This window comes from Arthrobacter sp. ISL-69, assembly GCF_018613775.1.
Lineage (GTDB): Bacteria > Actinomycetota > Actinomycetes > Actinomycetales > Micrococcaceae > Arthrobacter.
Window position 1 is genome coordinate 1 of sequence record NZ_JAGGPO010000015.1, and the last position, 57,671, is coordinate 57,671.

The following is a 57,671-nucleotide window of genomic DNA, read 5'->3' on the forward strand; positions in this document are numbered from 1 at the left end:
GATGACCAGATCTGGAACCTCAAGCGCGGCGGCCACGACTACCGCAAGGTCTACGCCGCGTACAAGGCAGCAACCGAATTCAAGGGCAAACCCACCGTGATCCTGGCCAAAACGGTCAAGGGCTACGGACTCGGACCGCACTTCGAAGGCCGCAACGCCACCCACCAGATGAAAAAACTCACCCTCGACGACCTCAAGTCGTTCAGGGACCACCTGCGCATCCCCATCACGGATGAGCAGCTTGAGGGCGATCCGTATCAGCCGCCGTATTTCCACCCGGGAATCGATGCGCCGGAAATCGCGTACATGATGGAGCGCCGCGCCGCCCTGGGCGGTTCCGTCCCGGAACGCCGCAGCAAGCATGCCGCGATTGCGCTTCCGGATGCGAAGTCCTACGAGGTTGCCAAGCGCGGTTCGGGCAAGCAGCAGGCCGCCACCACCATGGCGTTCGTCCGCCTGCTCAAGGACCTCATGCGGGACAAGGAGTTCGGCAAGCACATTGCGCCGATCATCCCCGATGAGGCACGCACGTTCGGCATGGACGCGTTCTTCCCGACGGCGAAGATCTACAACCCCAAGGGCCAGAACTACCTCTCCGTGGACCGGGACCTGGTGCTGGCCTACAAGGAATCCGCCCAGGGCCAGCTGATCCACCCCGGCATCAACGAAGCCGGCGCCGTCGCAGCCTTCACCGCCGCCGGAACCGCCTACGCCACCCACGGCGTACCGCTGATCCCGGTCTACGTGTTCTACTCCATGTTCGGCTTCCAGCGCACCGGCGACGCCTTCTGGGCCGCAGCGGACCAGATGACCCGCGGCTTCATCATCGGCGCCACCGCAGGCCGGACCACCCTCACCGGCGAAGGACTCCAGCACGCCGACGGCCACTCCCCCATCCTCGCCGCCACCAACCCGGCAGTGGTCACCTACGACCCCGCCTACGGCTACGAAATGGGCCACATCATGCGCGACGGCATCGAGCGCATGTACGGACCGGAGGCCGCCGCCGGAACCAACGCCGACCGGAACCTGATGTACTACATCACCGTCTACAACGAACCCATCACCCAGCCGGCTGAGCCGGAGGAGCTGGACGTTGAAGGCGTGCTCAAGGGCATCTACCTGCTGGCACCGGCCAAGATTGACGGCCCCCGCACGCAGATCCTGGCCTCGGGCGTTTCCGTGCCGTGGGCGCTCGAAGCCCAGCGGCTCCTGGCCGAGGACTGGGGCGTCTCCGCGGACGTCTGGTCCGTCACGTCCTGGAACGAACTGCGCCGCGACGCCATGGCAGCGGAAGAGGACGCGTTCCTCAACCCGGGCCAGCCGGCACGGGTGCCGTTCGTCACGGCACAGCTGGAAGGGGCAACTGGTCCCATCGTGGCGGTCTCGGACTACATGAAGGCCGTCCCGGACCAGATCCGCCAGTTCCTCCCGAACGAGTTCGCCTCACTCGGCGCGGACGGCTTCGGCTTCTCCGACACCCGGGCCGCAGCACGACGCTTCTTCAAGAACGACATCCACTCCATCGTGGTCCGTTCGCTGGAGATGCTGGCACGCCGCAGCGAAGTGGACGCCCAGGCTCCGGTCCAGGCAATTGAGAAGTACCGGCTCCACAACGTGAACGCGGGATCCACCGGGAACGCCGGCGGAGAGTCTTAACCCGTAAGCAGTAAATTGCGACGGCGGCTTCCATCTGACGGTGGGGGCCGCCGTCGTCGTTATATGCCCTGCGTTCCGCGAACCTGGCGGTCCTGTGACGCAGCACAAATCGAATTGTAGCCTTTGCACAAATGGAGGTTGGCCCGCGGGCACCGTATGCTCGATGCATGGCAGAGCCAAACCCCACTCCCGCAAAGCGCAAGCCGGCATCGCGCGCCCTGACGCCGGAAAAAGCCCAGACGTTGAAGAAACTCCGGGCCAGTGTGGGGCAATTGTCCACCACCACCATGCGCCAGCTGGAAAAATCGCTTCCGTGGTACAGCCGGCTGAGCTCCGATGAGCGGTCCGCCCTCGGAATGGTGGCCCAGAACGGGATCGCCGCTTTTGTGACGTGGTACGAGCGCCCCAGCTCGCCGTCGTGGATCCTCACCGACGTCTTCGGGACCGCCCCCACCGAGCTGACCCGCTCCATCAGCCTGCAGAAGGCCCTCCAGCTCATCAGGATCGTCGTTGAGGTGGTGGAGGACCAGGTTCCCGTGATCGCTCCGGAGGCGGACCAGCCCGCCCTCCGTGAAGCCGTCCTCCGCTATTCGCGCGAAGTGGCCTTTGCCGCCGCCGATGTCTATGCCCGGGCCGCCGAATCGAGGGGCTCCTGGGACACCCGACTGGAAGCACTGATCGTTGATGCGATCCTGCGCGGCGAAAACACGGACGCCCTGCGGTCCCGTATCGCCGCCCTCGGCTGGAAAGCGCAGGAGCGGTTTACCGTAATGGTGGGCAATTCGCCTTCGGAACCGAGCGCCAGCTACGTCAGCGAGCTGCGCCGGACGGCCGGACGGTTCGCAGAGGACGCCCTTGTGGGAATCCAGGGGGACCGCCTCATCCTGATCCTCGGCGGCGTCCAGGACCGGGAGAGTGCCTACCTGAAGCTCAGCGAACTGTTCGCCCCCGGCCCTGTTGTCTACGGCCCTGAAGCCGGCTCCCTGCTCGAAGCGAGCAGTTCGGCGCAGTCGGCCTTCGCCGGGCTGACGGCGGCGCGGGCCTGGCCCTCGGCGCCGCGCCCGGTGGCTGCTGACGACTTGCTGCCCGAGCGGGTTATTTCCGGGGACGATGCAGCCCGCCGGTCCCTTATCAAGAATATCTACCGCCCCCTGCTCGCCGCGTCCAACGGGCTGGTGGAGACCCTGGGAACCTACCTCGAACTGGGCCACTCGCTGGAGGCAACGGCGCGGGAACTCTTCGTGCACGCCAACACAGTCCGCTACCGGCTCAAGCGCGTTTGTGACGTCACCGGCTGGGATCCGCTGCTCCCCCGGGAGGCGTTTGTGCTCCAGGCGGCACTCGTGGTGGGACGACTTTCCGTGCCGCCCAAGGCGCCCACTGAACGCCAGCCGTCCCGGAACGGCAACTGAACCGTTGTAGACTTCCTACAAACTGACCCGGTGAGCTTGGTGCATGAATACACCGAGAATCACGCAGTAATTTGGAAAGCTGGATACGTGCTTGCAATCGTCTGCCCTGGACAGGGCTCCCAGACCCCTGGTTTTCTGGCCCCTTGGCTGGAACTTCCTTCCGTCGCAGGCCATTTGGCCTCCCTCAGTGAAATAGCAGGCATCGACCTCACCGCACACGGCACCACGTCGGATGAGGAAACCATCAAGGACACGGCGGTAGCGCAGCCGCTGATCGTTGCGGCCGGACTGATCGCCGCCAAGTCGCTGTTCGACGTCGAACTCAGCACCCTCCCCGTTGTCCTCGCCGGCCATTCGGTCGGCGAGATCACGGCGTCGGCGCTTGCCGGTGTCCTGACCGAAACCGAGGCCATGACCTTCGTGCGGGAGCGTGCCAACAGCATGGCCGCTGCTGCCGCCGTCACGCCCACGGGCATGAGCGCTATAGTCGGCGGGGACCCGGCCGAGGTCCTGGCGGCCATTGAGTCCTCCGGCGCCACGCCGGCCAACGTGAACGGTGCAGGCCAGACCGTTGCCGCCGGCACGTTCGAGCAGCTCAAGGTCCTCGCGGACAATCCCCCGGCCAAGGCCCGCGTGATCCCGCTTAAGGTGGCAGGGGCCTTCCACACCTCACACATGTCCCCCGCCGTTGCGGCGTTGGAAGCGCTGAAGCCGACGCTTCAGCCGCAGAACCCGCAGGTGCCCCTTTTGTCCAACTTTGACGGCAAGGAAGTGACCGACGGCGGCGCGGCAGTCAACAGCCTCATCGCCCAGGTCTCACGGCCGGTCCGCTGGGACCTGTGCATGGAGACGCTGGTACAGCGCGGCGTCACGGGCGTTATTGAACTTGCACCGGCCGGTACCCTGGCCGGACTCGCCAAGAGGGGCATGCCCGGGGTCAAGACGGTAGCCGTCAAGACTCCCGAGGACCTCACTGCCGCCCTTGCACTATTCGCAGAACTGGAGGGACAGGCATGAGCGCTCCCGCACTCAAGCAGGCACCGCTGCGGGAACACACCCGCATCCTGGGACTCGGCGCCTACCGGCCCGACGTCATCGTCACCAACGAGGATGTCTGCCAGTGGATCGATTCCTCGGACGAATGGATCCGGCAGCGCACCGGCATTGTGACCCGGCACCGCGCCCCCGCGGATGTCAGCGTCATTGACATGGCCGAGGGCGCGGCCCGTGAAGCCCTGGCCAAGGCGGGAATCGAAGCCAGCCAGCTGGGCGCGGTCATTGTCTCCACCGTTACGCATCCCTTCGCGACGCCGTCCGCGGCTGCCAGCCTGGCGGACCGCCTCGGCGCCACGCCTGCTCCCGCGTTCGACATCTCCGCCGCGTGTGCCGGCTACTGCTACGGCATTGCCCAGGGTGACGCCCTGGTCCGCTCCGGCGCGGCGGAATACGTGCTGGTGGTCGGTGCCGAGAAGCTTTCGGACGTCATCGACAACACCGAACGCACCATTTCGTTCCTGCTCGGCGACGGCGCCGGCGCGGTCGTGATCGGCCCCTCTGAGACCGCGGGCATTGGTCCATCCGTTTGGGGTTCGGACGGCAGCAAGTGGGATGCGATCGGCATGACACATTCTCTGCTGGATGTCCGCGAACTTGCCCTGGCCGCGAACAAGGCAGGCTCGCTGAGCGCCGGTGAGGCCGATGCAACCGACGCCGCCATCTGGCCCACCCTGCGCCAGGACGGCCAGACCGTCTTCCGCTGGGCGGTCTGGGAGATGGCCAAGGTGGCCCAGCAGGCCCTCGACGCAGCCGGCATCGCGGCCGAGGACCTCGTGGCCTTCATCCCGCACCAGGCGAACATGCGCATCATCGACGAGATGGTCAAGAAGCTCAAGCTTCCCGAGACCGTCAAGGTAGCCCGGGACATCGCCGAGGCCGGTAACACTTCGGCGGCTTCCATTCCGCTGGCCACGCACCGCCTGCTGCAGGAAAACCCCGAACTCAGCGGCGGACTCGCCCTGCAGATCGGGTTTGGCGCAGGCCTGGTCTTCGGCGCACAGGTAATCGTGCTCCCGTAGACCGCACCCTTTTACCCACAACTGAATACGTTCTGCACAGCACGGATTCGCGAACCAAGCCGTAACCTCGGCTTGAATCATTTCCGGCAGCACCTGCCGGCAACAACAAGAAAAGGAGCCATCAATGGCTAGCAACGAAGAGATCCTGGCCGGCCTGGCTGAAATCGTCAACGAAGAAACCGGCCTCGCCACCGAAGCCGTCGAGCTGGACAAGTCCTTCACTGAGGACCTGGACATCGACTCCATCTCCATGATGACCATCGTGGTCAACGCTGAGGAAAAGTTCGGCGTGCGCATCCCGGACGAAGAGGTCAAGAACCTCAAGACCGTCGGTGACGCAGTCAGTTTCATCGCAAACGCACAGGCCTAGTCCTGGCTTCTGCCGGCAACGGCCGAACCCGGTAGCCGGTCCGGGGCGCTGAAATCAGCGCCTCGGACCGAACACCGCTGAATGACCTCAAGTTTCCCCACGCAGAGCCCCCCGGCCAGGTATTTCCCGGACACGGCATGCGCACCGATAGAGAGTGATCCCATGGCACGCAAAGTAGTCATTACCGGTCTGGGTGCCACCACACCCATTGGCGGCGATGTCCCCACAATGTGGAAGAACGCGCTGAAGGGTGTCTCCGGCGCGCACACGCTCGAGGACGACTGGGTAGCCAAGTATGAACTGCCCGTTCACTTCGCAGCCCGCGCCTCAACCCCTGCACTGGAAGTCCTGAGCCGCGTAGAAGCAAAGCGCATGGACCCGTCCACGCAGTTCGGCGTCGTTGCCGCACGCGAAGCCTGGGCAGACTCCGGCATTACGGAAGTCGACCACGACCGCCTTGCGGTGGCCTTCGCCACGGGCATCGGCGGCGTCTGGACTCTGCTGGACGCGTGGGACACCCTACGCGAAAAGGGCCCGCGACGGGTCCTGCCCATGACGGTGCCCATGCTGATGCCCAACGGTGTGGCCGCAGCGGTGAGCCTGGACCTTGGCGCCCGTGCCGGTGCCCATACTCCCGTGTCCGCCTGCGCCTCCGGCACCGAGGCCCTGCACCTGGGACTGGACCTGATCCGCTCCGGTAAGGCTGACGTCGTTGTTTGCGGTGGCGCCGAAGCAGCGATCCACCCCATGCCCATTGCCGCGTTCGCCTCGATGCAGGCCCTGTCACGCCGCAATGATGATCCCGCCGGTGCATCGCGCCCCTACGACACGGGCCGCGATGGTTTTGTCATGGGTGAAGGTGCGGGCGCCCTGGTCATCGAGGCCGAAGAACATGCACTTGCCCGCGGAGCACGGATCTACGCCGAGCTCGCCGGAACATCTGTGACGGCTGACGCCTACCACATCACCGCCCCGGACCCCGAAGGCCTGGGCGCCACCCGCGCGCTGAAGGCAGCGATGTTCGACGGCCGCATCCAGGCCGAGGACGTGGTCCACGTCAACGCCCACGCGACGTCGACCCCCGTCGGCGACAAGCCCGAGTATACGGCTCTGCGGGCCGCACTGGGCTCCCATGTGGACAACGTGGCGGTCTCCGCTACGAAGTCCCAGATGGGCCACCTGCTGGGCGCCTCCGGCGCCGTCGAGGCCGTGCTGACCGTGCTGGCTGTTTACGAGCGCAAGGCTCCGGTAACCATCAACCTGGAGAACCAGGACCCTGAGATCCCGCTCGACGTCGTCACCAAGACCGCACGTGACCTGCCTTCGGGCAGCATCGTGGCGCTGAGCAACTCGTTCGGCTTCGGCGGCCATAACGCCGTCATCGCCGTCCGGAGCATCTAGCCTCCGTTGCAGCAGCAAGAGGCCCCTGCCGTCCGGCATGGGCCTCTTGCGTTATGGAGGTTATTGCAGGGCGGCCCGGTCAACCCACCTGGTGCAGCCAGCGCACGGGGGCACCCTCTGCGGCGTGCCTGAACGGCTCCAGCTCCTCGTCCCAGGCTTCGCCAAGGGCAAGGGAGAGCTCGTGATAGACGGCGGACGGGTCGCCCGCACCGGACTCATAGGCATAGCGGATGCGGTCTTCAGAGACCATGATGTTTCCGTGCACATCGGTGACGGCGTGGAAGATTCCCAACTCCGGCGTGTGCGACCATCTGCCACCGTCAACGCCCTGACTGGGCTCCTCTGTAACCTCATAGCGCAGGTGCGCCCAGCCACGCAGGGCAGACGCCAAGAGGGCGCCGGTACCCGGGCTGCCGGTCCAGGACAGTTCCGAACGGAACATTCCGGGCGCAGCAGGCTGAGCAGTCCACTCGAGGTCCGTGCGCTTGTCCACGACAGACCCAATGGCCCACTCAACGTGAGGGCACAGGGCGGTCGGGGCCGAGTGAACGAACAAGACACCGCGGGTCATTGCAACAGACATTCCATCCTCCATAGCTGTAGGTACGTCTTCCCCAACGACCTCTGCCTGGATGTCTGTCTGCCGCGCAGGGTTCCCGCATGCTGCCGGTGATCTCTGCAAGACTATGAAATTAGTGCCCGGAACTGCGTTACCCGCCGGAGGGCGAGGTTCAAGTCAGACTTGAGAGTTGCCGGGCATGACTCTTATTGTGCCGTACCCCGCATAATTACGCCAGTGCAATTCGGCGCGCCGGGGGTTATCAATATTTCCCGCACCGCAGACGGTCGGCGCCCAGCGCCATAACCCCACGGCCGCAGGCAACAGCTCACGCGCGGGGATGTGCCTGCTGGTAGCTTCGCCGCAGCCGGTCCACCGAGACGTGGGTGTAGATCTGTGTTGTTGCCAGGCTGCTGTGGCCAAGGATTTCCTGCACCGCCCTGAGGTCAGCTCCGCCATCCAGCAAATGAGTGGCGGCGGAGTGCCGGAGCGCGTGCGGACCGGTGGCAGCCGTGTCGCCCAGCGCGTCCAGCAGGTCCTTCACCACGGCACGGACCTGCCGCTGGTCCACCCTGCGGCCCCTCGCTCCGAGGAACAGTGCCGGACCGCTCGCGTCCGCCGCCAGCACCGGCCTTCCACGGCGGAGCCAGTCGTCGACCGCGGCGGCCGCCGGCACCCCGTAAGGCACTGTCCGCTCCTTGTTTCCCTTGCCGATGACCCGGAGCGTGCGGCGGTCCTGGTCGAGATCGTCGACGTCCATGCCAGCCAGCTCCCCCACCCGGACTCCGGTTGCATAGAGCAGCTCCACCATGGCGCGGTTCCGAATGGCGAGCGGCGCGCCTTCGTCCGCCGCCGTCTCGAGACCGTCCAGGACGCGCACGACCTGTTGTTGGTGCAGGACGCCGGGCAGTGACTTTTCGCGCTTCGGTGCCTTCAGGCGCAGGGCGGGATCGGCCTCCAGGAGTTCCTCCCGCACGGCCCAGGCGGTGAAGGACCGGGCAGTGGCAGCGCGCCGCGCCAGCGTTGAGCGGGACATGCCCGCTTCGCTCTGCGCTCCGAGCCACCGCCGCAGCGTGGAGAGTTCAATCCCGTCGAGATCGGTGACGCCGTCCGCTGCTGCAGCCACCAGCAGGCTGTGGACGTCCGACAGGTAAGCGCGAACAGTATGAGCCGACCTGGCCCGCTCACCGTCGAGGTAGCGGCCGAAGGCGTCGGCGGCGCCAGCGAGGGCTGCCGGGAGATCAGGGGTGTCCACGCTCCAACTTTCCCATCATTCGGCCGCCAATCAAGGAACCACGCACTCAAGACGGCACAATTCCGGAAGGCCGCCGGTAGGGCGACAGGGGCAGGCCGCAGGCACTCAGCAGGCCTTCCGGGACCGTTTCCACCCGCCGCGTTCGGATTCGGCAAGCCCCAGAAGTCCCAGCCTGCCCAGGCCCGCCCTGACGGAATCGGCGCTCAGTCCTGCAACGGAGCTCAGCTTCTCGACTGAGCTGGTGGACCGCAGCGGCAACGCATCGAGCAGAATGAGGTCCTCCAGGGTGAGGCCGTCATGGTCAGCGCGCTGCTCCGGAGCCAGGTCCGCCAACGATTCGCCGCTGGGAGCGGCCAGCTCGGCGATTTCACCGGCGTCCGTGACGCAGACGGCTCCCCCTTCGCGAATCAGCCGGTGGCAGCCTGCGGAATTGGCGCTGTGCACGGAACCGGGGACGGCACCGACGGCCCTGCCCAGCGATTCAGCGTGGTGGGCCGTGTTCAGTGCGCCCGAGCGCCAGCGGGCCTCCACGACGACCGTGACCGACGCCAGAGCGGCGATGAGGCGGTTCCGCTGCAGGAACCGGTATCGCGTGGGGGCGGAGCCAGGTGGCACCTCAGCCAGGACCGCACCCTGGTTGGCTACCGTCCTGAGCAGGTCTTCATTGCCGGATGGATAGAAGCGGTCCACTCCCCCGGCCATAACGGCGATGGTGGGCATGGCATCGCCGGCCCCGGCCAGGGCAGACCGGTGGGCGTGCGCATCGATCCCGTAGGCCCCGCCCGAGATGATCGTCAAACCCCGCTGTGCCAGCGAATAAGCGAGGTCGCCGGTGACGGCAGCACCGTAGCTTGTGCTGTCGCGGGATCCGACAAGGGCAATGGACTTCTCCGCCGCAGGCAGCGGTTGCTCCATGCCGCGCCACCAGAGGCAGATGGGTTCATGAAGGCCCAGGTCAGCCAGTTGCCGGGGCCATAGTGCGTCCGACGGAATGATCATCCGCCCGCCCAGGCGGTGCATGGTGGCGAGATCCCGTTCCGGGGCCAGGTCCGGAATCCGCGGCGCCCAGCGCTGGAGTGAGGCTTGCATTCCCGGCCAGCTGCCCGTGCCATTGTCCGCGAGCAACGAGGTGATATCCCGTTCAAGCTGCGGCCCGGACCCCAGCTGGCCCGTGGCGATACGCAGCGCGTCAGTTGCGCCGGCGACCATCACCAGGGCAAGGCCGGCAGCGTCTTGCGGCTCCATCAGCCGCGACAGGGCAGCCCTGGCCAGGTGTTCCTGTTCAGTCATCGTGTTCCTTTCAGGCCGCGGCCGAGGCAGCTTGCCGGAGTCCCAGCGCCTGCCCGATGTCGTTGTCATCCGGGGCGTCACGGCAAGCGAGGTCCGCCAGCGTCCAGGCCAGCCGGAGGACCCGGTCATAACCGCGGGCGGTGAGCACACCGCGTTCCAGCGAGCGGTCGAGGATCCGGGTGGTGGGTGATGCCAGGCGCAGGGCACCGCGAAGTACGCGGCCCGGCACCTGCGAGTTGGTTTCCAGGCCCAGGGGCCGCAGCCTCTCCAGCTGGCGGATCCTGGCTGCACGGACCCTGGCGGCAACGGTCTCGGTGTCTTCTTCCGCACCCGGCTGGCCGAAAGCAGCAAGCGAAACCCTCTCCACCTGCAATTGGATGTCCACCCGGTCCAGCAGCGGCCCGGACATCCGCGCAAGGTACCGGCGCCTCATCATGGGCGTACAGGTGCAGTCGAGCCCTTTCCCCGAAGCCTTTCCGCACGGGCAGGGGTTGGCGGCCAGAACGAGTTGGAACCGTGCCGGGTAGGCGGCGGTGCCGGCGGACCGGTGAATGACCAGCTCGCCGCTCTCCAACGGTTGCCTGAGCGCATCGAGAACCCGCCGTTCATACTCCGGAGCCTCGTCAAGGAAGAGCACACCACGGTGCGCCCGGGACGCTGCGCCCGGCCGTGGCAGCCCGGAGCCGCCGCCGATGATGGCAGCTGCGCTGGCCGTATGGTGGGGATTCTCGAACGGCGGCCGGCGGAGGAGCCGCACTGCAGCTGACGACAGGGCGCACAGGGAGTGGATCGCGGTGACCTCCATGGCCTCGCCGTCAGCCAGGTCCGGCAGCAGGCCAGGGAGCCGTTCGGCAAGCATGGTCTTACCGGCCCCCGGAGGGCCCGACAGGAGCAGGTGGTGGGCCCCGGCAGCGGCGACTTCCAGCGCTTTCCGGGCGTCGGCCTGGCCGGCGACATCACACATGTCCGGGGCCGGTCCCGCCACGGACGGACCATCGCCGGAAGTGTCCTCGTCATGCGGTTCAAAGTCCAAGGCAAGTTCCTGCGGATCCGCCCCGAAGTCACACGCGAGGCGGGCAAGGGTCCTGTAGCCGCGCACCCTGGCACCCGGCACGAGCCCTGCCTCCGCCTCATTCGCCTGCGCCACCACAACGTCCGGGTAGCCTGCCTGCACGGCGGCCATCACGGCCGGGAGGATGCCACGGACGGGCCTGAGCCTGCCGTCAAGGCCCAGCTCGGCGATGAAGACAGTCCGCTCAGTCGATTTGATGTCGTTTGCTGCGCGCAGGACGGCCATGGTGATGGCCAGATCGAAACCGGAACCACGTTTTGGCAACGATGCCGGGATGAGGTTGGCCGTGATCTTGCGCCGGCTCAGCGGGATGCCGGAGTTCTGGGCCGCCGAGCGGATCCGTTCCTTGGCTTCGTTCAGCGATGCATCCGGAAGTCCCAGGATGATGAAGGCCGGGAGTGTCTGGCCGATGTCCGCTTCGACTTCAACGATGTAGCCGTTGAGGCCTACCAGGGCCACAGAGTATGTCCTGCCGAGGCCCACCTAGCCCACCCCTTTGAGGTGCTCCACGAGCGGCTGGCCGGCGCCGTCGTCAAGGACGGCAACCACGTCGACACGGCGGAAGGGCATCCGGAGTTCGTGGTCCCGGCACCAGGCCGAAGCCAGCCGGTGAAGGCGCGCCAGTTTGGCAACGCCGACGGCTTCAAAGGGATGCCCGTAGGCCAGTGATTTTCGCGTTTTGACTTCGGCGATGACCAGCGAATCGCCGTCAAGCGCCACGATGTCGATCTCGCCCTCGGGACAGCGCCAGTTGCGGTCCACGATCAGCATGCCCTGTGATTCCAGATATCCGGCAGCCAGTTCTTCCCCGCGCCGGCCAAGCAAGTCTTTGGCTCTCATTCTTACCTCCGCCACCAGACTGCGGGAGCGGCGGAGCCAGGCATACCGGCCGAGGGCGCTATGTGGGAAAACTCCCAGCAAAGACGCGATGTGGAGGAGTAGTGGGCGGAGGTCGGACGGACGCAAACCGCCAGGCAGGAGCCGCTAGGCGCGGGTTCCGCATCTCATGCAGTGGGCAGACTGGTGCGGCCGCTCATCGTAGAAGCCGGCATGGCTGCTCCAGATGTGCCCTAGGAACCAGCAGAGTATTTTCATGGTGAGATCTTCTCTGATGTCAGCCGGGTAGGCGGTGCCAGTACGAGCCCTGGGGCGCTCGACTCAAGCACCGTCAGGATGTGTCTGCAGGACGCGAGACCCCTCCGCAACGCGGTAAGCCGTCGGAACAGAACTACGAATCAATCCCACACAGTAGTCTCGCGCCAAGGGGGGCAGGGATGCCAGACCCTGGGCAAAAAACAGGTAGTACAAACGCCGACACGGTTGATCACTTGCCCGGATCAGTTGCCCAGGTCCACGTCCTTGGGAAGGGCCAGTTCCTCGTTGCGGGGCAGCTCTTCCACATTGACGTCCTTGAACGTAATCACCCGGACGCTCTTGACGAAGCGAGCCGATCTATAGACGTCCCAAACCCAGGCATCCTGCAGGGTGAGGTCAAAATAGACTTCGCCGTCTGCACTGCGCGCCTGCAGGTCCACGTGGTTGGCAAGGTAGAAGCGCCGTTCGGTCTCGACTACGTAGCTGAACAGCCCGACGACGTCACGGTATTCGCGGTAGAGCTGCAGCTCCATGTCGGTTTCATAGTTCTCAAGATCCTCGGCACTCATGGTTCCATCTTGCACTATTCAGCGCACCGCGTGGGCCATGGCGCCGGCCCTGCCGCCCTTTGCCCGCTCGCCGGCCCCATTCCATGGCGGCCCAGTTCAGAGAATCTGCCAGCTCACCCGGTGATAGGGCGTGGGTCCCGCGGCCCTGAGCGCTTCCTTGTGTGACGCCGTTCCGTAGCCTTTGTTTTCATTCCAGGCGAAGGCCGGGAACTCCGTGTGCAGCGTCCGCATGAGCCGGTCCCGCTCCACTTTGGCGAGGATGCTGGCGGCGGCCACGCTCAAGCACTGCATGTCCGCCTTGACGAGGGTGTGGACCGGAGCGTCACACCCGGGCCCGGCCGGGGCCTCGTCAAAGAGGGACGCTTGTGTCTCAGGTGAGAGCCAGTTGTGGCTGCCGTCGAGCAGCACCACATCGGGAGTGACCCCGGCAGCCAGGATTTGCAGCCAGGCCCTTGTTCCCGCCGTCCGCAGCGCCGCGATGATGCCCATGGCGTCGATCTCGCTGGCCGAGGCGTGCCCCACCGCCGACGCGACGCTCCAGCTGCGCACCAGGGGTTCCAGCCGCTCACGGTCAGATTCCTTCAGCAGCTTGCTGTCGCGGACGTCGTCGAGAAGGACCGGGCGGCTGAGGTCGACGACGGCGATTCCGACGGTCACGGGTCCCGCGATGGCTCCCCGGCCGACTTCGTCGATGCCGGCCAGGAGCCTGGCACCGGTACTCAGGAAACGGTGCTCATAATCGAGGGTTGGTGCAATGGACATCTATTTTCCAGTCGGTGCGGGAACGTTCCGGAACACGTCGGGGTAGTTTCCCAGCCCGGTCAGCCTGTTGAGGGGCCAGGCAATGACGGCTGCCTTGCCCTCGATGTCGGGCATGTCGATGAAGCCGCCGTTGCTGTCCTGGTGGGCGCGGGAATCCGCCGAGTGGTTCCGGTTGTCTCCCATCACCCAGATCTTGCCGTCCGGGACAACGACGTCGAAGTTGCGGATATCGGGCACCTCGGCGGGGTTGACGTACGTCTCATCCACTTCCTTGCCGTTGATGGTGAGTTTCCCGCCGGCGTCGCAGCACACGACGTGGTCGCCGGGGAGGCCGATGACGCGCTTGACCAGGTGCTGCTCCGAATTGTCCGGCAGCAGGCCGACGAATGTCAGGCCGTCCTGGACCCAGGTGAACGGGCCGTCCGCCTTGTCCGGCGTCGGCACCAGCCATCCCTTGGTGTCCTTGAAGACCACCACATCACCATGCTCAAGGGCAAAAGGCTCCGGCACCAGCAGGTTGACGAAGATGCGGTCGTTGACGTCGAGCGTGCTGACCATGGATTCAGACGGGATATAGAACGCCCTGAACAGGAACGTCTTGATCAGGAAGGACAGCACCACCGCGATGGCCACCACCGTGGCCACTTCCTTGATCCAAAGGTACAGCGGGCTGTGGGCCTTGCTCTCCTTGGCCGGCTTTGATGGCCCGGCCTTGGAATGGGCGCCCTTCAAACCAGCAGCCCGGCCCTCTGACCGGAGAGCGGGCTGCTCCGATGCAGCTGACGGACCGGCCGAAGGAGCTGCCGGCGGTGCTACAGGCGGAGACACGGCATCGGCGTCCGTGGCAGTTGCCGAGTAGTCGCTTCCGGCGGAGTCGCGTCCTGTGTGGGCGCCTGAAGTGTGGGCGCCTGCTACGGCATCGCGCTTGAGCGGATCAGGAGTCCGGGGATCGGTCTCGGGCATCTACTGTCCGTCCTTCGTCGTCGTGCTGGTTTCTGCGGGCCGGGGCACGGCCGCAAATCTGTCGAGTGGCCAGATGATCTGGACCGGCCGGCCGATCACCCGGTCCAGGGGAACCATGCCGCCTCCCGGTGCGCCCAGCAGGCTTCGGGAATCAGCGGACATGGACCGGTGGTCTCCAAGCAACCATAGCCGTCCCGCCGGAACGATCACACTGAACTTCTGCTTGCTCGCCACGTCCCCGCCATAGAGGTATGGTTCCTCAAGCGCCTGACCGTTCACTGTGAGCCGCTGCTGGTCATCGCAGCAGATGACATGATCGCCGGGCAACCCGATAACCCGCTTTATGTAGGTTGTATCACTGCCTGTAATGCCAAGCCAGTGTCCGGCCGCCGCCGCGGCATCCTGCACCGGTCCGTTGCCGCTGTTGAGCGGAGCGAACGACCCGCGGCCGTCGAAGACCACGACGTCACCGCGACGGACCGGTCCGGACTGGAAATCGGTACGGGAAACCAGGATCCTGTCCCCCGCACCGAAGAGCGGTTCCATGGAGGCGGACGGTATGTAGTACACATCCAGCCAGAGGGCGCGGACAAGTCCGCTGATGAGCAGCGCCAGCGCAAGGGCCAGCAACGCAAAACGCCAGCCCAGTTTCCTGGGCTGGCGTTCTGACTGGTCCATGATCCGTATCCTGTGGCGCTGTTGCGGAAGGCTCCGGCGCGGGCCGGATCCGGGTTCTGGACCCGCCGTGGAAGTCCGGAAGACTTACTTGGCGGTGCTGAAGTCGCGCTTTTCCTTGATCTTCGCAGCCTTACCGCGCAGTGCACGCATGTAATAAAGCTTGGCGCGGCGGACGTCACCCTTGGTGACGACCTCGATCTTGTCGATGATCGGGGAGTGCACCGGGAAGGTACGCTCTACGCCGACACCGAAGGAAACCTTGCGGACCGTGAAGGTTTCGCGGATGCCGTCGCCCTGGCGGCCCAGGACGAAGCCCTGGAAGACCTGGACACGGGAGTTCTTGCCTTCGATGATGTTCACGTGAACCTTGAGGGTGTCACCCGCGCGGAACTGGGGAACATCGGTGCGCAGCGAGGCTGCATCTACGGTATCGAGGATATGCATTGATCCACTCCTGGTGAACGCCACAGGTCATCCACTTTGGGTCACGGCTGCCAAGCCCGGGAAAAGACCCGGAAATCACTGCCGAAAGTTTTCTGATCCGGCTCCATCACTGATTGACGGGACCGGGGTGCCGGGCTGTTGGTGACGCTCCCCCTGTGGCAGGTGCGCACCCAGCAGGCACAAGGACCAATTTTGCCACATTCGGAGGATTCCGGCGAATCAGGAACCGCCTTGTGGCGGCGGTTGCTCCGCCGGACGTCAGCCTTGGGCGGCCAGGCCCTCTCCGGTCGCCTCCGGGCGGAGCCGCAGGCGACCGTCGACGACGTCGTACCCCAGGTCCCCGAGCGCGGTGCGGTCCGCACGCGGCAGCTTTCCGGCGTCGAACACCTCGAGCAGGTCCGGCCGCCTTTCGGCGGTGCGCCGGTACTGCTCGTGGCGCCTCCACTGGGCAATTTTGCCGTGGTTGCCGCTCAGCAACACGGGCGGAACGTCGCGGTCCCGCCAGCTGGAGGGCTTGGTGTACACCGGGTATTCCAGCAGTCCGTCAGAGTGGGATTCCTCGACCAGGGACTCCGGATTGCCGACAACGCCGGGAAGGAGCCGCACGATGGCCTCGGTCATGGCCAGGACCGCCACTTCGCCGCCGTTAAGGACGTAGTCCCCCAGGCTCAGGGGCCGGACAGTGAAGTGCTCATCCGCCCACTCGATGACCCGCTCGTCGATGCCCTCGTACCGGCCGCAGGCGAAAACGAGCTGTTCTTCCTCCGCGAGCTCGTGTGCCAGCGCCTGGGTGAACCGTTCGCCCGCGGGTGACGGGACGATCAGCACCGGCTTGCGGGAGGGGTCGTCGTCCCCGGCCGCAGCCACCGAGGCCAGCGCCTGCGCCCACGGTTCAGCCTTCATCACCATGCCGGCGCCGCCGCCGTACGGGGTGTCGTCCACCGTCCGGTGCTTGTCCGTGGTGAACTCCCGGAGGTCGTGGACCTTAAGGTCCAGCAGGCCGTCCTGGCGCGCCTTCCCGATCAGGGAAAGTTCCAGGGGCGCAAGGTACTCGGGGAAGATGCTGACGACGTCGATCCTCATTTACGCGTTGTCTCCGGCCTCAGTCTTGCCCGATCCGGCGTCGCCGAGCTCCGTCGTTTCGCCGGACTCATCAGCGTTGATGTCGAAGAGCCCCGGCGGCGGGGTGACCAGGATGTACTTTTCGCCGATGTTGACCTCGGGCACGATCTCTTCCACGAAGGGAATCAGGATCTCTTTGCCGTCGGTTGCCTCCACGACAATGAGGTCCTGGACCGGAAGGGTGTGCAGCCCGGAAACCTTGCCCACAACGGCGTCGCCCACCCGCACCTCGAGGCCGACGAGCTCATGCTCATACCAGCCCTCGTCGTCGTCCTCGTCAAGCTCTTCGGTCTCGATGAACAGTTTGGCGCCGCGCAGGGCTTCGGCCTGGTTGCGGGTCTCGATGCCTTCAAAACCCAGCAGCAGGATGTCCTTGTTCCAGCGGGCGCTGTCCACGGTCAGCGTCCCCACCGACGCGGGCTCAACCATGAATTCCGTGCCTGGAATGAAGCGGTCCTCCGGCGCGTCGGTCAGGACCTGGACGGTCACTTCGCCGCGGATGCCGTGCGGTTTGCCGATTCGTGCCACCTGAAGCTGCATCTGTTCCTCTGTTCCGGAGTCGTTCTGTTCGGGTTCTGCTGCGTGCGCCTACTGCGGCGCCGGGTCTTGCTGAAAAACAGTCCGGCCCCTCCACCATGATCTGGTGAAGGGGCCGGACTTGAGACAAATATTGCGGGGCGTTTACCGGCGGCGGTCTGTGTCGACGACGTCGACCCTGACCTGTTCGCCGCCGGCCAGCGCCGCCACGACAGTGCGCAATGCGCGTGCCGTGCGGCCCTGACGACCGATCACCCGTCCGAGGTCGTCCTGGTGAACGCGCACCTCGAGGGTGTCCCCGCGGCGGTTGTTCTTCGCACTGACCTTGACATCCTCAGGACTGTCAACGATCCCGCGGACTAGGTGTTCGAGCGCTTCTGCCAGCAATTTACTCAGCCTCGGTGGTCTCTGCTGCTGCGTCGGCGGGGGCCTCGGCGGCGTCGTCCTTCTTGGCCTTCTTGGTGATGGCTTCCGGGATGATCACGGAACCCTTTTCCGGCGTAACGAAGGCAGCCTTGGGAGCCTTGGTCTTCAAGGTGCCCTCCTGGCCGGGGAGACCCTTGAACTTCTGCCAGTCACCGGTGATCTTGAGGATCGCGGCGACCTGCTCGGACGGCTGTGCGCCGACGCCGAGCCAGTACTGGGCACGGTCCGTGTCGACCTCGATGTACGAGGGCTCTTCGGTCGGGTGGTACTTGCCGATTTCTTCGATGGCACGGCCATCACGCTTGGAGCGTGCGTCCATGACGACGATGCGGTAGTACGGTGCGCGCATCTTGCCGAAGCGCTTAAGGCGAATCTTTACGGCCACTTTTGTGGTCACTCCTGTTTCTGAAACGGGGTCGAGCCCGGCGTTCTGCACCCGTGGGGCGGGCCGTACTAGGGGGTTCTAAAAGGACAAGATCCGGACGCGGAGAGAGGGGCCACGCAGATCGAGTACCTGTTCATTGTGCCAGATCAACGCCGGGATTTCGACTTGACACACAGCGGGCCGGTCAGGACGACCAGACGTACAACCCGGTTCGGGCGTTGGGGTCCACACTGCCGGCGAGCTGGGCCAGCCTCTGGACATAGCCGCGGGCCTCCTCGGACCCGAAGGGCATGTCCTCCTCCGCCGCCCACCTGGCCGCCACATCCTCCAGGATGTCGCCCTCCCCCTCGGTCTCATAGCTGAGGAGTTCCGCCAGCGCCCGGACCATGGCCGCCGGCACGCCCAGCAGTGAATCGCTGGCCACATCCACCATTGCCAGTTCGTAGTCCGCGCCCGCCGCGTGCACCGCCGTGCCGGCCAGGTCGCCGAGCTGTTCAATTTCAAAATCGCTGATGTCCGGAATCCGGAGCGCCTCCGGAGCCGCAGGCCCCCCGCCGTCGAGTACCCCCGCGCGCTTGAGGGCCTCATCGTGGGTGGAAACAAAGATTTCGGTGAAACCCATGGAAATCATCCTCATTCCGTCTGCGGTGTGATGGTCCTGACGGGCAGCTTTGCGGCTGCCCGGGGCCTTCCGGATTCAGCCTAACCCAGATGGACGTGCTGGTCAGCGCCCCCTTAGCGGACCGCGACGCGGATCCGGTTGCGCCACGGATCCTCGAACCGCAGCTCCGCCCCCGTGTGGTGGGGCTGGACGCCGGCCACCCGCAAACGGTCAGCGAGCGCGCCGACGTCGTCGCCCTCGGGAACTTCGATCAGGACTTCACCCAGGCCCAGCGTGTCCTGCCGCGGCCCTGCGCCCCTGCTGTTCCAGACGTTCATGGCCATGTGGTGGTGATAGCCGCCAGCCGAGACGAACAGGGCCTGTCCGTGCCATCCTGCGGTTTTCTCGAAACCAAGCGTGCCCACGTAGAAGTCGTGCGCTGATTGCACATCGCCAACTTGGAGGTGGACGTGCCCGACGCCGGCCCGCGTCTCCCGCTGACCGCTCACTGCCTCCTCGGTCAGGTGTTCCTGCAGGAACCTCTGCGGCGGCAGGGCAAGGCTGTCCATGACCACGTTGCTGCCCTCCCAGGACCAGGCCTCACGCGGGCGGTCCCAGTAGAGCTCGATGCCGTTGCCCTCCGGGTCGCTGAAGTAGAAGGCCTCGCTGACAAGGTGGTCCGCGCTGCCCGTGAACAGCCCCGGTTCATACCGGGCCGCGGAGGCCACCGTGGCAGCGAGCGACGGCCGGTCCTCGAACAACAGCGCTGTATGGAACAGTCCGGCCTCACCCCGGGCGGGAAGGTTCAGTCCGGGGGCCGGCGCCAGGTGGACCAAGGGCCTTCCGCGCCGGCCAAGGTACACGCCGCCATCCTGCTCGGCCACCGGCTCCAGCCCGAGCGCCCGCTGGTAATAGTCCGTCATCAGCTTCATGTTGCCCACTTTGAGCATCACCGTGCCCATGGCGAGATCGGCGGGCAGCAGGTCCTTGCTGCTGGATTCTGTGGTCATGGCAACTCCAAACTCCCGAAACTCCGCCACCGGCATCCGGCGACGATTACATAGAGTTAAATTACTTGAAGCTTCAATTTATTCCTAGCGGAGCTGAGTGCCCCGAAGCACGATGTGTTTGAGATCCCGCAGCGTCGCCGGACTGGTCCGGGGGTCCTGTGCGCACAGCACGACGTCGGCACTGGCACCTTCCGTAATGCCGTCGGCTCCCAGCCATTCCCGCGCTGCCCATGACGCCGCGTCCAGCGCCGCTTCCGCCGGCAGGCCGGCCGCATGGAGCGCGTGGATCTCGTCCACGATCCGTCCGTGGCCGATGACGCTGCCCGCATCGGTCCCGGCGTAGATCGGCACGCCCGCTTCGTAGGCTTCCAGGATCCGCTCGTTCCGCCGCTGCCACAGCGCCCGCATGTGCGCTGCGTAGCGCGGGAACTTCGCTTCGGCCCGGTCGGCGATCTCCGGAAAGGTCGCAATATTGATGAGCGTGGGCACAATCGGGACGCGCTGTTCCACGAACCGGGGCAGGTGCCGCGGGAGAAGGCCGGTTCCGTGTTCGATACAGTCGATGCCGGCGTCGAGCATGTCATCCAGCGTGTCCTCGGCGAAACAGTGCGCGGTCACCCTGGCGCCTTCATCGTGGGCGGCGCGGACAGCGTCCCGCACCACGGCGGCGGGGAACGACGGCGCGAGGTCGCCGGCGCCCCGGTCGATCCAGTCCCCCACCAGCTTGACCCAGCCGTCGCCCGCGAGTGCCTGCTTCCGCACTGCCTCGACCAGGCCGTCCGGTTCAACCTCGACGGCGAATCCCCGCAGGTAGCGGCTCGTCCTGGCAACATGCCGGCCGGCCCGGATGATCCTGGGCAGCTCGGGACGGTGCTGGAGCCAGCGCGTGTCGTGCACGGCGCCGGCGTCGCGGACCAGCAGGGTACCGGCGTTCCGGTCCGTCATGGCCTGCTCTTCGGCCAGGGACTCGGTAACGTCCCCGACGGGTCCGAGTCCGATGTGGCAGTGCGCATCCACCAGGCCCGGCAGGACCCAGCCCTCCAGCACAACATCGGCGGGAACGGCCGGCCGCTTGAACGTCAGCCTGCCGTCGACAGCCCAAAGGCCGTGCCGTTCCTGGTCCGGGGCGGTGAGCACGGTCCCGCTGAATTCGATGATGCCAGCCATGTTTCAAGCCTAGTCCGGCGGGCTGCCGCCGCCGGACGTGAACGCCATGTGACAAAGGGACTGCCCGGCCCTGTGGTAGCTTCGTTTACGACCACACGGGTGCCCTTGCAGGGGCTGAGATCGGGCTGACGCGGCCTGCGACCGTTGAACCTGTCCGGGTAATGCCGGCGAAGGAAGTGAGTATTCCATGAATACACAAGAAACACAGCTGATCCCTGCCCAAAACGACACCGACTCCGGCAAGTCAGGCACGATTGAAACGCAGTCCCTGAAGTCCCATTCGTTGGCGTTCATCGCCGACGAGGCCACCGGGATCAAGGTGCCGGTGACCGAAATTGCCCTGGAGGACTCTCCGGGCGGCGCCGCCAACCCCCCGTTCCGGGTGTACCGGACAGCGGGGCCCGGAAGCGATCCCGTGGTGGGCCTGGAACCGTTCAGGACCCGGTGGATCGAAGCCCGGGCCGACACCGAGCCCTACAGCGGCCGGGAACGGAACCTGCTTGACGACGGCAAGTCGGCAGTGCGCCGCGGCGCCGCATCCGCGGAGTGGAAGGGCGCGCAGCCCGTGCCCCGCCGCGCCGTCGAAGGCAAGACTGTCACACAGATGCATTACGCACGGCAGGGTGTGGTGACGCCCGAGATGCAGTTCGTTGCCCTCCGCGAGAACTGCGACGTGGAGCTCGTCCGCAGCGAAGTGGCTGCCGGCCGCGCCATCATCCCCAACAACATCAACCACCCGGAATCCGAACCGATGATCATCGGCAAGGCCTTCCTTGTGAAGATCAATGCCAACATCGGCAACTCGGCAGTTACCAGCTCCATTGCCGAGGAAGTGGACAAACTGCAGTGGGCCACCCAGTGGGGCGCCGACACGGTGATGGACCTGTCCACCGGCGACGACATCCACACCACCCGGGAATGGCTCATCCGCAACTCCCCGGTCCCGATCGGTACGGTACCGATCTACCAGGCCCTGGAGAAGGTCAACGGCGAGGCGAACGCCCTCACTTGGGAGATCTTCCGGGATACCGTGATCGAGCAGTGCGAGCAGGGCGTGGACTACATGACCATCCACGCGGGGGTTCTCCTCCGCTACGTACCGCTCACGGTCAAGCGGGTCACCGGAATCGTGTCCCGGGGCGGCGCCATCATGGCGGGGTGGTGCCTGGCGCATCACCAGGAAAACTTCCTGTACACGCACTTCGACGAGCTGTGCGAGATTTTCGCCAAGTACGACGTCGCGTTCTCGCTGGGCGACGGACTGCGGCCGGGTGCGACGGCTGACGCGAACGACGCCGCCCAGTTCGCCGAACTGGACACCCTGGCCGAACTGACGCAGCGGGCCTGGGAGTTCGACGTGCAAGTGATGGTGGAAGGCCCCGGCCACGTGCCGTTCCACCTGGTCCGCGAGAACGTGGAACGCCAGCAGGAACTGTGCAAAGGCGCCCCGTTCTATACCCTCGGTCCCCTGGTCACAGACATAGCCCCGGGCTACGACCACATCACCTCGGCCATCGGCGCCACGGAAATCGCCCGCTACGGCACGGCCATGCTCTGCTACGTAACACCCAAGGAGCACCTCGGGCTGCCGAACAAGGACGATGTCAAAACCGGTGTGATCACTTACAAGATCGCCGCCCACGCCGCCGACCTCGCCAAGGGCCACCCCGGCGCGCATGAACGTGACGACGCGCTGTCCAAGGCCCGGTTCGAATTCCGCTGGCGGGACCAGTTTGCCCTGTCGCTGGACCCGGTCACCGCGGAAGCGTTTCATGACGAGACGTTGCCTGCCGAGCCGGCGAAGACTGCCCATTTCTGTTCGATGTGCGGTCCCAAGTTCTGCTCGATGCGCATCAGCCAGGACATCAGGGACGAATACGGTTCAGCCGAGGCCCAGACGGCCCTTGCCGAGATGGCTGCCGGCATGCGTGAGAAAAGCAACGAATTCCTTGCCGCGGGCGGCAAGGTCTACCTGCCGGAGCTTAACCTTCCTGCCCCGAAGGGGCCGGGCCCGCGCAGCACTGCCGGTGAAGGAACCGCTAAGACGCCTGTGAGTGCTGACGCCGGCTGATCTCTGCGATGAACGACCGGATGAACCGGTCGCCCTCCACCGAGTCCTGAGGCCGGTGTCCGCCCGCGGCAACGCGGTGCAGGGCACCGGTTTCGCGCAAGTAGCCGGCGATTTCCTCATAAAGCGGTTCCCAGCCTCCGGTGAGCACCAGGGTGGGGACTCCGGGCACGATCTGAAGCGGAGCCTCCCACGGAGGTGCCTGCAGCCGGAGCCGGCGGGCAGCACTCCGCGCCTCCGGCGTCGCCGGGTTGTCGCTGTGCACGGAAAACGCCCGCCGGACGAACTCCCGCTGGAAGTCATCATCTCCGAGCCGGTGCCGCACATCAAACAGCGGCTGCATCAGGGCACGGTGTGCGGCGGTCGCCGGCAGTTCGGCGGTCAGGGACAGGCAGGCGGGCTCCACGAGCGTGAGGGAATGCACCAGGGCCGGTTGTTCGACGGCCGCCATCATGGCCGCGATGGCACCTTGGGAATGCGCCACAACATGCCCGCCGGCGGCGCCCCGGCCCTCGTCCGCCAAAGCACCCAGAACAATGTCGGCGTCGGCCTGGAAGTCCGATTCGAGGGGTTCCGCGGCAGCGTCAAAGCCATGGCGGCGAAGGAACAGAGCGTCGTAGGCCAAGGCCATGCCGTGCTGCTTGGGCCACGCGGCGGACCCGAAGGCCCCCGAACCGTGGACGAACACTACGCGCTGCTTAAACATGGACCAACCCTATGGCAATCGCCGGACATTCCGGCCAGCAGACACCGGAGTTGCCCGTGCGGATGACTTCGCCGCCAGGAACTACTTGCTCCCGCCGAGGAACTTGTCGAAGCCCTTGGGCAGGTTGAGCTGTGACGGATCAAAGTCCGCTCCCTGCTGGCCGAACGCGGCGCCGCTGGGAAGTGCCTTCCCCGCGTTCGCGCGCCGGGCCTCGGCTTCGCGGAGTTCCTGGGCGGCCTTGGCCGGGTTTCCGGACTTGGCCTTCTTCTTCGGCGCGTTCTTGACGCCCTTGCGGGCACCTCCGCCGCCGCCCATGCCCGGCATTCCGGGCATCCCGGGCATCCCGCCGCCGGCTGCCATCTTCTTCATCATCTTCTGCGCCTGGGCAAACCGCTCCAGCAGGCCGTTGACGTCCGAGACATGCATGCCCGAGCCCTTGGCGATGCGCGCCCGGCGTGAACCGTTGATGATCTTGGGGGCAACGCGCTCGTGCGGGGTCATCGAACGGACGATCGCTTCCACCCGGTCGATTTCGCGTTCGTCGAATTGCTCAAGCTGCTGGCGGATGTTCTGCGCGCCCGGCATCATCATGAGCATTTTCTTCATGGAGCCCATGTTGCGGATCTGCTGCATCTGGGCCAGGAAGTCGTCGAGAGTGAAGTCCTCCTGGTCGGCGAATTTCTTCGCCATCCGGGCGGCTTCGTCCTTGTCCCACGACTTTTCGGCCTGTTCGATCAGGGTGAGGACGTCACCCATGTCGAGGATGCGGGACGCCATGCGGTCCGGGTGGAACAGCTCGAAGTCGTCCACGCCTTCACCGGTCGAGGCGAACATGACGGGCTTGCCGGTGACCGACGCGACGGACAGGGCGGCACCGCCGCGGGCGTCGCCGTCGAGCTTGGAAAGCACGATGCCGGTGAAGTTGACACCCTCATCGAAGGCGAGCGCCGTGTTGACCGCGTCCTGGCCGATCATGGAGTCGATGACGAAGAGCACTTCGTTCGGGACAATGGCCCGGCGGATCTGGCGTGCCTGCTCCATCATTTCGGCGTCCACACCGAGCCGTCCCGCAGTGTCCACGATGACGACGTCGTGCAGCTTCTGGCGCGCTTCGTCAACGCCGGCGCGGGCGACCGCGACGGGGTCGCCGGCCGGGTGATCCAGCTCGGTGGACGTGGCGCCCGGGTGGGGTGCGAACACCGGAACCCCGGCGCGCTTGCCCACCACCTGGAGTTGGGTGACGGCGTTCGGCCGCTGAAGGTCGCAGGCAACCAGGATGGGGCTGTGGCCCTGGGACTTCAGCCATTTGGAGAGCTTGCCGGCGAGGGTGGTCTTACCGGCGCCCTGGAGGCCGGCCAGCATAATGACGGTTGGGCCGGTCTTCGCCAGGCGGATGCGCCGGGTTTCGCCGCCCAGGATCTCAACGAGTTCCTCGTTGACGATCTTGACGATCTGCTGGCTGGGGTTCAATGCACCGGAAACCTCGGCGCCGAGGGCACGTTCGCGCACCCGTCCCGTGAATTCCCGCACCACGGAGACGGCAACGTCAGCGTCCAGCATGGCCCGCCGGATCTCGCGGACGGTGGCATCAACGTCCGCCTCGGTGAGGCGGCCCTTGCCACGGAGATTCTTGAAGGTTGCTGTCAACCGGTCAGAGAGTGAATTGAACACGCGCCGTGCACTTCTTTCAGTGGATCTACAGCTGGCGGCCGGTGCGGCTCGCCAGAGTCGTGACTGTTGTTGGCCTGGACCAACTGCCTCGACAACGGGACTCGACTATCTAGGGTACCAAGACAGCCCTTCAAGATGGCATGCTGGCAGGATGGCCAGCCAAACAACCGTAAAAACCCTGCTCATCCTTGGTGCGTCCGGGGACCTCACCGGCAGGCTGCTGCTGCCGGGACTGGCCCGGTTGGCCGCCAAAGGGCGGGCAGCCGGGCTCGCACTCGTGGGAGCCGGCTCGGATCCATGGACGCCGGAACAGTGGCTGGAGCGCGTGGAGTCGTCCTTCGCCGATTCGAACTCGCAGGCAGACGCTGCGGGCAAGCGGGAGCTCAAGCGGATCGCCGGAACAACCGCTTACCACCAGCTTGACGTGACGGCGGGCGGGGAGCTCGCCGCCCTGTTGTCCGGCCTTGAGGCTCCGGTGGCCGTCTACTTCGCGCTTCCGCCCCACGTCAGCCAGAAGGCGTGCGAAGTGCTGGCCCCCGGGGACGTTCCGGCGGGCACGCGGCTCGTGATGGAAAAGCCATTCGGGTCCAGTGAGGATTCCGCCCGCCATCTCAATGAGACCCTGGCGGCGCTGGTCCCGGAGGACCACATCCACCGGGTAGACCACTTCCTGGGCAAAGCAACGGTGCTCAACATCCTGGGCCTCCGCTTCGCGAACACTTTCCTGGAACCTGTCTGGAACCGGGACTACATCGAAAAGGTGGAGGTCATCTTTGACGAGGACCTGGCCTTGGAAGACCGCGCCCGCTACTACGACGCCGCCGGCGCGCTCCGGGACATGATCCAGAGCCACCTGCTCCAGATCATGGCCCTGATGGCCATTGAGCCACCCGCCTCCGTTGACGAGCGCGATCTCCGGGATGCGGTGGCCACCCTCCTGCGCGCCAGCAGCATCAAGGCGCCCTACCGCTCCAGCACCCGCCGCGCCCGGTACACGGCAGGATCCATTGACGGGCGGAAAGTGCCGGACTACGCCAACGAGAAAGGCGTGGACGCGTCCAGGAACACCGAGACGCTGGCCGAGGTGCAGGTGGACATCGACAACTGGCGCTGGCAGGGCGTCCCGTTCATCCTCCGTTCAGGCAAGGCGCTCGGGGCAAAACGCAAGGAAGCCGTGGTCACCTTCAAGCCGGTGCCCCATCTGCCCAGGGGTTTTACCGGCGTTGACTCACCCAACCAGCTCAGGATCGGGTTCGGGCCGGACACCTTGCAGTTCGACGTCGACGTGAACGGCCCCGGCAACGTCCTCAGCCTTGACCGGACCACCCTCAACGCCGAACTCAGCGCTTCCGAGCTGCTCCCCTACGGTGAGGTGCTCGAGGGCGTCCTCACCGGCGATCCGCTGCTGTCGGTGCGGGCGGACACCGCCGAGGACTGCTGGCGGATCGTTGAGCCGGTGATCAAGGCATGGAGCCGCGGCAGTGTTCCGCTGGAGGAATATGCCGCCGGAACCTCGGGACCGGAAAACTGGCCTGTCTAGGCCTTCCGCAACAAAAGCGGGCCCGGCGCCTTTTCAGGTGCCGGGCCCGCTCTTTACCGAAAGGCTAGGGCTGGCCGGGTGCTAGATGGCGGCCGAGCCGCGTTCTCCCGTGCGTACTCTTACAGCTTCAAAAACATCCACCGTCCAGACCTTGCCGTCTCCGGCACGCCCTGTGTTGGAGCTGGCGATGATGACATCCAGGATGTCATCCGCCTGTTCGTCCGTGGCCAGTACCTCGACGCGGATCTTGGGAAGCAGGTCCACGTTGTACTCAGCCCCGCGGTACACCTCCGTGTATCCGCGCTGCCTGCCGTATCCGCTGGCGGCGCTAACCGTAAGGCCCTGCACACCATAGGATTCGAGCCCCTCCCGGATGGAGTCGAGCTTTTCCGGCCGGACGATTGCTGTGATCAGTTTCATGCCCCCACACTTTCCTTGCCTGATGCTGCGTCAGTCTTCTTGCCGTCTTCCGAGACCGGAGCCGGCTCGTCGCCCTGCTTGCCGGTGATCAGTTCATGCAGCGGCTGGAAGCTCCCGCCGTGGCCGCCGACGCCGAATTCGTAGGCGGTTTCTGCGTGCAGGCTCAGGTCCACACCCACAACTTCCTGCTCCTGGGAAACCCGGAAGCCCATGGTCTTGTGGATCGGGAAGGCGATGATGGCGGTCATGACCGCGGTGAAGATGATGGACAGGAGTGCGGCCAGAGCCTGGGCAACGAGCTGGCTGGTTCCTCCGCCGTAGAAGAGACCTGCCTGGCCCTGGGTCGGTGTTGCGAGGAAACCGATGGCTACGGTGCCGACGACGCCGGAGACCAGGTGGACGCCGACGACGTCGAGGGAGTCATCGTAGCCGAGCTTGAACTTGAGCCCGACTGCCAGTGCGGAAGCAACACCTGCGACTACACCGAGAGCGATGGCACCGATCGGGGAGACATTGGCACAGGCCGGGGTGATGGCCACCAGGCCTGCCACGACACCCGATGCGGCACCGAGTGAGGTCGGGTGACCATCGCGGAAGCGCTCTACGGCCAGCCAACCGAGCATTGCGGCCGCCGGGGCGGCGAGGGTGTTGATCCAGATCAGACCGGCCTGCTCAACGGTGGCAGCGGCACCGGCGTTGAAACCGAACCAGCCGAACCAGAGGATTGCGGCGCCCAGCATAACGAACGGGATGTTGTGCGGGCGGTGGTTCGGGTCCTTGCCGAAGCCCTTGCGGTTGCCAATGATCAGTACCAGGATCAGGCCGGCCACACCGGCGTTGATGTGGACCACGGTGCCGCCGGCGAAGTCAATCACCGGAGCGAACGTCTGGCCGAACCAGCCGTCCTTGGAGAAGAGCCCGCCACCCCAGACCATGAATGCCATCGGCGCATAAACGAGTGTGGCCCAGATGGGGGTGAAGATAACCCAAGCCGAGAACTTTGCGCGGTCGGCGACCGCCCCGGAGATCAGGGCCACGGTGATGATGGCGAAGGTGGCGGCATAGCCTACCTTGAGCAGGTCCGCGGGGTCGGTGAAGTTATGCAGCCCGAAGTGGCTGAACGGGTTTGCGAAGATCTGGAAGAAGTTGTCTTCGTTGCTCGTAGCCATGGAGGCACCCCACAGGACCCACATGATGCCCACGGTTCCAATGGCGACGAAGCTCATCATCATCATATTCAGAGCCGATTTGGCGCGAGTCATGCCGCCGTAGAAGAATGCCAGGCCCGGGGTCATGAACAACACGAGTGCTGAAGCGACCAGGAGCCAAACGAGACCTGCGGTGAGTTCCATGGTCTACGTCCTCTCTTGCTTTATTGTGCGGACTTGTCCGCCTGTCCCAACGCCGTTTGCGTTCTCATTAGAGTTTGGTCGGGCTGTGTTTCGCCGGCGAGGGAATTAGATGTCCGGCTTGTTACAACAATCTCCCGGAAGTAAATGGTGCATCTCTTCCTTGTTACGGTTATGTTTCAGCAGTCCCAAACCGCATTCCCCAGCACCCTGCAAGGACACCCGCACCATGACCGATCGTTTCCGCCCTGGCAAGGCCGTGCCCCACCAGGATGGCGGCCAAACCGGTCGTCCGGAGGTGCCGGCACCGCCCGGCGGCACCCGGCTCCCCCGCGACATCAAGGTGATGCTTGCCGCCGCGTTCCTGATTGCGCTCGGTTTCGGACTGGTGGCGCCGGTGTTGCCCCAGTTCGCCACCACATTCGACGTCGGGGCCACTGCCGCCGCCGTGATTGTGAGTATTTTTGCGTTCATGCGGCTGCTGTTCGCACCAGCCGGCGGCGCCCTGATCGTGAGGCTGGGCGAACGGCCCGTCTATGTGGCCGGACTGCTGATCGTGGCGGCCTCAACCGCGGCGTGCGCGTTCGCCCAGGACTATTGGCAGCTGCTCATCTTCCGGGGCCTCGGTGGCGCGGGTTCGGTGATGTTCACGGTGGCTTCAATGGCCCTGGTGGTGCGGCTTGCGCCGCCGGAGAGCCGCGGCCGGGTTTCCGGCGCGTACGCTTCCGCTTTCCTGATCGGCAATGTCTGCGGACCCATTGTGGGCGGCCTCCTTGCCGGCTTCGGTCTTCGCATTCCGTTCCTGGCGTATGCGGCCGCGCTGGTCCTGGCGGCGCTTGTGGTGCAGACCCAACTCAGCCACGTCCCCGGTAAATCACGCAAGGACGGCGGACTGGAGCAGGCGATGGGCTTGGGTGAGGCTCTGCATGACAGCGCCTACCGGGCAGGCCTTTTCTCCAGCTTCGCCAACGGCTGGGCAACCTTCGGTGTGCGCATGGCCACTGTTCCGCTTTTCGCTGTTGCAGCGCTGGGTGCCGGACCCGCGGCGGCGGGGTGGGCCCTGGCCGTCTTTGCCGGCGGCAACGCCGCAGCGCTCACGGTCTCGGGGAAACTCGCGGACAGCCTTGGCCGGAAGCCCATGATGATTGCCGGGCTGGTCCTCACCGGAGTGGCGACAGCGGGCATCGGGCTGACCCACGACATGCCCTGGTTCCTGGCGGCCTCCGCCGTCGCAGGAATTGGTTCGGGCCTGCTGGGACCTGCCCAGCAGGCCGCCATTGCCGATGTGATCGGCAATGGCCGCTCCGGCGGCCGCGTGCTGGCCGTCTTCCAGATGATGTCCGACGCCGGCGCCATCATCGGCCCGGTTCTCGCCGGGCTCCTCGCCGACCGGCTCGGCTACGGCTGGGCGTTCGGCGTCACCGGCGGAGTGCTGATCGTCGCTGCCGCCGGCTGGCTGTTCGCCCGTGAGACGTTCCGGCGAACCGCTTAGTTCAGCAGCGCGTCCACAAAACTCTCGACTTCGAACGGGGCAAGGTCGTCCGCGCCCTCGCCCAGACCGATCAGCTTGACCGGGACGCCGAGCGACTTCTGGATGGCCACCACGATGCCACCCTTGGCCGTGCCGTCCAGCTTGGTGAGGACGATGCCGGTGATGTTGACCACCTCGGAGAACACCCGGGCCTGGTTCAGGCCGTTTTGTCCGGTAGTGGCGTCCAGCACCAGCAGGACCTCGTCCACCTCGGCCAGCTTCTCGATGACACGCTTGACCTTGCTGAGTTCGTCCATGAGGCCCACTTTGTTCTGGAGCCGGCCGGCGGTATCGATCATGACAACGTCGACTTCCTGGTCGATGCCTGCCTTGACCGCTTCATAGGCAACGGAGGCGGGATCGGCGCCGTCGACGTCGGACTTGACTGTGGGCACGCCCACCCGCTGGCCCCATGTGGCGAGCTGTTCGGCGGCGGCCGCACGGAAGGTGTCCGCCGCGCCCAGCAGGACGTCCTTGTCCTCAGCCACGAGGACGCGGGCGAGCTTGCCTACGGTCGTGGTCTTGCCGACACCGTTCACGCCCACCACCATCATGACGGAGGGAGTGTCGGCGTGGCGCTCCGTGCGGAGGCTGCGGTCCATGGTCGGGTCCACAAGCTTGATCAGTTCTTCGCGAAGCAGGGCTTTGACCTGCTCGGGGGTCCGTGTTCCCAGCACCTTGACGCGCTCCCGGAGGGCATCGACCAACTGCATGGTCGGTTCGGTGCCAAGATCGGCGAGCAGGAGGGTCTCTTCGACTTCGTCCCAGACGTCTTCATCAATCTTGTCGCTGGACAGGAGGGCCAGCAGGCCCTTGCCGAGGATGTTGTTTGACTTGACCAGGCGTTCGCGGAGCCGGGTGAGGCGTCCCGCCACCGGAAGCGGCGTCTCCACCGCAATGACCTCAAGTCCCGCCGCGTCGTCGGGGACCTCGGCCGTTTCCAGTTCTTCGAGGTCGACGGCGTCAGGCGCCTTGCGTTCAGGCGTCACCGCCGGGCGGTCCTCCACCAGCGTTCCGCCCGCGCTGCGCACGGGCTCGACGGGGTCGTTGGCGTCGCGGGTGCCCGGGTACTTGGTGATGTTCCGGCGGGTCTTGATGAAGACCGGGATCAGCCCGCCAATGACCACCAGGGCAGCGAGGATGGCAAGAATAATGGGGAGGATGTCATTCACTCCCCTAGCTTCTCACAATCGCAGCGGACGCTGCCGGAGCCTCAGCCGGGCGTCAGCGCGCGTCCGAATGCGCGTTAGACTTCGGCCCCGAGGCGCTGACTGATGACCGTTGAGACACCGTCGCCCCGCATGGTGACCCCGTAGAGCGCATCAGCAACCTCCATGGTCCGCTTCTGGTGCGTGATGACGATCAGCTGGCTGGACTCGCGGAGCTCCTCGAAAATAGTGATGAGCCGGCCCAGGTTGGTATCGTCCAGGGCGGCCTCGACCTCGTCCATCACGTAGAACGGCGACGGCCGCGCCTTGAAGATGGCAACGAGCAGGGCCACTGCCGTCAATGAACGCTCGCCGCCGGACAGCAGGGAGAGGCGCTTGATCTTCTTGCCGGCCGGCCGTGCCTCGACCTCAATTCCGGTGGTCAGCATGTCGGAGGGGTCAGTCAGGACGAGCCTGCCCTCGCCGCCCGGAAAGAGCCGGGCGAAAACGCGGACAAACTGCGCCGAGGTGTCGGCGAACGCTTCGGCGAACACCTTCTGCACCCGATCATCCACTTCCTTGATGATGTCCAGCAGGTCCTTGCGGCTGGATTTGAGGTCTTCGAGCTGGGTGCTGAGGAATTGGTGCCGTTCCTCCAAGGCAGCGAATTCCTCGAGCGCCAGCGGATTGACCCGTCCCAAGGAGGACAGGTCCCGCTCTGCTTTCCGGAGCCGTTTTTCCTGCTCTTCGCGGACGAACGGTTTGCCTTCCCGGACCGGCTTTCCGTCGTCGTCCACGGGTGCGCGGAGTGCCGCCCACTTGTCACCGGTTTCCCCCGCGGGTACGGGCACCGGCTGGTCAGGTCCGTAGTCCGCCACCAACTGGTCCGGCGACAGGCCGAGTTCCTCGATCGAGCGCAGTTCGAGGGCCTCGATCCGCAGCCGCTGCTGGGTGCGGGCAAGCTCATCGCGGTGCACCGAGTCCGTCAGTTCCGCCAGCTCCCGGCTGAGGGCGTCGTTCTGCGACCGGACCTCCACGAGTTCGCGGTCCCGGTGCTCCCGTTCTTCCTCTGCGAGATCCCGCGCGCGCAGGGCAAGATCCACGGAGACGTCCATGAAAGCGACGACCTGATCCACAGCGGCCGAAACAGCCGCCGCCCTGCCGGCCTGGAGCCGGCGGCGGCGGGCGCGCTGAGCGGCCTCTTCACGTGCGCGGCGCTCGGCCACCGCTGCCCGTTCAAGGGACAGGACCCGGTTGCGGGTGGCCGTCAGCTGTTCCTCGGCGCTCCGCAGGGTAAGCCTGGCCTCCATCTCGGCCGACCTCGCCGCCGACGCCGCAGCCGCCAGTTCGTCGCGGAGTTCCGGCGAGGGCTCCTCATCCTCAGGGGCCTCCCGGGCTGCGTCCAGGCGCGCGGCCGCGGCCTGCAGAGCCTCCTGCTCGGCAACGATGTTTGCCTCGGCCTTGGCCAGCGATGTGCCGAGCCGTTCGCTCTCGCCCACTGCGCTTCGCAGCACTGAGTTCAAGTGGCCCAGCCGTTCGGCCACGGCAGCGAGCCTGGCATCCGATTCGTGGAGCCGGTCCAAGGCGGTGTCCGCGCGCTCCTGGGCTTCTGCCCGGCGGGCCTGGGCCGAGGCCAAAGCAAACCGGTTCCGTTCAAGGTCCGCGCAGACACTGGCGAGCCTTGCTTCAGCGTCGTCGACGGCGGCCTGCACTTCCAGCAGCGACGGCGCATTCGCCGAACCGCCCCGGACGGTGACAGCAGTGAAGGCGTCGCCCGCACGAGTCACCACAGTCAGCCCTGGTTGCGCCTGGATGAGCTCTGACGCCGATTCGAGGTCCTCAACAACAGCTGTTCCGGCCAGCAGCGTGCGCACAAGGCTTCCCAGCAGCGGTCCCGAGGCCGTGACCAGGTCCGCAGCCCAACGGGCACCGCCGGCAAGGGGCTGCGGACCAGGCGTGGATGTCCCTGCTGACATTTCCGCTGCCCTACCGTCAGTGGCTGCCAACAGCAGCGAGGCAAGGCCGGCGTCGTCGTCCTTAAGCAGCTGCAGGGCTTCGACGGCGGTGCCGGCGTCCCGGACGACGACGGCATCAGAGGAATTTCCCAGGGCAGCGGCGATTGCCGCTTCAAAGCCGGCCTCAACGGCTAGCATCGACGCAAGGGGCCCCACGATGCCGGGCAATCCCGAATCGGCGACGCGGCCCGAACCATCCTTACGGCTAAGCCCCAGCTGCAGCGCATCCCGCCGGGCCACCAGGGCGTCCCGTTCCCGTTCGCCCTCACGCTCGGCGGATTTCAGCTCATCGATGTCCGCCAGGATTGAGTCCAGGACAGCGCTGGCGTCCTCGTAATCGGCGTCAAGTGTTTCCTCGCCGTCCTCGACGCCTGCCACTTGCGATTCCAGTGCAGTAAACTCGCTCTGGGCGCGGCGGCGGCGCTCGTCGCCCGCAGCCTGGGATTCCCGGAGCCTGCCAAGTTCTGCCTGCGCGGACTCAACGCGCGACCGGGCGGCGCCCACCTGGCCTGCCAGTTTTGCCAGCCCTTCGCGGCGGTCCGCTGCAGCGCGGAGTACCGCGGCCAGTCTTTTGTCCTCGGCGCTGGCGGCACTTTCGGCATCCTGCTTGGCTGCCGTGGCGGCCTCCAGTGCAGTGCGTTTTTCCAGGATGCCGTCCTCCAGCGCGCGCTGTTCTTCGCGGACCCGCGCCGCGTTCCGTTCGAGCTGCTCCGGGTCCCGACCGGAGTCCGGGACGTCGTCCGCGGCACCAAGCAACCGGCGCCGCTCTTCGGCAAGAGACCCGAGGGAGCGCAGCCTCTCCCGCCCCGCCGAGAGCTGATACCACGTGTCCCGGGCAGCGTTGAGCTTTGGTGTGGCTTCGGCCGCGAGCTGTTCCAGGGCTGCCTGCCGCTGGCGCCCGGTTTCCAGGCCTTGCCCGACAACGGCCCTGCGCGCCTTCAGGGCAGATTCATCGGCCACGTCCTGGGCCAGGGTGGACTGTAACTGCACGAGGTCGTCCGCGAGGAGCCGCGCGCGGGCGTCGCGTACGTCGAACTGGACGCTTTGGGCCCGGCGCGCCACTTCGGCCTGTTTGCCGAGCGGGGTCAGCTGACGGCGGATTTCGCTGGTGAGGTCGCTCAGCCGCTGCAGGTTTGCCTGCATCGCTTCCAGCTTCCGGACCGTCTTTTCCTTGCGCCGGCGGTGCTTGAGGATGCCTGCTGCCTCTTCAATGAAGCCGCGCCGGTCCTCCGGCGTGGCGTGCAGGACCTTGTCCAGCTGACCCTGCCCCACGATGACGTGCATTTCCCGACCCAGGCCGGAATCGGACAGGAGCTCCTGGATGTCCAGGAGGCGGCAGCCGGCACCGTTGATGGCGTATTCGGATCCGCCGGTGCGGAAAAGCGTCCGGGAGATGGTCACTTCGCTGTATTCAATCGGCAGCGCGCCGTCAGTGTTGTCGATGGTCAGGGACACGTGCGCCCGGCCCAGCGGCGGACGGCCGGACGTGCCCGCGAAGATGACGTCCTCCATCTTGCCGCCGCGCAGCGTCTTGGCACCCTGTTCGCCCATGACCCAGGCCAGGGCATCCACGACATTTGATTTTCCCGAACCGTTCGGGCCGACCACTGCAGTGACGCCCGGCTCAAAGTCGAACGTCGTGGCTGACGCGAACGACTTGAATCCGCGGACGGTCAGGCTCTTGAGGTGCAAGGTGTTTCGGATCTCCTGAGTGGCTGAAGCGGCTTGTTCCTGCCCTAAATCTACTGCGTGGCAACGACAAAGCCCGGATTTGGGCATTTTGCAGATGCCAAAACCCTTGCCACCCCTAGCCGCCTGCCCTTAGACTCGCGGCTAAGGGTTGCTTGACGCTGCTCGAGCCGGTGGTCTCACATCGGTTCGACTTGGCAGGATTCAGCGGAGCTGGATTGGCCATGATGCAGTGAGGGGCGTTATACAGCGCAACCCGGCTTTGAAGGATAACTGAATATCTTGGTTTGGCTGCGCCGGGGGGCGGCATGCAGGGCAGTGCGTTGAGCACCGCCCGATTCCGCAACTGCGCACTCACTCCAGGAGTTCACATGTCCGTATCCTCAGCCGATCGCACGCTGAAAGCCTTCAAGCGGGTCATCTTCCTGCTGGCCATTGCCATGGTGGCAGCCCTCCTGCCGGTTGCGGCCCCCTCTGCACTCTTACCGTTCGCCTTCGCGGCGGACCCCTGTGCCCCGCTCGTGAACGCAATTGCGTGTGAAAACTCCAAGCCGGGGAGCCCGCCGTCGGAATGGGACATCGACGGCGCCGGCGATTCCAACATCCAGGGATTCGCGACAGAGATCAGCGTCAATGCCGGCCAGCCGATTAACTTCAAGGTCGACACCAACGCGTCCAACTACACCATCGCCATCTACCGGACCGGCTGGTACCAAGGCCTCGGTGCCCGCAAGATCGCCAACGTCACTCCGCTCGCCTTCAGGCAATCTCAGCCACAATGCCGCTCTGACGTGGCAACCGAACTCTACGACTGCGGAACATGGGCTGTCTCGGCCACGTGGCAGGTGCCGGCCACAGCAGTTTCCGGCGTCTATGTCGCCCTGCTGACCAGGCCGGACACCGGCGGCCAAAGCCACATCACCTTCATCGTCCGATCCGACGGCAGCCATTCCAATGTGGTCTTCCAGACCTCCGACACAACGTGGCAGGCCTACAACACCTACGGCGGGGCTGATTTCTACCAAGGAACCGTCAACGGCAGGGCGTACAAGATCAGCTACAACCGGCCCTTTGCCACCAGGGGCGAATCCTCGGGGCGGGATTTCTACTTCGGCAACGAGTACCCGATGGTGCGTTTCCTTGAGAAGAACGGCTACGACGTCAGTTACATCAGCGGCGTGGACACCCATCGGAACGGCGCGCAGCTCCTCAACCACAAGGTCTTCCTCTCCGTGGGCCACGACGAATACTGGTCCGGCGCCCAGCGCGCCAATGTCGAGGCCGCCCGCGACGCCGGCGTGAACCTGCAGTTCCTTTCCGGCAACGAGATGTACTGGCGCACGCGTTACGAACCATCCCAGGTGGACGGGGCCGGGTACCGCACCATCACCTCCTACAAAGAGACGTGGTCCAACGGCAAGGTTGATCCCAGCACCGAGTGGACCGGAACCTGGCGCGACCCCAGGTTCGCCTCGCAGGCCAATGGAGGTGGTCTGCCAGAGAACGGACTGACGGGGACCCTGTACATGTCCAACTTCACGGACCTGCCCGTTACGGTCAGCGCTGCAGAGGGCAAGGCACGCCTGTGGCGCAACACGCCGCTGGCCTCGCTCGCCGCCGGCAGTTCCGCGCAGCTTGCACCCCACACTGTCGGCTACGAGTCCAACGAGGACCTGGACAACGGGTTCAGGCCCGCGGGGCTGATCAGGCTTTCCACCACCACCGGTGCCACAGAGCAGTACCTCCAGGATTACGGCAACACGGTGAAGCCCGGAACAACGACTCACAACACCACGCTGTACCGCGCGGCGAGCGGAGCGCTGGTCTTTTCCGCTGGTAGCGTCCAATGGACCTGGGGGCTCGACCAGGTGCACGACGGCAACGGTGCTGCCGCAGATCCGAGGATGCAGCAGGCACAGGTCAACCTTCTGGCCGACATGGGCGCCCAGCCCGGCACGCGTGATCCTGCGTTGGCCGCGGCAACTGCCAGCACTGATGCTGCCGGGCCAACAACCACCGTCTCCTCTCCCGCTGCAGGAGCCACGGTTGCCCACGGCAGCAGCGTGACGGTTTCCGGCACGGCCAGCGACACCGGCGGCATCGTGGCCGGCGTCGAGGTCTCAACCGACGGCGGCGGCACGTGGCATCCGGCCCAGGGAAGGCAGACCTGGACCTACACGTACATCCAAAAGGGGCTCAACACGGCAAGCATCATGGTTCGCGCAGTGGACGACAGCGCCAATATCGGCGCAGCGGCCACGCGGAACCTGCAGCTCAGCGGCCCGTACACGGTCTTCGGCCAGCAGGTCCCGGCCGTTCCCGATTCGCAGGACGGCGGTGCCTACGAGCTCGGCATGAAGATCACGCCGAGCGTGGACGGCTTCATCACCGGAGCCCGGTTCTACAAGAGCACCGGAAATACCGGCACTCACGTCGGCTCCCTCTGGAATGCGGCCGGCCAACGGCTGGCGACCGCTACGTTCACGTCGGAATCAGCCACAGGGTGGCAGAAGGTCCTGTTCAGCCAACCGGTGACAGTTTCCGCGGGGCAAAAATATGTCGTTTCCTACACCGCTCCGAGGGGCCACTACGCCATCAAGGACTACCAGTGGGCCAGCTTCGGGTTCACTGAACCGCCGCTCACAGTGGCCGGCGGTTTCGGCAGCGAGCCGGCCGGCGTTTACGGCAGTCCTGATGCCTTCCCGCAGTCAAGCTTTGGCAACGGCAACTACTTCGTTGACGCCGTCTTCGACACCGTGGACAACACCCCGCTGACGGCCTCCGGCCACTGGCCCCTGGGCGGATCCTCCAGCGTCCCGCAGGCCACCACAGTCGGAGCGGTCTTCTCGAAGCCGGTCACTGTGTCGAGCGTGCAGCTGACGCTAAAGGCCGCCGACGGCACCGCCGTCGCGGGCGCCACCAGCTACGACTCAACAACCCGCAAAGTCACCTTCACACCGGCCGCCGATCTCCCCCTGGCGACCACGTACACTGCAACCCTCAGCGCCACTGCCGCCAGCGGCGGGACACTGACGGGCGGAGGATCATGGTCGTTCACCACGGTGGTCTCACCGCCTTCGCCCGGAACCTGCCCGTGCAGTTTCTACGATGACTCCGTCCTCCCCGGAATCCAGGAGATCAGGGACGGCGTACCGCTGACTCTCGGCATCCGTTTCTCGAGCACTGCCGACGGCACCGTCACGGGCATCCGCTTCTACAAATCAGCAGGGAATACCGGCACCCATACCGGCACCCTGTTCACGGCCGCGGGGCAGCAACTGGCAACGGTCACCTTCGCCAACGAAAGCACCGCAGGCTGGCAGACCGCCTACTTCAACCAGCCAGTGGGGATGTCCGCGAACACCGAGTACATCATGGCCTACAAGACCACCACCGGAGCCTATTCCGCGACGGCGAACGGCTTCGGCCCGGGCCTGAGCGTCGGCAACCTGCGGGCGAACTCGGATGCGGGCGCCTATTCGTACACCGCCGACTTCCCCAACGTCCGCTCCACCGCGAGCTATTTGGTGGACGTCGTGGTCCAGTACCCTGAACCGGCATTCGTCGCCGGCGCACAGACACCGGTTGCCGGCTCGTCCAGCGTCCCGCTGACCACCACCGTCAGCGCGACCTTCTCCAAGCCGGCAGTGGCGTCCAGCGTACAGTTCGCACTGACCGGACCAGGCGGCACGAACGTCCCGGGCACCATGAACTACGACTCCGGGGCAGGAAAGGTGTCCTTCACGCCGTCGGCTCAACTGACGGCCGGCACCGCTTACACGGCCACACTGACGGCTACATCGGCGACAGGCCAGCCTCTTAGTGCCGGCGGAACGTGGACGTTCACCACTGTCCCGCCGCCGAGGACCGAAGGCGTCTGCCCCTGCACCCTCTACCAGGACACCGTCACTCCGTCCGTTCTGGAAGTCAAGGACGGAGCCCCGCTGGCCCTGGGCGTACGGTTTGCCAGCTCCGCCAGCGGGCAGATCACCGGAATCCGCTTCTACAAGTCGGTCGGCAACACCGGAACCCACACGGGAAGCCTGTTCAGCATCACGGGCCAACAGCTGGCGACGGTGACGTTCACGGCCGAGTCCACTGCCGGCTGGCAGACTGCGACGTTCAGCCAGCCGGTCGCGATAGCGGCCGACACTGAATATGTGGCTGCCTACAAGTCGCCGACGGGCACCTATTCCGTCACTCCGGGCGGATTCACCACAGGCTTCACGAGCGGACCGCTGCGGACAGCACAGGACTCGGGCGGATTCTCGTACAGTGGGGACTTCCCCGGTTCTTCCTCCAGCTCGAGCTATCTTGTGGACCTGGTTTTCCAGACCTCGGATGTTGCCCCTCCGCCTCCGCCGGCGCCCCTGACCGTTACGGCACAATCGCCGGCACCGAATGCCACGGCAGTGGCACTCAATGTCCAGCCCAGCCTGACACTCTCCTCCGCCGTGCAGCCGGGCGCCTCGCTCGTGCTGACGGCCGGTGGAACGTCGATCGCCGGGGTGTCGGCGCTATCCGCCGACGGCCGCACGGTGACGTTCACACCGGGGCAACCGCTGCCGGCCACGACGGTCATCACGGCGAGCGCCGCCAACGTCGTCTCGACGACCGGCGCGGCGCTTGCACCGACCTCGTGGCAATTCACGACCCTCACGCCTGCGCCGCCTCCCACACAATCCCTCTTTGCGTCCCTTCTGCCGCAGGTGGGCGCAGCCACGGATATCCGGGCGATTGAGCTCGGTGTGGCATTCAAGTCATCCGTTGCCGGGTCCGTCACCGCCATCCGTTTCTACAAGGGCGCTACCAACCTCGGTACGCACACCGGTTCCCTCTGGACGACGTCCGGCGTCCGCCTGGCCAAAGTGACGTTCACGAACGAAACGGCCAGCGGCTGGCAAACGGCAACGCTGCCCACTCCAATAGCGCTGACGGTGGATACCAACTACATCGTGTCCTACAACGCGCCGCTGGGCCGCTACTCCTATACGCAAAATTTCTTCACCAAGGCCTGGAACAGCGGCGCCCTCACAGCCCGGGCAAACAACAATGGGCTCTACGGGTTTGGTTCAGGAACTGCCGTGCCCAACCAGACGACCAATGCGAGGAACTATTTCGTAGACGTTGTGTTCGCTCCTAAGTAGGCCTGAGTCCGGCCGAAAGGGCCGGAATGTTCAGGGCCCCTTGGCAAACATGCCAAGGGGCCTTGGCCTTGCGCAGCAAGCCGGCTGGAGAACGCCGGTCCGGGCCCAGCGCCCGGGCGTCCACCGGCGGACGGGACATGGTTGCCGGCCGACATGGCCGTGGCGCCCTTGCAGCGGAGTCTGGCGGTCCCGACGTGGGGGTGTACCGGTGCCGACGCGGAGTAGCGGTCCCGATGTGGGGGTGTTGCTGTTCCGACGCGGAGTGCCGGCCATTGGCTGCAGGCTAGCGGACCACGGCAGGCGACCAGGCGTGCTCAATGTAGAGGGAGGCAACGGCGGACGGATCCGTCTTGATCTGCCAGATGTCGCTGTCGCCCTCGGCGCCGTCCCGGGCTAGGCCGTAGAGCAGTGTGCCGTCATCGAGCCACTCGATCTGGTCATCAACGCTCCGCGGCTCCGCCAGGACTGTTTCCTTGTCGCTGGCCAGGTCCAGGATGGCGATCTTCCAATGAGCAGCCAGCGCAGTGCCGGTGTTCTTCTTGTACGCCACACGGCTTCCGCCGGGAGACACCGACGGGCATTCGACGCCGTCGTGGACAGCTGTGAGCGTCCTGGCGGACATGCTTCCCTTGACGAGCCAGATCCGCCCTGACGAAGCCGCCGTGGCATAGAACGCGTCAGCGTCTCTTGGCACGAAGGTCACGCCCCAGACGTTGCGGTCTGCTGCCGTCACCTGTGATCCGTTGACAAGGAGGGCGAAGTCTTCCAGGTTCCCGGTTCCGGGCCCCCCGTCCGTCCGGGTGATGGAAGTCTCGGTCGAAAAGCCCGAAGCGCCGTACGAGTGGCCGGAGACGAACACGGTAGTGGACACCAGGGAACCGTCGGCACTCATGCGTGTACGGCTGGGGATACCGGGTACTGCCCACCGTCCGGTCGGCTGCCATTCCCTGTTCAGCAGCACTGCTTCGAAGTTGGTGACAAGCCCCCGGTTTGTCTTCAGGCAGATGACGTTCCGTGCCGTCCCGTAAATCCTGTCGCAGGCCTCAGCCGCCAGCAACCGCTGGCCGGAAGGTGCGGCGAGGGGAACAGTACCGGCCATGCCGTATCCTTGGCCCGCAGCCGTATTGCGGAACATCACAAACGACGCGGCCGGCAGGGCGCCGCCCGAAGCCACGCTGACGGCCGACGCAGCCGAGCGGCTGTCCTGGAAGCGCTGGAAAGCTACCGCGGCATAGGAACCGGCGCCGGCGAGGACCAGTACAGTGATCGCCAACAGGATGATCCAGCGCTTTCTGCCTCCGGCGGGGTTCAAGCCGACTGCCCCTGACGAACGCCCGCCCGGAGGATCAGCACCGAGGCCGGTACGGCGACGGCGAGACAGCCACCCACCACCATCATGGCCGTGGACGGACCGAGCGAAAACCAGAGGACACCAAAGCCGGCCGAAGCGGCCATGCGGCTCAGTGCCACGACGGTCTGGGCGGCGCCGATCCCGGTGGCCAGTTTCTCCGGAGGCGTGAGCTGGCTGGCCAGGGCGGCGAGAACTCCGTCGGTTGCGGCGTAGAAGGCACCGAGCAGAACCAGGCACCCCAGCGTGGGGCCCAATCCGCCCAGCGGTGCGGCAGCGAGGACGTAGCACAGCAGGAGGGCAATATGACCCGCCACGAAGACTTTTGCCTTCCCCCAACGGTCCGCCAACCGGCCCAGCGGGATCGCAAGAATGAGGAACACCACATTCGTTCCCACATACAGCAGCGGGAACCACTGCACGGCGAAGGAATCACGATCCTGCAGGACAAGGTAGATGAATCCGTCTCCAACCGTCAGCAGTCCTAGAAGCCCCGAGGCGACGAGCAGCCGGCCCAGTCCGGGTTCCCGCAACAGGCTCCAGCGGAAAACAAAGGAAGGGCTGCGGCGCGGTTCGGGCGCGGTCCCAGCGGGCTTGCCCGTTTTCAGGTTGGGCACCAGCAGGGCGAGCGTGGCCACTCCCATCACCGCGAAGGCAAGGGAAACCACGAAGAGGGTTCCGTAGCCGTTGGGGATCAGCATGAGGATGAAGAACGCCAGCAACGGGCCAGTCGCGGCGCCGATATTGTCCAGCATCCGGTGCACGCCGAAGTGCCGTGCCAGATACTCGGGCTGGGCGGAGACGGTGATGAGGGCGTCCCGCGGTGCCGTGCGGATACCTTTGCCGATCCGGTCACCGGTAACGATCGCCGTAAGGGCCCAGAAACCGCCGGCGAATAGGAAACCAACCCTGGCTGCCATGGACAGGCCGTAACCTGCGAGTGCAATTCGTTTCGGATGCCCGCTCCGGTCCGCTGCCCACCCCGCGGCGATTCTGACGATGGCGCTGGCCCCCTGGTTGATTCCGTCAAGAATCCCGAAGGCAATAGCGGACAGGCCCAGAAATCCTGTGATGTAGAGGGGAAGGACAGCGGATACCGATTCGGAGGATATGTCGGTGAACATGCTGACGATGCCCAGCCAGAGGATGACAGGCGACAAGCGGAACGCCTGCTGCTGCAGTTTGGGATCATTGGACGCCGGCTGCGCGTCCTTCTTGCCGCCGTTCCGATCCGAGACCGAGATATACATGGCCGCTAGCCGGCCGTCGTGTGAAGGTTGCCGAGCAACATGAAACGCGTGCTGCCCGTGCCCGTTGTTGACGTGGTCAGGGTTATCGAATCGCTGCCCCTGACGAAGCGGACGGACCGCTGCCCATCCGCGGCCGGGGCCGGCTCGGACCAGAAGTTGAGGGTTGAGAGCCGCTGCTGGAAATGGCCCACTACCGAGTCCTGGCCCGCCGCCGAAATGGCATCGGCCGTCACCTGCAGGACAGCGTCCGCCGCAGAAACGCCCGTGGATACGACGACGGTTCCTTCCGGGAAGGGGAGGGCATCCGCAGGGAAGCCTTCAACAATCTTCCCCTGGGCGGATGCCGTGGCCGGCAGCGGCATGCTGACCAGTGCAGCCGGCTGGGATGGGAGCGGAAGACCGGTGGGGGCTACCGCCACCGGGGGAAGAACTTCCCGCGCCCCTGACGCCGGAGCAGGGCTGCCCGTTGATTCCCCGGATCCGGAAGCAGGCCCGTTCCCGGCGCCGGCAGCCGCATCCGGTTCGTCAGCTGTCCCGTCTCCAGCCGGCGGATCTCCCGGTGGCAAGCCTCCGGGCGACGGTGATCCGCCGGGGCCGGCCGAGGCCGTGGGAACGGAACCTGAAGTCGCGGCCGCGCTGACGTCCGGGGCTCCCGCCATCTGATCAAGAAAAACAGCGGCACCGCCAAGCGCTGCTGCAACACTCACCCCCACGATGACAAGCCTCTTGGCTATCATTGGGCCCCCGCCTCCCGTTCAGGCGTTGGAGACCAACGCGCCTGCGATTCCAGCAGCCGCGGCTACCTTGGGCACAGTGTGTCACCTGTGAGGAACAGTTCGGTAGAGTGGCGCTACCTGCTTTTTGGGACCTCTACCACCGGCCGTTACGGGGACGCGGCTGGCACACCGGGCACGTATAGGACGACCGGTTCATGAACTGTTCGCGCTTCATGAGGCTCACTATTCCCGCGGCGGCGCAGCGCTTGCACTCCTGGTTTTCCCTGCCGTAGGCGTTGAGGGACCGGTCGAAGTACCCGGAAGTGCCGTTGACGTTGACGTAGAGGGAGTCGAAGCTGGTACCGCCGGCGGCAAGGGCGTCCAGCATCACCTCACGGGCGGCTTCGAGAACCCTCAGCGCTTCGGCGCGGCGGAGTGTTTCGGTGGGCCGCGCGTAATGGAGCCGCGCCCGCCACAGTGCCTCGTCCGCGTAGATGTTGCCGATACCGGAAACCAGTCCCTGGTCCAGGAGGGCACGCTTGAGGCCGGTCTTTCGGATCCGCAGCCGGCGGTAGAACGACTCGAAGGAGAAATGCGGATCCAGCGGGTCCCGGGCGATGTGGGCGGCCTCTTCGGCAATGACCGGTGCCGGTGACTCCCCCAGGCCGCCCGGTCCGCCGTCGGATGTCGGGATCAGGGACGTCACGAACAGTCCGCCGAAAATGCGCTGGTCCACGAATCTGAGCTGCTCCGGCCTGCCCTCAGCCGGGCTCAGCCGCAGGCGGATTTTCAGGTGCTTCTCGTCCGGCACGCCGGCATCCTGCATCAAAAGCTGGCCGCTCATGCCCAGATGCGCCATCAGGGCAACTGCGGGCCGGGACTCTCCGTCCGCCGGCTGCACTGCACCGGCTTCCTCCAGCGGAAGCCAGAGGAACTTTCCGCGCCGCACCACGTCCAGGACCCGTGCGCCCTCGAGGTTGCCGGCAAAATCCTGCGCGCCGAGTGCGTGCCGGCGGATGGAGCGCGGATCCAGGACATCAACAGAGGTAATGGTCCTGCCGCGGACCCAACTAACCAGTCCGCGGCGGACCACTTCGACTTCCGGCAGTTCGGGCACGGAAAACCTAGCGGCCGGCTTCGGATTCCGCCGGGAGGCTTGACGTCCCGGCAGTCGACAGCTTCCGCCACGCATCGGCGGCAGCTTCCTGCTCGGCTTCCTTTTTGGAGCGCCCGGCGCCCTGCCCGTAATCGGTCCCGCCGATCCGGAGCACGGCTTCAAACGTCCGCGCATGGTCCGGGCCTGAACCCTCCACGGCGTAGTAGATGCTGCCCAACTGACGGCTCGCCGCCAACTCCTGGATGCTGGTCTTCCAGTCGGTTCCGGCGCCAAGGGCCGCGGCGTCCTGGAGCAGCGGACCGATCAGCCGCATGACCAGTTGGCGGGCCGTCTCGATGTCGTTGGACACGTAGGTGGCGCCAATGAGGGCCTCCATGGTGTCCGCCAGGATGGATGACTTGTTCTTGCCGTCGGTCAGCTTTTCGCCCTGTCCGAGGTAGATGTAGTCACCGATACCGAGGCTGCGGCCGATTCCGGCAAGTGCCCGGGTGCTCACCACGGCTGACCGCCGCTTCGCGAGGTCACCTTCAGGCAAGGCAGGGTTGTCGCGGTACAACGCATCCGTCACGGAGAAACCCAGGATGGAATCGCCCAGGAACTCGAGGCGCTCGTTGGTGGGGATGCCGCCGTTTTCGTAGGCGTAGGAACGGTGTGTCAGAGCAAGACGAAGCGTCCCGGCGTCAATAGAGACACCGAGACGCTTCAGAAGCTCTTCAGTTGAAGACGTCATGTTCAGCCAGTGGGCCGATTAGACGTCTGCGACCTTGCGGCCCTTGTATTCAAGGAACAGCGCGGTGCCAGCCGAGTCGGTAACGACCTTTGCCTGGTGCGGCAGGCTGTACGTGACCTGACCGTTCTCGACAGTCTTCACCAGGTGGGGGGCAGTTGCCTTCCACTGGGAGCGGCGGGCGCGGGTATTCGAGCGAGACATTTTCCGCTTCGGGACAGCCACGGCTAACTCATTTCTCTCTAGAAAAACACTTACAAATCAGTTTTGCCGGTCAGGCTTAGCCAAGTCAGCTAGGGCAGCCCAGCGAGGATCTACGATCTCGTGGTGATGCCCCGGCTCGTCTTCCAGGCGTACTCCGCATTCGGAGCAAAGGCCCTGGCAGTCTTCCCGGCACACCGGCTGGAACGGCAGCATGGTTACAACTGCGTCCCGCAACACCGGCTCAAGATCGATTAGATCGTGCTCGATTCGATATTGCTCTTCTTCGTCTTCTCCGTCCGAGAACTGGGCGCCCTCGTAGAAGAAAAGTTCTTGCACATTGACTTCGAGATCATACGCAAGGGGATCCAGGCATCGGCCGCATTCGCCAGTCACTTCGACGATAACGGTTCCTGATACCAGAATTCCTTCGTGTACGGCCTCGAGCCTCAGGTCCAGCTCGATGTCCGAGCCTTGCTGAACGCCAATGAGCGCTACACCAAGATCACCTGGTGCAGGTACATGTTCCATCAGCGTCCGCATGCTCCCCGGACTGCGTCCGAGGTCCTTGACGTCGAACGCCAAGGGCGAACTAGCATCTCGTTTAATGAGAACTCCTGTTGAACATATGACCGACGTACTATCTTAGCCTGATCTCCCGGGCGGACTCAAACCGGCCGGACGCCACAAAGAAAAGCACCACGTGACAGGCAGGGAATGGGCCGCAAAACCGGCAGGGGCCGTTGCGTACCGATCAAGCCTACCCTCTGCCGGGCTAATCCGAAGACGACCCGCCCGCAAGCAGCCGTTTCAATACCGACCTGGGCACATAATCGGACACACTGCCGCCCAGTGTGAAGACTTCCTTAATGAGCGTTGACGACAAGTGGAGGTAGTGGCCTTCAGTGGGAAGGAACACCGTTTCCACGCCGCTCAACTGCCGGTTCATGGTTGCCATCGGGAGCTCATAGTCGAAGTCGGAGGAGGAACGGAGGCCCTTCACGATCGCGGACACACCCCGCTGCCGGCAGTATTCGGCCAGCAGGCCCTCCCCCACCGGCTCCACCACGATGCCTTGCAGCGATGCCAGGGTCTCGCGGGCCATGTCGATCCGCTCTTCCAGCGAAAAGCGGTACTTCTTGGTGTAGTTGGTGGACACCGCCACGATGACTTCGTCAAAGAGGCCCGCGGCCCTCGCGATGACTTCCAGATGGCCATTGTGGATCGGGTCGAAGGAGCCTGGGCATACGGCACGTCTCATGCTCCGAACCTACCGCATCCGCGGGCCGGGATAACATGACTGGATGCCCGAGTCGAACATTCCCTTCACCGTTGCAGTGGGCGTCGTTCTTGTCGGGCGGGCAGCGAACGCCGCAACCAACCGACAGGCAGGCAGACAGTGACCACATCAGTTCCGGCACCGTGGCAGCGGGCGGCATCAGGAGCCAATTTGCTGGCAGCCGACGGCACCCTCGGCGTCACGATCTTCGAGGAGATGACCACCCTCGCGGTCCGGACCGGTGCCATCAACCTGGGACAGGGTTTCCCTGATGAGGACGGTCCGGCGGAGATCAAGGCAGCTGCGCAGGCTGCCATCGCTGCCGGTGCCAACCAATACGCACCGGGCAAGGGAATCCTTCCCTTGCGCGAGGCCATTGCGGCGCACCAGGAGCGCTTCTACGGCCTGACGCCGGACCCGGAGACAGAGCTCATCGTCACCACCGGAGCAACCGAAGCCATTGCGGCTTCGTTGCTGGCGCTCGTGGAACCCGGCGACGAAGTGCTCACCTTCGAACCGTTCTACGACTCCTACGGCGCCATGATCGGACTGGCGGGCGCCAAACACGTGACGGCTCCACTGCTCGCTCCGGACTTCATGCCGGACATGGCGGCACTGGAAGCGGCCTTCAGCAGCCGCACCAAGGTGGTGCTCATCAACAATCCGCACAACCCCACCGGCGCGGTTTTCCCCCGCGACGTGCTTCAGCGCGTCGTCGAACTTGCCGCCCGGCACGACGCGGTGATCATCACCGATGAGGTCTACGAGCACCTGACGTTCGGCGACCGGCACATCCCCGTTGCCTCGCTGCCCGGGGCTGCCGGCAGGACCGTCACCATTTCCTCCGCAGGCAAGACGTTCTCCTTCACCGGATGGAAGATCGGCTGGCTGAGCGGACCCGAACACCTGGTGGCGGCCATCCGGACAGTGAAACAGTTCCTGACCTACAGCTCCGGCACACCGTTCCAGGGTGCCATCGCTGTGGGGCTCGGCCTTCCCCACGACTTCTACACGGGGATATCCGAGACCCTCAGGCACAAGCGCGACATCCTCAGCGACGGGTTGAAGGCCGCCGGCCTGGACGTCTTCACTCCACAGGGAACGTACTTCGTGAATGTGGACACGGCCCCGCTGGGGATCTCCGACTCCGTCGACCTGGCAAGGAGGCTTCCGGAACTGGTGGGGGTCGCCGCCATCCCGGTACCCGTCTTCTGCCATCCCGAAGGCGCCGAACGGACCCGCAGCCTGCTCCGCTTTGCCTTCTGCAAGAAGACCGAAGTCCTCGAAGAAGCAGCCGCCAGGCTCGCGACACTTCGCGACAGGCTCTGACGATGGCGGCTCGGCCCGCGGCAGCTTCACGTTTCCTCCGGACAACCGGACAGCACGCAGCCATCGAACCGGATGCCTTTACCGAGGGAGCCTATGTGCTCAGCATCGGCGGAGCGGAACAGTCGCATGTGAACCTCGCTGAGCCGGGCGAAATCTTCTATGAGTACCTCCGCCGGATCGGGCACGTGGTGGATCTGGCCGCCCCTGCCGGCGAACCCGTCAGTGCGCTGCATCTTGGGGCCGGGGCGCTGACGCTGGCCCGCTACATCCAGGCGACCCGACCGGGGTCCCTGCAGTACGCCGTGGAGCTTGAGCGCGAGCTGCTGGACTTTGTGCTGCAGCAGCTGCCGATGCCTGACGGAACGGAGCTGCACACACTGATCGGCGACGCCCGCGACGCGCTGGCGGAGCTGCCTGCGGAATTGCGTTTCGACGTCGTGATCCTGGACATCTTCTCCGGGCCGAAGGCGCCGAAGCATATCGCCTGCACCGGGTTCTACGAGGAAGCAGCGGCAAAGCTGACACCGCGTGGCGTGCTGATCGTCAACGTGGGCGACGAACCGGGGCTGACGCTGGTCCGAAGCCAGGTGGCTGCCCTGCGGCGGGCCATGTCCGGAGTGTCAGCGTTCGCCGAATCCGGAATGTTCGCCGGCCGCCATCCCGGCAACATCATCCTCATCGGCACCCAGGGTCCCTGGCCGGCCGGATGGACCGAGGAGCTGACGGCGCGTGGCCCGCATCCCGCGACGGTGCTGGCCGGCGTGGACCTCGACGCTCTCTCGGGCTAGGCTGCGGCGCCCCGCAGGCACTGTCAGGACCCCGGCTTCCGTCCTGTCAGCCGCTGCCGCCCACGGGTTCGGCAAACCACAGTTTGGTCTCGCCGTATTTTTTCTCGGCGAACCGTTCCAGCGACGCCGGCCAACCCGGTTCGGGGCTGCGGGAGGAGCGTTCCACCACCACGACGGCGGCCTCCGCCAGGTACGGTGACAGCTCTTCCAGCACAGCACCCATGGCCGGCTCGTCCAACGGATACGGCGGGTCCAGGAACACGAGGTCCCACAGGGTGCCTTGCACTGTCCTTTCCAGGAAGGACTCCACCCGCGACCGGTGCACCGATACTGCCTTGCGGCCAATGGCCCCGTTGACGAGGTCCGCGTTGCGCTGGCAAACCTCGCTGGCTTTGCCGTCGAACTCCACCAGGTCTACGGTTTCCGCCCCCCGGCTGGCACTTTCCACGCCCAGGGAACCGGAGCCCGCGTAGAGGTCAAGAACCCGGGCACCCGCCACCACGTTGAACGCTTCAAGCCGGGAGAAAAGGGCTTCCTTGACGCGGTCCGTGGTGGGACGGGTCAAGGTACCCGGCACGCTGACCAGCGGTATCCCGCCGCCAGTGCCGGCAATGATGCGGCTCATGCCCGCACCTGCCCGCCGGTTGCAGCCATGCGCCAACTCCTAGCCACGCTCAAGGAACGCCTCCTTTTCAGGGTTCAAGTACTCTTCTATTGCCTCCGCGAGTGCGGAATGCTCCGTCAGGGCGGGATCCCGGGCCACGATCCGCTGCGCGTCCTGGCGCGCCTTAGAGATGACGGATTCGTGCTCCAGCACGCGCAGCAGTTTGAGTGCGGACCGCCCGCCGGACTGCGACGCCCCCAGGATGTCCCCTTCGCGCCGGAGCTTCAGGTCCTCCTGCGACAGCTCGAAGCCGTCCGTCGTGGCCGCCACAGCGTCCAGCCGGCGGCGGCTGGGGTGGCCGGGTTCCAGCGTGGTGACCAGGAGGCAGGTGCCGGGCAAGCCGCCCCGGCCCACCCGTCCGCGAAGCTGGTGCAGCTGGGAGATGCCGAACCTGTCCGCATCCAGGATCACCATAAGCGTGGCGTTGTGGACGTCAACACCAACCTCGATCACGGTGGTGGACACCAGCAGCTTGGTTTCATTCGCCGTGAAGGACGCCATGGTTGCGGATTTCAGGACAGGATCCTGCCTGCCGTGCAGCGGCGCCACCGAAACGCCGGCCAGCGCCGGTTCATCGTTGAGGTGTTCGACGACGGCGGTGACGGACGCGAGCTCCCGGGCCGGGCCCTCACCTTCCAGCTCGGCGGCGGACGGTTCCGCTTCCCCGGGACTGAAGTCGCCGTCGTCGTCCTCGCCGATCTTGGGACACACGACGTAAACCTGGTGGCCGGCGTCGATCTCTTCCCGGGACCGGGACCAGATGCGTCCCGCCCAGCCGGGATTTTCGGCGAGGCCCACGACGTGCGTGGAAATGGGGGCGCGGCCCGCGGGGAGTTCGTCCAGCACCGATGTTTCAAGATCGCCGAACACGGTCATGGCCACGGTCCTGGGAATGGGCGTGGCGGTCATGACCAGCAGGTGCGGAGGCTTGCTGGCTTTCGCACGCAGGGCGTCGCGCTGCTCGACTCCGAAGCGGTGCTGCTCATCCACAACGATCAGGCCAAGGTCGTAGAACGAGACATTGTCGCTAAGCAGCGCATGCGTCCCGATGACAATCCCGGCAGTGCCTGAAGCTGCGTCCAGCATGGCCTGCCTGCGGGCCGCAGTGGGCATCGATCCGGTAAGCAGTGTGACCTGCACGGAATCGGGGCCCGATCCGCCCAGCAGGCCGTCGCGAGACAGCGGCCCCAGCGTCCGGCGGATGGATTCGAAGTGCTGGGCCGCCAGGACTTCGGTAGGCGCCAGCAGGGCGGCCTGTCCCCCGGCGTCAACCACCTGGAGCATGGCCCGCAGGGCAACGATGGTCTTGCCTGACCCCACCTCGCCCTGGAGGAGCCGGTTCATGGGGCTGTCCTGCGACAGCTCCTCCGCGAGTGTTTTTCCGACGGCGGACTGGCCGGCGGTGAGCGTAAAGGGCAGCTGGCGGTCGAATGCCGTCAGGATTCCGTCCGTAATCGGCCGGCGGGCCGTGGCCTCCTCGGCGGCCAGCTGGGCGCGGCGCCGCGCGAGGGCGGACTGGAGGACCAGGGCCTCCTGGTACCTGAAGCGGTCCCTGGCCCGCTGCCAGTCGCCAGGCACCTGCGGGGTATGGATCAGCCGGTAGGCCTCCGCGGCTGGCAGGAACTTCTCCCGCGCAGAGACCTCGACCGGCAGCGGATCGTCCAGGACATCCAGGTCGACGGTGTCCAGGAGGGTGGAGATCACTTTCTGGATGGACCAGCTGGTGAGTTTGGCCGTTGCCGGATAAACCGGGATGGGCATGGCGGCGAGCTTCTCCGGGTCCATGCCCGGGGTGTCCGGGTCCTCGTCCAGCAGCAGGAAGTCAGGGTTGGTGAGACTCAGGCTGCCGCCGTACCGGGTGACTTTGCCCGAGAACATTGCCCGCCGCCCCGGGAGCAGCTCCGCCTTGGCGCGGTAGCCGTTGAAGAAGCTCACCTTCAGGGTGCCGGGCGCGCCGGCACCGGGAAGCCTGCCGGCGCTGCCCTGGCTGTTGTGGTTGGTTGCGGAATCGTCCGTAATGACGACGTCGGTGAGCGTGCCGCGGCGCGCCCGCATGGCCCGGGTGCTGTTGGAGACGACGCGTGCGATGAGGGTGACCTCTTCATCCAGCGGCACCTCGCTGATGGGGGTCAGCTCACCTCGGCTGAGGTAGCGGCGCGGAAAGTAGTTGAGCAGGCCGCCCACTGTGGTGATGCCCAGATGTTTCTCGATGACGGCCGCGGACCGTTTGCCGATACGGCGTTCCAGGCCGAGGTCCAGCTCAGCGTTCATGTCCGTTGGGGTCCCGAGGCAAGGCGAGCTGGCTGACCGAGATGTCCGTGGGTTCCCCGAGGGAACCGATCAGTGCCACGGCCGGTTCGGGGGCGGAAACGTGGACGTGCACGCGCCAGCGGTACTTTCCGCCGGCGTCCATGGCGCCGCCCACCTGACTCATGATCACCGAATCACCCATTTCGTCCAGGCGCTGGCGAAGGGTTGCCGCATCCAGGGGCGAGAGGCTGATGGTGCACATGACTTCCACGCCGTCGTCGTCGGGCAGGTCCGCATGGATGTGGGGATCCTGGACGTCGTAGCCGTGCAGGCCGTCCAGCATTTCGCTTTGAAGTTCTTCGCCCAGCACAGCAGAGCGCAGGCAGTCAAGGATCAGCAGCATCCCCACCCCGCCAGCGTCAACGACATGGGCCGCGTGCAGGGCGGCCAACTGGTCCTCGGTCCGGACGACCGCTTCGAGGGCCGCCTCAACCGCGGCGTCCAGGGCGAGCCCCAGGGCATGGTTGCTGTCGTCCCCGTTCTGGTCGGCGTCCACGCCGGCCGCCGCCCGTGCAGCCGCCTCCATCACCGAGAGCATGGTCCCCGGCACGGGATCGCTCAGAGCGGACCAGGCCCGGATCTGGGCCCGGTTCAGCGCGGCGGCCAGCAACGGCGAACTGAGGCGGGTATGGCCGGCCAAAGGCTCAGCGGCGGCGCACAGGAACACGGAGAACAAGGTGCCCGAGTTACCGCGTGCCTGTTCCATGGCGGCCTCGCCGGCCCGCGCGAGCACTGCGCCGACGTCCTGCTGGCCGTGGCTCCCCGCGGTGTTCGCAGTCCCGGGGTCATGTGGTGCTTCGGGGCCGTTGAGGGCCCGCGCGGCGGCGCGGACTGTCAGGTAGAGGTTCGTGCCGGTATCGCCGTCGGCCACGGGAAAGATGTTAATGGCGTTGAGCCGGTCGCTGTGGTTCCCGAGCGCTGTTTCGGCCTTGCCCAACCACCGCTTCATCGCTTGCGCGTTGGCGGCAATCTTAGTCTGCAAAGTGATCCCATCCCACAGTGTCCGCGGGCCGGCCCGCTATCTTGACGCCAGTGCTTTCCATTGGTGCAAGGGCTTCCACTGAGCCTATCGCAGCGAAACCCGGAGGCAGGTGTACGTCCGCGGGGAATGTGGCGAGAAGTCCATGATCTTCCCCGCCGCCGAGCACCCATGCCATGGGGTCCCCGCCAACCGCGTCAGCGGCTGCAGACAAAGGCCCGGTGAGATGCTTCAGCACAGCCGGATCCAGGTCCAGGACGACGCCGCTCGCGGCGGCCAGGCGGCTGCCGTCGCGAATCAGTCCGTCCGAAATGTCCATCATCGCCGAGGCTCCGGCGGCGAGCGCTGACGGCCCGGCAGCGAGCGGCGGAAGCGGCCGGCATTGCCTGTCCATGATGATCCGCTGCTCCGGCGTCAGCAGGTCAACGCTTGGCCCGGACTCGAGCAGGGCAAGGCCGGCCGCCGCGTACCCCACCGTTCCGGCAAGCGCAACGGTATGACCCGGGCGGGCGCCCGAGCGCAGTACGGCTTCCTTGCCGTCCAGCGTCCCCAGGATGGCCACGGTGACAGCGAGTTCCCGCCCGCGGCCGAGGTCCCCGCCGGCAACGGAACATCCGGCAGCACCGAGGTCCCGGATGGCGTGGGAGAGGCCGTCCGCGAAATCCTCCACCCAGGAGACCGCCGTCTCCGGCGGCAGGGTCAGGCTCACCACCATGGACGTGGACCGCGCGCCCATGGCATTGATGTCGCTGAGATTCTGGGCGGCGGCTTTCCAGCCGACGTCGAAGCCTGTGGTCCGGTATCCGTTGCGCCATTCCAGCCGGAAATCCTGGTCCTGCACCTGGGTGTCGATGCTGACAACCGTCCGCCCGTCCGGGGCGGCCACAATGGCGGCGTCATCCCCGGGTCCAAGCAGGAGCGCCGTGCCCTGCCCGGGCCCGTTGTTGAGGCGCGGAAAGATCTTGGCTAGGAGTTCGGACTCGGAAAGTCCGGCGACGGTGAGGTGAGTTTCAGGCACAGCTCTACGCTACAGTCAGGGACCGACATCCGTTCCCCGGGCCCGGCGCGGACCCGGACTGTCGGCGGGGCCGGACCTCGTCCGTCCGGCGGCGGCCGTCGGGCATGCCTGGGCGGGATAGGCTTAAATCATGCACCCGCTCCGCACCCCGGTTACCATCAGTTCGCTTCGCTTCCCGGCAACGGCGGCGGCCGTGGTGCTGGCCCTCAGCGCGTGCGCCCCGACGGTGGACGTGTCACCGGCCAAGGACGCGGCCAACCCGGCCTGTGCCCCCATGATGGTTGCCCTTCCGGACACCATGGGTGATGCCGGGCTGCGGAAGACCAACAGCCAGGCAACCGCCGCCTGGGGCGATCCGTCCAAGGTCATCCTGCGCTGCGGGGTCAACGTGCCCGGCCCCACCACCGACCGCTGCGTCAGCGTCAACGGCATCGACTGGGTCATCAAGGAAGGCGACCCCGTGTGGACGCTGACCACGTTCGGCCGTGAACCGGCCACCGAGATCCTCATGGACCCGGACCAGATCAGTTCCGCGACCGTGCTGGCGGAACTGTCCGCCGCTGCCGGGAAGATCAAGGCCACCAGGAACTGCGTGGGCCAGGAAGAGCTGCAGAACCTGCCCACCGGGCAATAGCCGGAGCGGCAATAGCCCAGCGGAAAGGGCGGCTAGCGCAGCCCTGTCTTCCGGTTCAGTGCCAGGTAGATGAGTTCGTCGATCAGGTCCGCATAGCTCAGTCCCGAGGCAGCCCACATCTGCGGGTACATGCTCTTGGGCGTGAAGCCGGGCATGGTGTTGATCTCGTTGATGATCAGCTCACCGTCAGGGGTGTAGAAGAAGTCGACCCTGCTGAGCCCTTCCGCCCCCAGAGCATCAAATGCCGCGGCGGCAAGCTCGCGGACCCGGGCGATTGCTTCGTCGGGGATGTCGGCCGGGCAGCTCAGCGAGGCGGCGTCGTCCTCCACGTATTTGGCATTGAAGTCGTAGAATTCGTGGTCACCCGGTGCCACTGCGATCTCGCCCGGCATGGAGGTCCGCGGGCCTTCGGTGCCGCGTCCTTCGAGGACGGCGCACTCGATTTCGCGGCCCACGATTCCGGCTTCGATCACGAGTTTGAGGTCGTGCTCACGGGCAGCCTCGATCGCCGCATCCAAGCCTTCCAGGGAGTCCACCTTGGAGATACCCATGGAGGATCCCGCCCTGGCAGGCTTGACGAACACGGGGTAGCCGAGCAGGTCAACGCGTTTGCGGACGGACTCGGGGTCCGTGATCCACTGGCGGTCCGTCACGGCGATGTAGGGACCCACCTGCAGGCCGGCGGCTTCGAAGACGACCTTCATGTAGTGCTTGTCCATACCAACCGCGGACGCGAGGACACCGGCACCCACGTAACGGGTGTCCGAGAGCTCCAGCAAACCCTGGATAGTGCCGTCCTCACCGAACGGTCCGTGGAGCAGCGGGAAGACAACGTCCACGGAGCCGAGTTCCTGCGGGACTTCGTTCGGTGAGGCGACGATCAGCTGGTGTTCGCCGCCGATTTCGGCGAGTGTAACCGTCCGGGCCGACGGCGCCACTTCGGGGAGCGAGGCCGCCGAGAGGGACCACTGCCCGGTGTCCCCCGGGGCAAGGACCCACTGACCGGTCTTGGCAATGCCGATGGGGATGACATCGTACTTGTCATAGTCGATGGCCCCGAGAACGCCGGCAGCGGTCACACAGCTGACGGCGTGCTCACTCGAACGGCCCCCAAACAAAACGGCAACGCGTGGTTTGGCGCGGCCGCCACCGGTGTTCTTCTTCAATTGTTCTTCCGACACAGTCAGTAATCGCCTTCGGATTTAAGGTCCCGGGCCAGCAGCAGCGGTCCCAGTTCGTCAACGGACAATTTTCCGGCCAGGACGGCAACGACTGCCGCAGTGATGGGCATTTCGACGCCTAGTTTTCCGGCAAGTTCATGCACGGCCTGGCCCGATTTGATTCCTTCGGCCGTTTGGGTCATTTCCGCGGCCACCTGTTCCAGCGTCAGGCCTTTGCCGAGGAGGCGTCCGGCGGTGTGGTTCCGTGACAGCGGCGAGGAGCAGGTTGCCACCAAATCCCCCAGGCCGGCGAGGCCTGCCATGGTCTGCGCCTCGCCCCCGAGAGCGAGCGCCAGCCTGGACGTCTCCGCAAGCCCGCGGGTGATGACCGAGGCCTTGGTGTTGTCACCCATCTGCTTGCCTTCGCAAATGCCTACGGCCAAGGCGATGACATTCTTGACGATGCCGCCGATTTCAACGCCGACGACGTCGGTGGTGGTGTAGGGGCGGAAGTATGGTGCGGTGCAGCTGCGGGCGATCCACGATGCCACCTCGGCGTCCGAGCAGGCCACGACCGACGCGGTGGGTTCCTCCCTGGCAATTTCCATGGCCAGGTTCGGTCCGGACACCACGGCAACGCGGTCTGCCTTGATGCCCAGTTCCTCACAGATGACTTCGCTCATGCGGGCGTCCGAACTGAGCTCCAGCCCCTTCATCAGGGAGACCACCAGGGCGTCCGGCGAGATCAGGTGCCGCCACTCGCGAAGCTGCGGCCGCAGGGACTGGGCGGGAACGGCCAAGACCACAAGGTCTGCGCCGGAAAGTACGTCCGCGACGTCAGTCGATGCGGTGATGCTGGGCGGGAGCTCAATCTCCTTGAGGTACTGCGGGTTGCGGTGCCGGGTGTTGATCTGCTCCACGACTTCGCTGCGGCGGCCCCAGAGCCGGATGCTCCGCTGAACGCCGGATGCCGTGGCAGCGTCGGCGAGGATCTTGGCAAAAGTGGTGCCCCAGGAGCCGGCTCCGAGGACGGCGACCGATTTCGCTGAGCCCGCTGCAGCCTGTTCCTGGGTCATTTGCCGTCCCGTTCGATGTTGCGTCCGTGTTTGCTCTGGTTGTGGGCAGCCGGGTCCCACCGTTCGGCGGGAGGCTGCTCGGAACGCAGCGTTGCGAGCAGCCCGGTGATGGCGTCCATGATGACGGCGGTAGCCGCCGTCAGCGTGGCCTTGTCCAGCGGACGGCCCTCAAAAGCGCTGAGGTCCACGGGATCGCCCACGATGACGCGGGACGTCCGGCGGGGGAACACGTGGAAGCGCTTGGCATAGCGGGGGAAGACCTGGTGGGCTCCCCAGTGGGCCATGGGAACAACCGGAATACCGCTTTCCAGCGCCATCCGGGCCGCGCCGGTGTGGCCCTTCATCGGCCAGAGGTCCGGGTCCCGGGTCAGGGTGCCTTCGGCGTAGACGATGATTGCCCCGCCTTCGGCCACCACTTCCTTGGCGACGTTCAACGAACGGTTGGCCCCCGCCGTCGAGCGTTCCACCGGGATCTGCTTGGTGGCGCGCAGCACGGCCCCGACGACCGGTACCTTGAAGAGGCCGCCCTTGGCGAGGAAGTGCGGCATCCGCTTCTGGTTATAGAGCATGTGCCCGATGACCAGGGGGTCGATCTCGGTGCAGTGGTTGGGGGCAGCGATGAAGCCGCCCGCCGGAAGCTTTTCCAGCCCCTCCCACTTCTTGTTCATGAGCAGGTTCATCACGGGCCTGACGATCCCGGCGACGATGACAAAGGTGATGCGGCTCTTAGCCGTTTCCTTCACTGGGACCCCGTTACTTGGCTGAGGTGATGTCGAAATCGGCGCCCAGGCCGGCGAGCTTCTCGGTGAAGCGCTCGTAGCCGCGGTTGATGATGTCGATTCCGGTCACCCGGGACGTGCCGGTGGCGGCCAGTGCTGCGATGAGGTGGCTGAAGCCACCCCGAAGGTCCGGGACGTCGATGTCGGTGCCCTTGAGCTG

The 57,671-nt window shown here is 65.7% G+C and carries 52 protein-coding genes and 1 riboswitch (1 of these 53 running past the window's edge); of the genes, 13 read left to right on the plus strand and 39 right to left on the minus strand.

The window, feature by feature from the left end; genetic code table 11:
* From J7I79_RS09825 to fabF, 6 genes are all read left to right on the plus strand, one after another.
* Positions 1-1,659, plus strand: a 1,659-nt coding sequence (locus tag J7I79_RS09825) for a transketolase-like TK C-terminal-containing protein (RefSeq protein WP_396020187.1), incomplete at its 5' end; no start/stop codon positions are given.
* 167 nt (positions 1,660-1,826) lie between these two features.
* A complete protein-coding gene (locus J7I79_RS09830; protein ID WP_214952738.1) occupies positions 1,827-3,071 on the plus strand; it encodes a CdaR family transcriptional regulator in 1,245 nt (414 codons plus the stop codon).
* Positions 3,072-3,158: 87 nt separating this feature from the next.
* The gene (locus J7I79_RS09835) at positions 3,159-4,088 is read left to right on the plus strand and encodes an ACP S-malonyltransferase (protein ID WP_214952739.1); all 930 of its coding nucleotides are present in this window, start codon (positions 3,159-3,161) and stop codon (positions 4,086-4,088) included.
* A complete protein-coding gene (locus J7I79_RS09840) occupies positions 4,085-5,146 on the plus strand; it encodes a beta-ketoacyl-ACP synthase III (RefSeq protein ID WP_214952741.1) in 1,062 nt (353 codons plus the stop codon). Before J7I79_RS09835 ends, J7I79_RS09840 begins: the two co-directional genes overlap by 4 nt.
* 124 nt (positions 5,147-5,270) lie before the next feature.
* Positions 5,271-5,516, plus strand: a complete 246-nt coding sequence (locus tag J7I79_RS09845) for an acyl carrier protein (RefSeq protein ID WP_011692310.1) — start codon at positions 5,271-5,273, stop codon at positions 5,514-5,516.
* Between the two features lie 162 nt (positions 5,517-5,678).
* Positions 5,679-6,917, plus strand: coding sequence for a beta-ketoacyl-ACP synthase II (fabF, locus tag J7I79_RS09850; RefSeq protein ID WP_214952743.1), 1,239 nt, complete (start codon positions 5,679-5,681; stop codon positions 6,915-6,917).
* A 79-nt stretch (positions 6,918-6,996) separates the two neighbouring features.
* Here fabF and J7I79_RS09855 read toward each other — a convergent pair whose 3' ends face one another.
* From J7I79_RS09855 to J7I79_RS09935, 17 genes are all read right to left on the minus strand, one after another.
* Positions 6,997-7,500, minus strand: coding sequence for a DUF3145 domain-containing protein (locus J7I79_RS09855; RefSeq protein ID WP_011692312.1), 504 nt, complete (start codon positions 7,498-7,500; stop codon positions 6,997-6,999).
* Between the two features lie 304 nt (positions 7,501-7,804).
* A complete protein-coding gene (locus J7I79_RS09860) occupies positions 7,805-8,731 on the minus strand; it encodes a tyrosine recombinase XerC (RefSeq protein ID WP_214952745.1) in 927 nt (308 codons plus the stop codon).
* A 105-nt stretch (positions 8,732-8,836) separates the two neighbouring features.
* Positions 8,837-10,021, minus strand: coding sequence for a DNA-processing protein DprA (gene dprA / locus J7I79_RS09865; protein WP_214952747.1), 1,185 nt, complete (start codon positions 10,019-10,021; stop codon positions 8,837-8,839).
* A 10-nt stretch (positions 10,022-10,031) separates the two neighbouring features.
* On the minus strand, positions 10,032-11,576 hold the full coding sequence (locus J7I79_RS09870; RefSeq protein WP_214952749.1) for a YifB family Mg chelatase-like AAA ATPase: 1,545 nt from the start codon (positions 11,574-11,576) through the stop codon (positions 10,032-10,034).
* Positions 11,577-11,933, minus strand: a complete 357-nt coding sequence (locus tag J7I79_RS09875) for a YraN family protein (RefSeq protein WP_214952751.1) — start codon at positions 11,931-11,933, stop codon at positions 11,577-11,579.
* A gap of 497 nt (positions 11,934-12,430) precedes the next feature.
* Complete coding sequence (locus J7I79_RS09880) at positions 12,431-12,757, minus strand: DUF2469 domain-containing protein (RefSeq protein WP_003806068.1); 327 nt, start codon at positions 12,755-12,757, stop codon at positions 12,431-12,433.
* Between the two features lie 96 nt (positions 12,758-12,853).
* Positions 12,854-13,519 carry a ribonuclease HII gene (locus J7I79_RS09885; RefSeq protein ID WP_214952753.1) on the minus strand — a complete coding sequence of 222 codons (666 nt, stop codon included), beginning with the start codon at positions 13,517-13,519 and terminating at the stop codon, positions 12,854-12,856.
* The gene (lepB, locus tag J7I79_RS09890) at positions 13,520-14,482 is read right to left on the minus strand and encodes a signal peptidase I (protein ID WP_251042637.1); all 963 of its coding nucleotides are present in this window, start codon (positions 14,480-14,482) and stop codon (positions 13,520-13,522) included.
* Positions 14,483-15,160 (minus strand): signal peptidase I, encoded by a 678-nt coding sequence (gene lepB / locus J7I79_RS09895; protein ID WP_214952755.1) that lies wholly within the window; start codon positions 15,158-15,160, stop codon positions 14,483-14,485.
* Between the two features lie 84 nt (positions 15,161-15,244).
* Positions 15,245-15,604, minus strand: a complete 360-nt coding sequence (gene rplS / locus J7I79_RS09900) for a 50S ribosomal protein L19 (RefSeq protein ID WP_011692321.1) — start codon at positions 15,602-15,604, stop codon at positions 15,245-15,247.
* A 258-nt stretch (positions 15,605-15,862) separates the two neighbouring features.
* On the minus strand, positions 15,863-16,687 hold the full coding sequence (gene trmD / locus J7I79_RS09905; protein ID WP_214952757.1) for a tRNA (guanosine(37)-N1)-methyltransferase TrmD: 825 nt from the start codon (positions 16,685-16,687) through the stop codon (positions 15,863-15,865).
* Complete coding sequence (gene rimM, locus J7I79_RS09910; RefSeq protein ID WP_214952758.1) at positions 16,688-17,266, minus strand: ribosome maturation factor RimM; 579 nt, start codon at positions 17,264-17,266, stop codon at positions 16,688-16,690.
* A 141-nt stretch (positions 17,267-17,407) separates the two neighbouring features.
* A complete protein-coding gene (locus tag J7I79_RS09915; RefSeq protein ID WP_011692324.1) occupies positions 17,408-17,650 on the minus strand; it encodes an RNA-binding protein in 243 nt (80 codons plus the stop codon).
* Position 17,651: 1 nt separating this feature from the next.
* Complete coding sequence (gene rpsP / locus J7I79_RS09920) at positions 17,652-18,074, minus strand: 30S ribosomal protein S16 (RefSeq protein ID WP_104175432.1); 423 nt, start codon at positions 18,072-18,074, stop codon at positions 17,652-17,654.
* A 184-nt stretch (positions 18,075-18,258) separates the two neighbouring features.
* Entirely contained in the window at positions 18,259-18,696 is a 438-nt protein-coding gene (locus J7I79_RS09925; RefSeq protein WP_214952760.1) for a hypothetical protein, read from the minus strand.
* A 113-nt stretch (positions 18,697-18,809) separates the two neighbouring features.
* Entirely contained in the window at positions 18,810-19,685 is an 876-nt protein-coding gene (locus tag J7I79_RS09930; protein ID WP_214952762.1) for a VOC family protein, read from the minus strand.
* Between the two features lie 84 nt (positions 19,686-19,769).
* Positions 19,770-20,852 carry an amidohydrolase family protein gene (locus tag J7I79_RS09935; RefSeq protein WP_214952764.1) on the minus strand — a complete coding sequence of 361 codons (1,083 nt, stop codon included), beginning with the start codon at positions 20,850-20,852 and terminating at the stop codon, positions 19,770-19,772.
* An 85-nt stretch (positions 20,853-20,937) separates the two neighbouring features.
* A riboswitch (TPP riboswitch) is annotated at positions 20,938-21,045 on the plus strand.
* Between J7I79_RS09935 and thiC the strand changes: the two genes are divergently transcribed.
* Positions 21,040-22,923, plus strand: coding sequence for a phosphomethylpyrimidine synthase ThiC (gene thiC, locus J7I79_RS09940; RefSeq protein ID WP_214952766.1), 1,884 nt, complete (start codon positions 21,040-21,042; stop codon positions 22,921-22,923). It overlaps the preceding riboswitch by 6 nt.
* On the opposite strand, the gene J7I79_RS09945 is transcribed toward thiC, so the two are convergent.
* Entirely contained in the window at positions 22,892-23,626 is a 735-nt protein-coding gene (locus J7I79_RS09945) for an alpha/beta hydrolase (protein WP_214952768.1), read from the minus strand. The two genes, thiC and J7I79_RS09945, sit on opposite strands and share 32 nt — an antisense overlap.
* Positions 23,627-23,707: 81 nt before the next feature.
* Entirely contained in the window at positions 23,708-25,297 is a 1,590-nt protein-coding gene (gene ffh / locus J7I79_RS09950; RefSeq protein ID WP_214952769.1) for a signal recognition particle protein, read from the minus strand.
* A 151-nt stretch (positions 25,298-25,448) separates the two neighbouring features.
* Between ffh and J7I79_RS09955 the strand changes: the two genes are divergently transcribed.
* Positions 25,449-26,837, plus strand: a complete 1,389-nt coding sequence (locus J7I79_RS09955; RefSeq protein ID WP_214952771.1) for a glucose-6-phosphate dehydrogenase — start codon at positions 25,449-25,451, stop codon at positions 26,835-26,837.
* Between the two features lie 81 nt (positions 26,838-26,918).
* On the opposite strand, the gene J7I79_RS09960 is transcribed toward J7I79_RS09955, so the two are convergent.
* Positions 26,919-27,257, minus strand: coding sequence for a P-II family nitrogen regulator (locus tag J7I79_RS09960; RefSeq protein ID WP_011692333.1), 339 nt, complete (start codon positions 27,255-27,257; stop codon positions 26,919-26,921).
* The gene (locus J7I79_RS09965) at positions 27,254-28,609 is read right to left on the minus strand and encodes an ammonium transporter (protein ID WP_214952773.1); all 1,356 of its coding nucleotides are present in this window, start codon (positions 28,607-28,609) and stop codon (positions 27,254-27,256) included. The genes J7I79_RS09960 and J7I79_RS09965 overlap by 4 nt, the downstream gene beginning before the upstream one ends.
* A gap of 343 nt (positions 28,610-28,952) precedes the next feature.
* On the opposite strand from J7I79_RS09965, the gene J7I79_RS09970 reads away from it, so the two are divergent.
* Positions 28,953-30,098: an MFS transporter gene (locus tag J7I79_RS09970; RefSeq protein WP_251042651.1), complete on the plus strand. Its 1,146-nt coding sequence runs from the start codon at positions 28,953-28,955 to the stop codon at positions 30,096-30,098.
* Here the strand turns inward: J7I79_RS09970 and ftsY are convergent.
* Both ftsY and smc read right to left on the minus strand, forming a co-directional pair.
* On the minus strand, positions 30,095-31,309 hold the full coding sequence (gene ftsY, locus J7I79_RS09975; protein WP_214952774.1) for a signal recognition particle-docking protein FtsY: 1,215 nt from the start codon (positions 31,307-31,309) through the stop codon (positions 30,095-30,097). The genes J7I79_RS09970 and ftsY overlap by 4 nt on opposite strands.
* Before the next feature lie 74 nt (positions 31,310-31,383).
* Entirely contained in the window at positions 31,384-34,992 is a 3,609-nt protein-coding gene (smc, locus tag J7I79_RS09980) for a chromosome segregation protein SMC (protein WP_214952776.1), read from the minus strand.
* 368 nt (positions 34,993-35,360) lie between these two features.
* On the opposite strand from smc, the gene J7I79_RS09985 reads away from it, so the two are divergent.
* Positions 35,361-40,136, plus strand: a complete 4,776-nt coding sequence (locus J7I79_RS09985; RefSeq protein WP_214952778.1) for a DUF4082 domain-containing protein — start codon at positions 35,361-35,363, stop codon at positions 40,134-40,136.
* 283 nt (positions 40,137-40,419) lie between these two features.
* Here the strand turns inward: J7I79_RS09985 and J7I79_RS09990 are convergent, their stop codons facing one another.
* The 8 genes from J7I79_RS09990 to coaD form a co-directional block, all read right to left on the minus strand.
* Positions 40,420-41,409: a hypothetical protein gene (locus tag J7I79_RS09990; protein ID WP_251042639.1), complete on the minus strand. Its 990-nt coding sequence runs from the start codon at positions 41,407-41,409 to the stop codon at positions 40,420-40,422.
* A 35-nt stretch (positions 41,410-41,444) separates the two neighbouring features.
* Positions 41,445-42,734, minus strand: coding sequence for an MFS transporter (locus J7I79_RS09995; RefSeq protein ID WP_214952782.1), 1,290 nt, complete (start codon positions 42,732-42,734; stop codon positions 41,445-41,447).
* 5 nt (positions 42,735-42,739) lie between these two features.
* The gene (locus J7I79_RS10000) at positions 42,740-43,471 is read right to left on the minus strand and encodes a hypothetical protein (protein ID WP_214952783.1); all 732 of its coding nucleotides are present in this window, start codon (positions 43,469-43,471) and stop codon (positions 42,740-42,742) included.
* Between the two features lie 133 nt (positions 43,472-43,604).
* Complete coding sequence (gene mutM / locus J7I79_RS10005) at positions 43,605-44,567, minus strand: bifunctional DNA-formamidopyrimidine glycosylase/DNA-(apurinic or apyrimidinic site) lyase (RefSeq protein WP_214952785.1); 963 nt, start codon at positions 44,565-44,567, stop codon at positions 43,605-43,607.
* Between the two features lie 7 nt (positions 44,568-44,574).
* Positions 44,575-45,297 (minus strand): ribonuclease III, encoded by a 723-nt coding sequence (rnc, locus tag J7I79_RS10010; protein WP_214952787.1) that lies wholly within the window; start codon positions 45,295-45,297, stop codon positions 44,575-44,577.
* 18 nt (positions 45,298-45,315) lie between these two features.
* Entirely contained in the window at positions 45,316-45,519 is a 204-nt protein-coding gene (gene rpmF, locus J7I79_RS10015) for a 50S ribosomal protein L32 (RefSeq protein WP_009356569.1), read from the minus strand.
* Positions 45,520-45,555: 36 nt separating this feature from the next.
* A complete protein-coding gene (locus J7I79_RS10020; protein WP_214952789.1) occupies positions 45,556-46,080 on the minus strand; it encodes a DUF177 domain-containing protein in 525 nt (174 codons plus the stop codon).
* Between the two features lie 190 nt (positions 46,081-46,270).
* Complete coding sequence (coaD, locus tag J7I79_RS10025; RefSeq protein WP_214952791.1) at positions 46,271-46,756, minus strand: pantetheine-phosphate adenylyltransferase; 486 nt, start codon at positions 46,754-46,756, stop codon at positions 46,271-46,273.
* A gap of 138 nt (positions 46,757-46,894) precedes the next feature.
* Between coaD and J7I79_RS10030 the strand changes: the two genes are divergently transcribed.
* Positions 46,895-48,103, plus strand: coding sequence for an aminotransferase class I/II-fold pyridoxal phosphate-dependent enzyme (locus tag J7I79_RS10030; protein WP_214952793.1), 1,209 nt, complete (start codon positions 46,895-46,897; stop codon positions 48,101-48,103).
* Positions 48,104-48,105: 2 nt separating this feature from the next.
* On the plus strand, positions 48,106-48,891 hold the full coding sequence (locus J7I79_RS10035) for a spermidine synthase (RefSeq protein ID WP_214952795.1): 786 nt from the start codon (positions 48,106-48,108) through the stop codon (positions 48,889-48,891).
* Positions 48,892-48,937: 46 nt separating this feature from the next.
* On the opposite strand, the gene rsmD is transcribed toward J7I79_RS10035, so the two are convergent.
* The 4 genes from rsmD to thiL are packed head-to-tail and all read right to left on the minus strand — an operon-like array spanning position 48,938 to position 53,862.
* Positions 48,938-49,516, minus strand: coding sequence for a 16S rRNA (guanine(966)-N(2))-methyltransferase RsmD (gene rsmD, locus J7I79_RS10040; RefSeq protein WP_214952797.1), 579 nt, complete (start codon positions 49,514-49,516; stop codon positions 48,938-48,940).
* A 39-nt stretch (positions 49,517-49,555) separates the two neighbouring features.
* Positions 49,556-51,826: an ATP-dependent DNA helicase RecG gene (locus J7I79_RS10045; RefSeq protein ID WP_214952798.1), complete on the minus strand. Its 2,271-nt coding sequence runs from the start codon at positions 51,824-51,826 to the stop codon at positions 49,556-49,558.
* Entirely contained in the window at positions 51,816-52,814 is a 999-nt protein-coding gene (locus tag J7I79_RS10050; RefSeq protein WP_214953114.1) for a DAK2 domain-containing protein, read from the minus strand. Before J7I79_RS10050 ends, J7I79_RS10045 begins: the two co-directional genes overlap by 11 nt.
* 22 nt (positions 52,815-52,836) lie before the next feature.
* Complete coding sequence (gene thiL / locus J7I79_RS10055; RefSeq protein ID WP_214952800.1) at positions 52,837-53,862, minus strand: thiamine-phosphate kinase; 1,026 nt, start codon at positions 53,860-53,862, stop codon at positions 52,837-52,839.
* A gap of 130 nt (positions 53,863-53,992) precedes the next feature.
* Here thiL and J7I79_RS10060 point away from each other — a divergent pair, with 130 nt between their 5' ends.
* Positions 53,993-54,496, plus strand: a complete 504-nt coding sequence (locus J7I79_RS10060) for a DUF3515 domain-containing protein (RefSeq protein ID WP_214952802.1) — start codon at positions 53,993-53,995, stop codon at positions 54,494-54,496.
* Between the two features lie 32 nt (positions 54,497-54,528).
* Here J7I79_RS10060 and J7I79_RS10065 read toward each other — a convergent pair whose 3' ends face one another.
* The 4 genes in view from J7I79_RS10065 to murA are tightly spaced (at most 10 nt apart) and all read right to left on the minus strand, a layout consistent with a single transcriptional unit that may run on beyond the window.
* Positions 54,529-55,677, minus strand: coding sequence for a D-alanine--D-alanine ligase family protein (locus J7I79_RS10065; RefSeq protein ID WP_214952804.1), 1,149 nt, complete (start codon positions 55,675-55,677; stop codon positions 54,529-54,531).
* A gap of 2 nt (positions 55,678-55,679) precedes the next feature.
* On the minus strand, positions 55,680-56,732 hold the full coding sequence (locus J7I79_RS10070) for an NAD(P)H-dependent glycerol-3-phosphate dehydrogenase (protein ID WP_214952805.1): 1,053 nt from the start codon (positions 56,730-56,732) through the stop codon (positions 55,680-55,682).
* Positions 56,729-57,475, minus strand: a complete 747-nt coding sequence (locus J7I79_RS10075; RefSeq protein WP_214952807.1) for a 1-acyl-sn-glycerol-3-phosphate acyltransferase — start codon at positions 57,473-57,475, stop codon at positions 56,729-56,731. The genes J7I79_RS10070 and J7I79_RS10075 overlap by 4 nt, the downstream gene beginning before the upstream one ends.
* Before the next feature lie 10 nt (positions 57,476-57,485).
* A protein-coding gene (gene murA / locus J7I79_RS10080; protein WP_104175386.1) for a UDP-N-acetylglucosamine 1-carboxyvinyltransferase crosses the window boundary here: on the minus strand, positions 57,486-57,671 show its final stretch. 1,140 nt of this gene lie beyond the right edge of the window; 186 of the gene's 1,326 nt are visible here — the last part of the coding sequence; its start codon lies off the right edge, out of view; its stop codon occupies positions 57,486-57,488.

Coding starts and splice junctions, on each gene's coding strand:
- J7I79_RS09830 (WP_214952738.1), top strand. CDS start 1,827: ATGGCAGAGCCAAACCCCACTCCCGCAAAGCGCAAGCCGGCATCGCGC.
- J7I79_RS09840 (WP_214952741.1), top strand. CDS start 4,085: ATGAGCGCTCCCGCACTCAAGCAGGCACCGCTGCGGGAACACACCCGC.
- J7I79_RS09845 (WP_011692310.1), top strand. CDS start 5,271: ATGGCTAGCAACGAAGAGATCCTGGCCGGCCTGGCTGAAATCGTCAAC.
- fabF (WP_214952743.1), top strand. CDS start 5,679: ATGGCACGCAAAGTAGTCATTACCGGTCTGGGTGCCACCACACCCATT.
- J7I79_RS09855 (WP_011692312.1), bottom strand. CDS start 7,500: ATGTCTGTTGCAATGACCCGCGGTGTCTTGTTCGTTCACTCGGCCCCG.
- dprA (WP_214952747.1), bottom strand. CDS start 10,021: ATGACTGAACAGGAACACCTGGCCAGGGCTGCCCTGTCGCGGCTGATG.
- J7I79_RS09875 (WP_214952751.1), bottom strand. CDS start 11,933: ATGAGAGCCAAAGACTTGCTTGGCCGGCGCGGGGAAGAACTGGCTGCC.
- J7I79_RS09880 (WP_003806068.1), bottom strand. CDS start 12,757: ATGAGTGCCGAGGATCTTGAGAACTATGAAACCGACATGGAGCTGCAG.
- J7I79_RS09885 (WP_214952753.1), bottom strand. CDS start 13,519: ATGTCCATTGCACCAACCCTCGATTATGAGCACCGTTTCCTGAGTACC.
- lepB (WP_251042637.1), bottom strand. CDS start 14,482: ATGCCCGAGACCGATCCCCGGACTCCTGATCCGCTCAAGCGCGATGCC.
- lepB (WP_214952755.1), bottom strand. CDS start 15,160: ATGGACCAGTCAGAACGCCAGCCCAGGAAACTGGGCTGGCGTTTTGCG.
- rplS (WP_011692321.1), bottom strand. CDS start 15,604: ATGCATATCCTCGATACCGTAGATGCAGCCTCGCTGCGCACCGATGTT.
- trmD (WP_214952757.1), bottom strand. CDS start 16,687: ATGAGGATCGACGTCGTCAGCATCTTCCCCGAGTACCTTGCGCCCCTG.
- rimM (WP_214952758.1), bottom strand. CDS start 17,266: ATGCAGCTTCAGGTGGCACGAATCGGCAAACCGCACGGCATCCGCGGC.
- J7I79_RS09925 (WP_214952760.1), bottom strand. CDS start 18,696: ATGGGTTTCACCGAAATCTTTGTTTCCACCCACGATGAGGCCCTCAAG.
- J7I79_RS09930 (WP_214952762.1), bottom strand. CDS start 19,685: ATGACCACAGAATCCAGCAGCAAGGACCTGCTGCCCGCCGATCTCGCC.
- J7I79_RS09935 (WP_214952764.1), bottom strand. CDS start 20,852: ATGGCTGGCATCATCGAATTCAGCGGGACCGTGCTCACCGCCCCGGAC.
- thiC (WP_214952766.1), top strand. CDS start 21,040: ATGAATACACAAGAAACACAGCTGATCCCTGCCCAAAACGACACCGAC.
- J7I79_RS09945 (WP_214952768.1), bottom strand. CDS start 23,626: ATGTTTAAGCAGCGCGTAGTGTTCGTCCACGGTTCGGGGGCCTTCGGG.
- J7I79_RS09955 (WP_214952771.1), top strand. CDS start 25,449: ATGGCCAGCCAAACAACCGTAAAAACCCTGCTCATCCTTGGTGCGTCC.
- J7I79_RS09960 (WP_011692333.1), bottom strand. CDS start 27,257: ATGAAACTGATCACAGCAATCGTCCGGCCGGAAAAGCTCGACTCCATC.
- J7I79_RS09965 (WP_214952773.1), bottom strand. CDS start 28,609: ATGGAACTCACCGCAGGTCTCGTTTGGCTCCTGGTCGCTTCAGCACTC.
- J7I79_RS09970 (WP_251042651.1), top strand. CDS start 28,953: ATGCTTGCCGCCGCGTTCCTGATTGCGCTCGGTTTCGGACTGGTGGCG.
- J7I79_RS09985 (WP_214952778.1), top strand. CDS start 35,361: ATGTCCGTATCCTCAGCCGATCGCACGCTGAAAGCCTTCAAGCGGGTC.
- J7I79_RS09995 (WP_214952782.1), bottom strand. CDS start 42,734: ATGTATATCTCGGTCTCGGATCGGAACGGCGGCAAGAAGGACGCGCAG.
- J7I79_RS10000 (WP_214952783.1), bottom strand. CDS start 43,471: ATGATAGCCAAGAGGCTTGTCATCGTGGGGGTGAGTGTTGCAGCAGCG.
- rnc (WP_214952787.1), bottom strand. CDS start 45,297: ATGACGTCTTCAACTGAAGAGCTTCTGAAGCGTCTCGGTGTCTCTATT.
- coaD (WP_214952791.1), bottom strand. CDS start 46,756: ATGAGACGTGCCGTATGCCCAGGCTCCTTCGACCCGATCCACAATGGC.
- J7I79_RS10035 (WP_214952795.1), top strand. CDS start 48,106: ATGGCGGCTCGGCCCGCGGCAGCTTCACGTTTCCTCCGGACAACCGGA.
- rsmD (WP_214952797.1), bottom strand. CDS start 49,516: ATGAGCCGCATCATTGCCGGCACTGGCGGCGGGATACCGCTGGTCAGC.
- J7I79_RS10045 (WP_214952798.1), bottom strand. CDS start 51,826: ATGAACGCTGAGCTGGACCTCGGCCTGGAACGCCGTATCGGCAAACGG.
- J7I79_RS10050 (WP_214953114.1), bottom strand. CDS start 52,814: ATGAAGCGGTGGTTGGGCAAGGCCGAAACAGCGCTCGGGAACCACAGC.
- J7I79_RS10060 (WP_214952802.1), top strand. CDS start 53,993: ATGCACCCGCTCCGCACCCCGGTTACCATCAGTTCGCTTCGCTTCCCG.
- J7I79_RS10070 (WP_214952805.1), bottom strand. CDS start 56,732: ATGACCCAGGAACAGGCTGCAGCGGGCTCAGCGAAATCGGTCGCCGTC.